Source organism: Ferrovibrio terrae (assembly GCF_943371255.1).
Classification (GTDB): domain Bacteria; phylum Pseudomonadota; class Alphaproteobacteria; order Ferrovibrionales; family Ferrovibrionaceae; genus Ferrovibrio; species Ferrovibrio terrae_B.
In genome coordinates this window covers 1-42,240 of record NZ_CALRUC010000023.1, presented here as the reverse complement: position 1 = coordinate 42,240, position 42,240 = coordinate 1, and the positions used below count along the sequence as shown (strand labels likewise).

The 42,240-nt window shown below is 62.8% G+C and carries 38 protein-coding genes; 29 read left to right on the top strand and 9 right to left on the bottom strand.

Annotated elements, in window-relative coordinates; genetic code table 11:
- Both AAG799_RS07620 and AAG799_RS07615 read right to left on the bottom strand, forming a co-directional pair.
- Positions 1 to 901: ABC transporter permease (locus tag AAG799_RS07620; protein ID WP_341895215.1), on the bottom strand; the 901-nt coding region annotated here is incomplete at its 3' end.
- A 42-nt stretch (positions 902 to 943) separates the two neighbouring features.
- Positions 944 to 2,548, bottom strand: a complete 1,605-nt coding sequence (locus tag AAG799_RS07615) for an ABC transporter substrate-binding protein (RefSeq protein WP_341895214.1) — start codon at positions 2,546 to 2,548, stop codon at positions 944 to 946.
- A 242-nt stretch (positions 2,549 to 2,790) separates the two neighbouring features.
- Here AAG799_RS07615 and AAG799_RS07610 point away from each other — a divergent pair, with 242 nt between their 5' ends.
- The 3 genes from AAG799_RS07610 to AAG799_RS07600 all read left to right on the top strand — a co-directional run bounded on the left by AAG799_RS07610 (position 2,791) and on the right by AAG799_RS07600 (position 6,489).
- Positions 2,791 to 4,257 carry a M81 family metallopeptidase gene (locus AAG799_RS07610; protein WP_341895213.1) on the top strand — a complete coding sequence of 489 codons (1,467 nt, stop codon included), beginning with the start codon at positions 2,791 to 2,793 and terminating at the stop codon, positions 4,255 to 4,257.
- Between the two features lie 24 nt (positions 4,258 to 4,281).
- Complete coding sequence (locus AAG799_RS07605) at positions 4,282 to 5,829, top strand: gamma-glutamyltransferase (RefSeq protein ID WP_341895212.1); 1,548 nt, start codon at positions 4,282 to 4,284, stop codon at positions 5,827 to 5,829.
- A 102-nt stretch (positions 5,830 to 5,931) separates the two neighbouring features.
- On the top strand, positions 5,932 to 6,489 hold the full coding sequence (locus AAG799_RS07600) for a VUT family protein (protein ID WP_341895211.1): 558 nt from the start codon (positions 5,932 to 5,934) through the stop codon (positions 6,487 to 6,489).
- A 13-nt stretch (positions 6,490 to 6,502) separates the two neighbouring features.
- Here AAG799_RS07600 and queC read toward each other — a convergent pair whose 3' ends face one another.
- The 4 genes from queC to AAG799_RS07580 all read right to left on the bottom strand — a co-directional run bounded on the left by queC (position 6,503) and on the right by AAG799_RS07580 (position 12,115).
- Positions 6,503 to 7,228 (bottom strand): 7-cyano-7-deazaguanine synthase QueC, encoded by a 726-nt coding sequence (gene queC, locus AAG799_RS07595; RefSeq protein WP_341895210.1) that lies wholly within the window; start codon positions 7,226 to 7,228, stop codon positions 6,503 to 6,505.
- Positions 7,225 to 9,813 carry a TRAP transporter permease gene (locus tag AAG799_RS07590; protein ID WP_341895209.1) on the bottom strand — a complete coding sequence of 863 codons (2,589 nt, stop codon included), beginning with the start codon at positions 9,811 to 9,813 and terminating at the stop codon, positions 7,225 to 7,227. Before AAG799_RS07590 ends, queC begins: the two co-directional genes overlap by 4 nt.
- A 92-nt stretch (positions 9,814 to 9,905) precedes the next feature.
- A complete protein-coding gene (locus tag AAG799_RS07585) occupies positions 9,906 to 10,883 on the bottom strand; it encodes a TAXI family TRAP transporter solute-binding subunit (RefSeq protein ID WP_341895208.1) in 978 nt (325 codons plus the stop codon).
- 308 nt (positions 10,884 to 11,191) lie between these two features.
- Positions 11,192 to 12,115: a LysR substrate-binding domain-containing protein gene (locus AAG799_RS07580; protein ID WP_341895207.1), complete on the bottom strand. Its 924-nt coding sequence runs from the start codon at positions 12,113 to 12,115 to the stop codon at positions 11,192 to 11,194.
- Between the two features lie 171 nt (positions 12,116 to 12,286).
- Between AAG799_RS07580 and AAG799_RS07575 the strand changes: the two genes are divergently transcribed.
- Positions 12,287 to 13,546, top strand: a complete 1,260-nt coding sequence (locus tag AAG799_RS07575; RefSeq protein ID WP_341895206.1) for a D-amino acid dehydrogenase — start codon at positions 12,287 to 12,289, stop codon at positions 13,544 to 13,546.
- Here the strand turns inward: AAG799_RS07575 and AAG799_RS07570 are convergent.
- Genes AAG799_RS07570 through AAG799_RS07560 form a run of 3 tightly spaced genes read right to left on the bottom strand, consistent with a single transcriptional unit; the run spans position 13,543 to position 16,636 of the window.
- The gene (locus tag AAG799_RS07570) at positions 13,543 to 14,376 is read right to left on the bottom strand and encodes a 3-keto-5-aminohexanoate cleavage protein (RefSeq protein WP_341895205.1); all 834 of its coding nucleotides are present in this window, start codon (positions 14,374 to 14,376) and stop codon (positions 13,543 to 13,545) included. The two genes, AAG799_RS07575 and AAG799_RS07570, sit on opposite strands and share 4 nt — an antisense overlap.
- Positions 14,376 to 15,710, bottom strand: a complete 1,335-nt coding sequence (locus AAG799_RS07565; RefSeq protein ID WP_341895204.1) for an aspartate aminotransferase family protein — start codon at positions 15,708 to 15,710, stop codon at positions 14,376 to 14,378. Before AAG799_RS07565 ends, AAG799_RS07570 begins: the two co-directional genes overlap by 1 nt.
- Entirely contained in the window at positions 15,707 to 16,636 is a 930-nt protein-coding gene (locus tag AAG799_RS07560) for a MurR/RpiR family transcriptional regulator (protein WP_341895203.1), read from the bottom strand. Before AAG799_RS07560 ends, AAG799_RS07565 begins: the two co-directional genes overlap by 4 nt.
- 182 nt (positions 16,637 to 16,818) lie before the next feature.
- On the opposite strand from AAG799_RS07560, the gene AAG799_RS07555 reads away from it, so the two are divergent.
- The 25 genes from AAG799_RS07555 to urtE form a co-directional block, all read left to right on the top strand.
- Positions 16,819 to 17,727 (top strand): LysR family transcriptional regulator, encoded by a 909-nt coding sequence (locus tag AAG799_RS07555; RefSeq protein WP_341895202.1) that lies wholly within the window; start codon positions 16,819 to 16,821, stop codon positions 17,725 to 17,727.
- 117 nt (positions 17,728 to 17,844) lie between these two features.
- The gene (locus AAG799_RS07550; RefSeq protein ID WP_341895201.1) at positions 17,845 to 18,648 is read left to right on the top strand and encodes a putative hydro-lyase; all 804 of its coding nucleotides are present in this window, start codon (positions 17,845 to 17,847) and stop codon (positions 18,646 to 18,648) included.
- 30 nt (positions 18,649 to 18,678) lie between these two features.
- The gene (locus AAG799_RS07545) at positions 18,679 to 19,728 is read left to right on the top strand and encodes a TRAP transporter substrate-binding protein (protein WP_341895200.1); all 1,050 of its coding nucleotides are present in this window, start codon (positions 18,679 to 18,681) and stop codon (positions 19,726 to 19,728) included.
- A 68-nt stretch (positions 19,729 to 19,796) separates the two neighbouring features.
- On the top strand, positions 19,797 to 20,414 hold the full coding sequence (locus tag AAG799_RS07540) for a TRAP transporter small permease (RefSeq protein ID WP_341895199.1): 618 nt from the start codon (positions 19,797 to 19,799) through the stop codon (positions 20,412 to 20,414).
- Between the two features lie 4 nt (positions 20,415 to 20,418).
- The gene (locus tag AAG799_RS07535; RefSeq protein ID WP_341895198.1) at positions 20,419 to 21,702 is read left to right on the top strand and encodes a TRAP transporter large permease; all 1,284 of its coding nucleotides are present in this window, start codon (positions 20,419 to 20,421) and stop codon (positions 21,700 to 21,702) included.
- Between the two features lie 18 nt (positions 21,703 to 21,720).
- Entirely contained in the window at positions 21,721 to 22,401 is a 681-nt protein-coding gene (locus AAG799_RS07530; protein ID WP_341895197.1) for a DUF2848 domain-containing protein, read from the top strand.
- Between the two features lie 24 nt (positions 22,402 to 22,425).
- Positions 22,426 to 23,154 (top strand): 5-oxoprolinase subunit PxpB, encoded by a 729-nt coding sequence (gene pxpB, locus AAG799_RS07525; RefSeq protein WP_341895196.1) that lies wholly within the window; start codon positions 22,426 to 22,428, stop codon positions 23,152 to 23,154.
- Positions 23,151 to 24,194: a biotin-dependent carboxyltransferase family protein gene (locus AAG799_RS07520; RefSeq protein ID WP_341895195.1), complete on the top strand. Its 1,044-nt coding sequence runs from the start codon at positions 23,151 to 23,153 to the stop codon at positions 24,192 to 24,194. Before pxpB ends, AAG799_RS07520 begins: the two co-directional genes overlap by 4 nt.
- Positions 24,195 to 24,212: 18 nt before the next feature.
- Positions 24,213 to 24,986 (top strand): 5-oxoprolinase subunit PxpA, encoded by a 774-nt coding sequence (locus AAG799_RS07515; protein WP_341895194.1) that lies wholly within the window; start codon positions 24,213 to 24,215, stop codon positions 24,984 to 24,986.
- A gap of 57 nt (positions 24,987 to 25,043) precedes the next feature.
- On the top strand, positions 25,044 to 25,694 hold the full coding sequence (locus AAG799_RS07510; RefSeq protein ID WP_341895193.1) for a TetR/AcrR family transcriptional regulator: 651 nt from the start codon (positions 25,044 to 25,046) through the stop codon (positions 25,692 to 25,694).
- Positions 25,695 to 25,816: 122 nt separating this feature from the next.
- Positions 25,817 to 26,836 (top strand): tripartite tricarboxylate transporter substrate binding protein, encoded by a 1,020-nt coding sequence (locus AAG799_RS07505; protein ID WP_341895192.1) that lies wholly within the window; start codon positions 25,817 to 25,819, stop codon positions 26,834 to 26,836.
- A gap of 72 nt (positions 26,837 to 26,908) precedes the next feature.
- Positions 26,909 to 27,442, top strand: coding sequence for a tripartite tricarboxylate transporter TctB family protein (locus AAG799_RS07500; RefSeq protein ID WP_341895191.1), 534 nt, complete (start codon positions 26,909 to 26,911; stop codon positions 27,440 to 27,442).
- A gap of 12 nt (positions 27,443 to 27,454) precedes the next feature.
- Entirely contained in the window at positions 27,455 to 28,975 is a 1,521-nt protein-coding gene (locus AAG799_RS07495; protein ID WP_341895190.1) for a tripartite tricarboxylate transporter permease, read from the top strand.
- 84 nt (positions 28,976 to 29,059) lie between these two features.
- Complete coding sequence (locus tag AAG799_RS07490) at positions 29,060 to 29,884, top strand: sugar phosphate isomerase/epimerase family protein (RefSeq protein ID WP_341895189.1); 825 nt, start codon at positions 29,060 to 29,062, stop codon at positions 29,882 to 29,884.
- Positions 29,881 to 31,323, top strand: a complete 1,443-nt coding sequence (locus tag AAG799_RS07485) for a mandelate racemase (protein ID WP_341895188.1) — start codon at positions 29,881 to 29,883, stop codon at positions 31,321 to 31,323. The genes AAG799_RS07490 and AAG799_RS07485 overlap by 4 nt, the downstream gene beginning before the upstream one ends.
- Before the next feature lie 17 nt (positions 31,324 to 31,340).
- Complete coding sequence (locus AAG799_RS07480; RefSeq protein WP_341895187.1) at positions 31,341 to 32,495, top strand: Gfo/Idh/MocA family oxidoreductase; 1,155 nt, start codon at positions 31,341 to 31,343, stop codon at positions 32,493 to 32,495.
- A 1-nt stretch (position 32,496) separates the two neighbouring features.
- Positions 32,497 to 33,660, top strand: a complete 1,164-nt coding sequence (locus AAG799_RS07475; protein ID WP_341895186.1) for a dihydrodipicolinate synthase family protein — start codon at positions 32,497 to 32,499, stop codon at positions 33,658 to 33,660.
- Positions 33,657 to 34,493 (top strand): sugar phosphate isomerase/epimerase, encoded by an 837-nt coding sequence (locus AAG799_RS07470; protein WP_341895185.1) that lies wholly within the window; start codon positions 33,657 to 33,659, stop codon positions 34,491 to 34,493. Before AAG799_RS07475 ends, AAG799_RS07470 begins: the two co-directional genes overlap by 4 nt.
- 104 nt (positions 34,494 to 34,597) lie before the next feature.
- On the top strand, positions 34,598 to 35,152 hold the full coding sequence (locus tag AAG799_RS07465) for a dTDP-4-dehydrorhamnose 3,5-epimerase family protein (RefSeq protein WP_341895184.1): 555 nt from the start codon (positions 34,598 to 34,600) through the stop codon (positions 35,150 to 35,152).
- Complete coding sequence (locus tag AAG799_RS07460) at positions 35,149 to 36,000, top strand: urease accessory protein UreD (RefSeq protein ID WP_341895183.1); 852 nt, start codon at positions 35,149 to 35,151, stop codon at positions 35,998 to 36,000. The genes AAG799_RS07465 and AAG799_RS07460 overlap by 4 nt, the downstream gene beginning before the upstream one ends.
- A gap of 293 nt (positions 36,001 to 36,293) precedes the next feature.
- Positions 36,294 to 37,580, top strand: a complete 1,287-nt coding sequence (urtA, locus tag AAG799_RS07455; protein ID WP_341895182.1) for an urea ABC transporter substrate-binding protein — start codon at positions 36,294 to 36,296, stop codon at positions 37,578 to 37,580.
- Positions 37,581 to 37,714: 134 nt separating this feature from the next.
- Positions 37,715 to 39,646: an urea ABC transporter permease subunit UrtB gene (gene urtB / locus AAG799_RS07450; RefSeq protein ID WP_341895181.1), complete on the top strand. Its 1,932-nt coding sequence runs from the start codon at positions 37,715 to 37,717 to the stop codon at positions 39,644 to 39,646.
- Entirely contained in the window at positions 39,639 to 40,808 is a 1,170-nt protein-coding gene (gene urtC / locus AAG799_RS07445) for an urea ABC transporter permease subunit UrtC (protein WP_341895180.1), read from the top strand. The genes urtB and urtC overlap by 8 nt, the downstream gene beginning before the upstream one ends.
- A 53-nt stretch (positions 40,809 to 40,861) precedes the next feature.
- Positions 40,862 to 41,632: an urea ABC transporter ATP-binding protein UrtD gene (urtD, locus tag AAG799_RS07440; RefSeq protein WP_341895216.1), complete on the top strand. Its 771-nt coding sequence runs from the start codon at positions 40,862 to 40,864 to the stop codon at positions 41,630 to 41,632.
- Between the two features lie 3 nt (positions 41,633 to 41,635).
- A partial coding sequence (urtE, locus tag AAG799_RS07435; protein ID WP_341895179.1) for an urea ABC transporter ATP-binding subunit UrtE occupies positions 41,636 to 42,240 on the top strand: 605 nt, incomplete at its 3' end.

The window sequence follows — 42,240 nt, the reverse complement described above, 5'->3', positions numbered from 1 at the left end:
CTATGGCCAGATTGATCAGCACATAGACACCGGAGAACACCAGGATAATACCCTGAATGATCGGATAATCGCGGCCGAGCACGGCATCCACCACCAGGCGGCCGATCCCGGGAATGTTGAACACGGTTTCCGTGATCACCACGCCGCCGATCAGCAGGGCAAAGCCGATGCCGATCACCGAGACGATCGGGATGGCGGCGTTACGAAGTGCATGGCGCACCAGCACCACATGCTCCTTCAGGCCTTTGGCATGGGCGGTGCGGATATAGTCCTCGTTCAGCACTTCCAGCATCGCGGTGCGCGTGATGCGGGCAAACAGCGCGATATAGATGAAGCTGAGCGTCACCGTCGGCAGCGCGATGCGCTCAAGGAAGGCCGGCAAGCCATCGCGCAACGGCGTGAATCCCTGGGCGGGGAAAAGGTCGAGCTTCATGGAGAAGACGTAGACCATGATGTAGCCCAGCACGAAGACCGGGATCGAGAAACCGGCGACGGACAGCGCCATGATGCCGCGGTCAAACCAGCTACCCTGTTTCCAGGCGGCCAGAATGCCCATCGGCACGGCAACCAGGATGGCAAAGATCAGCGTGGTGAGCGCCAGGGACATGGTGGGCTCGACACGCTGGCCGATCATGGTGGCGACCGGCTGCTTCGACAGCACCGACTTGCCGAGATCGCCCTGCGCGAGCTGGCCGATCCAGGTGACAAACTGCTCCGGGATCGGTCTGTCGAGGCCGAGATCGGCACGAATGGCGGCAATCGCCTCGGGTGTTGCCGTATCGCCGGCCAGGATCGCGGCCGGATCGCCCGGGCTCAGGCGAAGCAGCAGGAAAACGAAAATGGCCACCACCCCCATGACGGGGATGGCGGCCAGTAAACGCGAGAGAATGAGACGCAGCATGGAGAATAATTACGCAACAATCATGCCAGCAATGTCACTCTCTTACTGCTTCTCGATATTCCACAGCACATAGGCCGGGCTCGCAACCATGCCCTTGACGTTCTTGCGAACGGCAGACGGCTGGAAGTATTCACCCAGCGGAATGTAGTGCACCATGTCATACAGGCGCTTCTGCACGGCTTCCGCGATGGCCTTCTGCTTGGCCGCATCGGGTTCGCGGGCATAGGAGTCGCGCAGCTTCTCCATCTCGGCATCCTCGGTCCAGCCGAAGAAGCCGCCCTGCTTGCCCAGACCCTTGGTGCCGGCATTGGCGATGGGGTTCATCATGTCGGCCGTACCCCAGGCGGTGTGGAAGATATGCCAGCCGCCCTGATCGATCGGGTCCATCTTGGCGCGGCGGCCGACCAGCGTCTGCCAGTCCATCGACTGCACTTCGACATTCACGCCGATCGCACGCAGCAACGGAGCCGAGACCAGCGGCAACTGATTGATGCTGTTCAGGTCGGTCGGCGCCATGATGACGATCTTTTCGCCCTTGTAGCCGCTGTCTGCCAGCATCTTCTTGGCCTTGGCCACGTCGGCCTTCTTGGTACCGACCGCACCGGCATTGGTCGCCAGCGGAGTCGAGCAGCCGAAGATCGCGCCGCAGACCTTGTAATAGTCCGGATCGCCGACCTGGGCAGCCAGATAGTCTTCCTGCTGGACGGCATGCAGGATGGCTTGACGCACCTTGACGTTATCCAACGGCGGCTGCAGCCAGTTCATGCGCATCATGTAGTTCATGCCGAGCGGCTGCAGATTGAGGATTTCGATATCCTTCTGCTTCTTCAGTTCGGGCAGAAGATCGAAGGCCGGCTGCTCCCAGATGTCGACCTCACCCTTGATCAGGGCATTCATGGCAGTCTGCGGATCGGCAATAGTCATCCACTCGACGCGGTCGACCTTCACCACCTTGCCGCCGCTGGTGTAGCTCGGGGCTTCGCTGCGCGGCACGTAATCCGGGTTCTTCTCGTAAACCACCTTCACCCCAGGCTGGAACTCGGCCTTGATGAAGCGATACGGGCCGGAACCGATTTCCTCGGGCACATTTGTGCTGGCCGGGGTGTCTGCCATGCGCTTGGGCATGATGAAGGGCACGTTCGAGCTGGGCTTGCCCAGCGAATCGAGCACAAGGCCGTAGGGTTCCTTCAGAATCAGCTGGAAGGTCGTGGCGTTCACCGCCACCAGATCCTTGGTGTAGGTAAAGAGCTTCTGACCCATCGTATCGTTTTTCGACCAGCGGGTCAGCGAGGCGACGACGTCCGCCGAGGTGACCGGGGCGCCGTCATGGAATTTCAGGCCCGGGCGCAAGGTGAAGGTGTAGGTGAGCTTGTCGCCGCTGACCTCGTACTTGTCGACCATCTGCGGCTTGACTTGCATTTTGTCGTCGACTGCAAACAGCGTGTCATAGATCATGTAGCCATGATTGCGCGACATGAAGGCTGTGGTCAGGATCGGGTCGGTGATGCGCAGACCCGCATGCGGGATGAAACGCAGCACCTTTTTGTTGTCCTGGGCGACGGCAGTCGTCGCTGCGCCGGCCAGCAGGCCCAGTCCGATACTCAGGCCAATGGCAGAAACCAGCATGTGGAATCGACGCGAACGCATAGCACTCCCCCTTGTCATTGTTTGACCGCTAATGAAAGCTGACCATGGTATGTGTGTCTCGGTCAAGCAAACTTTGCCGCTATCGCAGGCAGTTACTTTAATGCCCTATCGCTGGGCAGCATGCCTGTTGCCGTGGCGTCCTATCGTATAACCAGGAGACATTGGTTCATGTCGAATAATTGGTTCACGCCGGCGACTCGCGGCACCTCTATAATTTGCGGCTCGAACGAGGAGCACGCACAATGAATGTGTTTATTGCCTGTCTTGGCACGGAGACCAATACCTTCTCGCCCCTGCCCACGGCCGAGGCCGGTTTCAGGGAGTGGATGCTGTATCGGGGCGATGCAACCAAGCGGCCCGAGAACCTTTTCTCGGCCCCGTTGCATGTCTGGCGGCATGCCGCCGAGGCACAGCAGGCCACGGTAACCGAAAGCCTGTCGGCCTTTGCCCAGCCTGCCGGCGTCACTGTTCGCAAGGTGTATGAAGGATTCCGCGACGAAATCCTCACCGATCTCAAGGCGGCGATGCCGGTGGATCTGGTGCTGCTCAGCCTGCACGGCGCCATGGTCGCCGATGGCTATGACGATTGCGAAGGTGATCTGCTGGAAAAGATTCGCGCCATTGTAGGGCCAAAGGCCGCCGTTGGCGCCGAACTTGACCTGCATTGTTCCATTACTGAAAAGATGCTGACCAGTGCCGATGCACTGATCACCTTCAAGGAATACCCCCACACCGACAGCAAAGAGCGGGCGCAGGAACTCTATAATATCCTGCTGGCCAAGCATCAGGGGGTGGCAAAGCCGGTGATGGCGGTGTTCGACACCCGCATGATCAACCTGTGGCGTACGCCGGTGGAGCCGATGACTGGCTTCGTCCGTGAAATGCAGGCCCAGGAAGGCAGGGATGGCATTCTCTCGGTATCATTTGCGCATGGTTTCCCGATGCAGGACGTGCCCGATGCCACGGCCAAGATGATCGTGATTGCCGATGGTGATGCCGCCAAGGCTTCTGCTGTCGCGGAAAAGTTCGGCCGCAGGATATGGAGTCTGCGCGACCAGACGGCAACGCAGAATCTGAGCATCGATGCGGCGCTGGACCGTGCCACGGCGGCAACCGCGAAACACCCGGTGGTTCTGGCCGACGTAACCGACAATCCCGGCGGCGGCGCGCCGGGCGATGCCACCTTCATCCTGCGCCGGATCATCGAGCGCGGCATCGAGAATGTGGCGAGTGGCTTATACTGGGACCCGATGGCGGTGCGATTCTGCTGCGATGCTGGCGAGGGCGCGGTCTTTGATCTGCGACTCGGTGGCAAATGTGGTCCAACCTCGGGCGATCCGCTCGATCTCAATGTAACGGTTAAGCGTATCATCAGAAACGGTATGCAACCGGCCTTGAGCGGTGCCGTGCCGATCGGCGACGCGGTCTGGCTGCAACTCGAAGGCAACCGCGATCTGGTGCTGATCTCCACGCGCACGCAGACTTTCCATCCCGGTGCTTTCACCCAGTTCGGCATCGATGTTGCGAAGAAGGCGATCATCGTGGTGAAATCTACCCAGCACTTCCATGCGGGCTTCGCGCCGATCGCCGGTGAAATCCTGCATGTGCAGGCACCGGGCGCCATGCGGTCGGATTTCGCCGATATTCCCTTCCAGAAGGTGCGTGGTCCCTACTGGCCGCGTGTCGCTGATCCTTTCGCTGCCGAATAACATCAAACAAGTCAGAGTCTCGCCATGTCATCGAATCTGAATCGTACATTGCAGTTCCGCAAATCCGCGGCCAGTGGCAAACGGGGTGTTGTCTCGGCCCAGAACCAGAAGGCAGCCGATGTCGGCGCCGAAGTGCTGCGCCAGGGAGGCAATGCCATCGATGCCGCTGTCGCCACCTCCTTCGCACTCGGTGTGCTGGAACCGTGGATGAGCGGCGTCGGCGGCATCGGCTACATGCAGATCTGGGATGCGAAGAAGAAGCAGGGCCATGTGATCGATTTCAGTGCGGTCAGCGCGGCCAAACTCGATCCGGCCGATTATCCGCTGGTCGGCGGCCAGGATGACAGCATGTTCGGCTGGCCGAGCGTGGTGGAAGATCGCAACATTTATGGCTATGCCTCCATGGCTCTGCCCGGCGTGGTGGACGGCATGCGGCTGGCGCATGAAACCTTTGGCACGCGCAACTGGGCCGAGTTGCTGGCCCCGGCTATCGAACTGGCGCAGCGCGGCATGGAGATCGACTGGTTCCTGGTGCTGCAGGTAACGAATGCCGCCCGTGCATTGATCAAGTCGCCGGCAGCGAAAGCCGTGTTCCTCGCCGATGGTCTGCCGCCCGCGGTGGAAGCGGGCGGGTACCTGAAGAATGATGCGCTGCTCGCCACGTTGCAGCGGCTGGCCAAAGCCGGTGGACGCGATTATTACGAAGGCGAGCTGGCGAAAAGCATTGCCGGCGATCTCGCCAGGGGCGGATCGAAGATTTCCGCCGATGACCTGCGCAACTACAAGGCCCGCCTGGTCGAACCGCTGCGCTACAGTTACGGCGGCAAGACCCTGCATCTGCCGCCCAATCTCACGGCCGGTCCCAGTTTGCGCGACGCTTTCGAGGTCGCGGGTCCGAAGCTGGATCGCAAGACCCTCTCGGCGCAGAGCTTTGTTGCCTATATCGAGGGCCTGACGGCGGCTTACGAAAAACGGCTGGCCGGCATGGGCGACGCCGACAACGGCAAGAGCTGCACCAGCAATTTCTGCGTCGTGGATTCCGATGGCAACATGGTGGCGGTGACACAGACTCTGCTGGCTGCTTTCGGCAGTTGCACGATGTTGCCCGCCAGCGGTATCACCATGAATAACGGCATCATGTGGTTCGATCCCACGCCGGGCAAACCGAACTCCATCGGCGCCGGCAAGCGACCGCTCAGCAATATGTTGCCGACCGTGGTGCTGGATGGCGACAAGCCGCTGTTTGCGGTCGGCGCGTCGGGCGGCCGACGCATCATGCCCGCCGTCATGCAGATCATCTCGTTCCTGGTCGATTACGGCATGCCGCTGGAGGCCGCGTTCCATCAACCGCGCATCGATGCCAGCATCATGGGTCAGCCCTGGTATGACCCGCAGCACGACCCGGCGGTGCAGGATGCCGTGAAGGCGAAATTCCCTGGCGCGGTGCCGAAGCGTCGTGACCCGTTGCCGCTGAACTATGCCTGCCCGGCCGTAGCGATGCTGAATGCCGATGGCAGCTGCAGCGGCATGACCGAGATCGCCCAACCCTGGGCCAGCAGCTCGGCCGCCTAAGGGTTTGGAATTACAGGATGAATAGCACCGGGGTTGCCTGACGGCCCCGGTGGCCGTATATCCCCGCCGCCGCCATAGCTTTTTGCGGTAAGGAACCCTGCCATGGACCGTCAGCGCCTCGAAGGCTTTATCTATCTCGCCGGCTTTATCGCCTGCGTGCCGGCCGCCAATTGGCTGATCGGCAATGTCGGCACCGTCTGCATCCCGCAGGGGCCCTGCCTGATTCCGGTCGCCCCCTTTGGTATTACGGCGCCCAGTGGCGTGCTGATGATCGGCCTGGCCCTGGTGTTGCGCGATCTGGTGCAGCGGCGCCTTGGTAAAGCTTGGACGCTGGGCGCGATCCTGGTCGGCGCTGCGTTGTCGGGTCTGGTGGCGCCGCCGGCCCTGGTGATTGCCTCCGTGGTCGCTTTCCTGCTCTCTGAACTGGCCGACTTTGCCGTCTATACACCGCTGCAGAAGCGCGGCCTGATCCGCGCTGTGGTGCTGTCCAGCCTGGCCGGCCTCTGTGTCGACTCGGTGGCGTTCCTCTATCTGGCGTTTGGCAGCCTCGACTATCTGGCCGGCCAGATCATCGGCAAGGCCTGGATGGTGCTGCTCAGCATCCCGGTGATCCGCCTGCTGCGCGACCGCGACCAGCGGCTAGGCATCGCTGCGGCGTAACTGAAAAGGTGGTTCAGGAGCCGCCTTTTTCTCTTTTCGCCTTCATTCCGGCGATGGCCTGCAGCCAGTAGTCGGCATCTTCATACTGTGTCGGGTCGGGCACGCCGGCGAGGTGGAAAGCCTCGCGCCGTTCCACGCAGGTGCCGCAGCGACCGCAATGCGTCTCGCCACCCTTGTAGCAGCTCCAGGTCAGGTGATAGGGCACACCGAGGCGGACGCCCTCGGCCACGATGCCGGCTTTGTCGATGCCGGTGAAGGGGGCGTAAAGCTCGACCTCCCACATGTCTTCCAGTGCGCAGGCCTGCATGGTGCGGAAGGCGTCCACGAAAGCCGGCCGACAGTCGGGATAGATGAAATGATCGCCGCTGTGCACGGCGATGCCAACCGCGTCTGCTTTCGCGCCGGCTGCGATGCCGAAAGCAATGCTCAGCATGATGGCATTGCGGTTTGGCACCACGGTCGACTTCATGTTGTCCTGGGCATAATGGCCGTCGGGCACGGCGTCGCCGCCGCTGATCAGCGAGCTGGAGGTCAGGAAGCGGCCAAGGCTGGTGATATCCACCACATCATGGCGGACGCCAAGCTGGGCTGCGATGCGGGCGGCATGCTCGATTTCACGGCGATGGCGCTGGCCGTAATCGAAGGAGATCAGGCGGTCGAGCTTGCGCTCGGCCGCCACTTTGTAGGCCAGGGTGACGGAATCGATGCCGCCCGAGCAGAGAATGACGGTCCTGCTCATGCCGCCGGCTGGCCCAGCTTGCGGCGGCGCAGCTGCAGCAGCACGATGAGGCTCAGCAGGGCCAGGGCGGGCAGATAGACCAGATGCTTGCTGGGGCGTTCGGCCGGCAACAGTACATGCTCGATGGTGAAACCACCTTCCAGACCGACGCGCTTGGCGGCCGAGCCGAATTTGATGGCGCCGATCTGCATCTTGTCGCCCATCCGTGCCAGTGTCAGGCCGGCATCGGCCAGCCTTTTGCGGCCTTCGCCTGGTGCGGCAAGCGGCAGGCTGATGGTCTTGGTGACATCCTCGCCTTCCAGTGTGGTACCGGCCACCACCAGCAGCAGACGGCCATCCTCGGGCAGCCTTGTGGCGATGTCATAAACCTGGGCTGCAGGAGCCTGCACATAGGGGTCGTACAGCTTGTCCATGAAGAAGCCGGGGCGGAACATGGCAAAGCAGATCAGCAGCAGCAATGCCGATTCCCACAGTTTGCTCTTGGTCAGGAACCATCCCATGGTGCCGGCGGCAAACAGCAGGATCGCCACCGTCGATATGACCACGACGAGGATAGCTTCGCCGGTGCTGCCGATGTCGATCAGCAGCAGTTGCGGATTGAAGATGAAAACGAAGGGCAGAACGGCAGTGCGCATCGAATAGATCGTGCCCTGCAGGCCGGTCTTGATCGGGTCTTCGCCAGAGATAGCGGCGGCCGCAAACGAGGCGAGGCCCACCGGCGGCGTCACGTCGGCCATGATGCCGAAATAGAAGACGAACATATGCACAGCGATCAGCGGGATGGCGAGACCGGCCTGGGCACCCAGTTCCACGATCACCGGCGCCATCAGGGTGGCGACCAGGATGTAATTCGCCGTGGTCGGAATGCCCATGCCGAGGATCAGGCAGATGAAGGCGGTCAGGAACAGCATGATCATGACATTGCCGCCTGACAGGAACTCGACGAAGTCGGTCATCATCAGGCCCATGCCGGTCAGCGTCACGGTGCCGACGATGATGCCGGCGGTCGCTGTGGCGATACCGATACCGATCATGTTGCGGGCGCCCAGATTGAAGCCATCGACCAGATCGGCAAGGCCCTGCTTCAGGGCTGCGACGATCTCGCGGCTGCCGCGGAATGCCACAATGATCGGCCGCTGCGTCACCACGATGGCCATCACCGATGCGGTGGCCCAGAAGGCCGACAGGCCCGGCGACATCTCCTCCACCATCAGGCACCAGAGCAGCACGATGATCGGCAGGGTGAAATGCAGACCTGTGCGCGCCACGGCCCAGGCTTCCGGGATCTTGATATTCGGATTGCTGGCGTCGTCGAGTTCCAGGTCGGGGAACTTGGCGGCATACCATAGTGAAACGAGATACAGGCCGATGCCACCGATGAAGAGCAGCCATGGCGCGGCGGCACCAAACAGTGTCTGGATGCCGAGTACGGCGTAATACAGACCGCAGATGAAGGCGACCGTGCCGCTCCAGCCGAGCAACTGGCGCAGCCAGAATTCGCCGCGCGGCCGGGTCACGGCGCGCTCCAGCGGCTTGGCATTGATCATCTGCGCTTCCAGGTCGACGATATAGAACAGTGCGATATAGGAGATCACCGCCGGCAGGAAGGCGTGTTTGACAATGTCGGAATAGGGCAGGCCGACATATTCTGTCATCAGGAAGGCGGCGGCCCCCATCACCGGCGGCATGATCTGGCCGTTGACTGAAGACGCAGTCTCGATGGCGCCGGCCTTCACGCCCGACAGGCCGGTGCGTTTCATCATCGGGATGGTGAAGATGCCGCCTGAAACCACATTGGAAACCGACGAGCCGGAAACCACGCCGTTCAGCGCCGAGGAAACCACGGCCACCTTGGCGGGGCCACCGCGCAGATGACCCAGCAGGGCGACGGAAATCTGCATCATCCAGTTGCCGCCACCGGCCTTTTCCAGCAGCGAGCCAAACAGCACGAACAGGAAGACAAAGCCGGCGGAAACACCCAGGGCGACACCGAAAACGCCTTCTGTGGTCAGCCACTGGTGCTGCAGGAATTTGGTGAGCGAGGCCCCCTTATGCTGGATTACATCCGGCATCCAGGGGCCGGTGAAGGTGAAGGCGATAAAGACCGCCGCAACGACCACCATCGGCGGGCCGAGCGAACGGCGGGTGGCTTCCAGCAGCAGCAGCAGGCCGATACCCGAGGCGACAAGATCGTACCAGGTGGGCTGGCCTGGGCGCAGCGCCAGATCGCGGTAGAGCAGGAACAGGTAGGAGGCTGCGAAGGCGCCGGCTAAAGCGAAAATCCAGTCGAACAGCGGAATGTAGCTGCGCGGTGATCGCTTGAAGGCGGGATAGCAGGTGAAGGCCAGAAAGACCGAGAAACCAAGATGGATGGCGCGGGCTTCAGTATCGTTCAGAATGAAGACGCCCAGCAGGAAAGGCAGCGGCGAGGCGTACCAGACCTGGAATGCAGACCAGGCAACGGCGACGACCAGGATGATCCGGGCGACCATGCCGCGCGGATCGCGGCCGCCAAGGTCGGCTTCCTTCACGAGATCCTGCAGTTCCTGTTCGGTGGCAGGCCGGTTGGTTGGGCTGGCGGTCATGATGATCCTCGGAATTCTCAGTATGGTCTTCTACTTAAAAAAAAGCCGGCCCGCTGTTTATAACGGGCCGGCTTTGCGGGCATGTGTCGGGCTTACATCAGGCCCTTTTCCTTGTAGTACTTCACCGCGCCGTCATGCAGCGGGGCCGAGTTGCCATCCTTGATCATCGCCTTCTGGTCAAGCGTGGCGAAGGCCGGATGCAGCTTCTTGAACTCGTCGAAGTTTTCGTACACCGCCTTGACCAGCTGATAGACGGTTTCGTTGTCAACCTTTGTCGAGCTGACCAGGGTGGCGAGCACGCCATAGGTCTGGGTCGCCTGGGGGTTGTTATTGTACAGGCCGGCCGGGATGGTGGCTTTGGCGAAATAAGAGTGCTCGGCCACCAGCTTGTCGACGGCCGGGCCGGTCAGCGAGACGAGCTTGGCGCCACAGGTCGTGGTCGGATCCTGGATGTTGGCCGACGGGTGGCCGACGCCATAGAAGAAGCCGTCGATCTTGTTGTCGCACAGCGCCGGGCCATGCTCGTCAGCCTTCAGCTCAGAGGCCAGCGCGAAGTCGGTCAGCTTCCAGCCCATTGTGCTGAGCAGCTGTTCCATCGAGGCGCGGGTGCCCGAGCCCGGGTTGCCGACGTTGAAGCGCTTGCCCTTGAAGTCTTCGAACTTCGTGATGTTGGCTTCCTTGCGGGCCAGCACGGTGAAGGGCTCCGGATGGATCGAGAAGACCGAGCGCAGATCGCTGAAGGCGCCAGCATCCTTGAAGCTGCCAACACCCTTGTAGGCATTGTAATGGACATCGGACTGGGTGGTGCCGAAGTCCAGCTCGCCGGCCTTGATGGTGTTGACGTTATAAGCCGAGCCCCCGGTCGACTCGACCGAGCAGCGAATGCCATGGGCCTTGCGGTCCTTGTTGAGCAGACGGCAGATCGCGCCGCCAGCGGCGTAATACACACCGGTCACGCCACCGGTGCCGATGGTGACGAATTTCTGCTGTGCCATGCTCGCGCCGGGCAGAGCGGCGAGCAGGGCCGCGCCGAAGGCACCGATGGCGAGGTGCTTGGTTTCAAACAGCATGATTGACTTCTCCTCCGTGAACGGCCGCTGCCGAGATTGGCGGTGGCCAGGCTTGACTGCTAGGCGCCGCTCGGGATTGCAGGAACCCGTAACGGCGGCTGTATCGGGATAAACGCGGAACCGGGTCTGCGGTGTTCCGGATATCAATGCTCCGGATATCTTGACAGACCATTCGCCGTCGCTGCTCCCCGATGCTGCGCCGGCCAGTTCCAGTGCCCTGTGATAGCTGAACAGCACAGCTTTTCTGCCATGCGTATCGATACCGCGTCCATAACCCAAGGGTATGGATAAGGTTTGTCGCGCTTTCGTCAAGCCCGATATGCTTTTTCTGCGGCCCCCAGAACCCCGGAAACTGTCTTTTCCGTCAAGGCCAGCATGGCGCTGAACTTGCGCGCCAGAACTGACGCCGGCTGGTGCTTGGCGCGGATTGTGTGCACCGCGAAATCGATGCGGGGGATTAGGGGGCGTGCCACCACCAGGGTTTTGTCATGGGCCGCCGCGGTATACTGGTCGACGATGGCGGCACCGGCGCCACGCGACACCAGCGCCAGGGCGATCTGATTGGTCTTGACCTCGACAATCGGCTGCAACTCGACGCCAGACAGCTTCACGGCCGCACTGAAAGCGGCGCCCAAGGGATCGTCGCTGCGCAAGCCGATGAACGGGTGTTTGCGAAACCATTCAATCTTCACAGTTGCCGGTAATTGCGGCTCCATCGACTTGGGGAAAATGCCAAAGAACTGCGCCGGAGCAAGCGTTTGGATGTCCAGCCCGGGATGCGCCTGCACGTCGAAACCGATGCCAAGATCGACCTCATGGTTCAGTACCACGCGTACCAGGTCGGCATATTGCCGGCTTTCGACTTCAAAGCTGACATCGGCATGCTTCTGGCGGAAGCGCGTGATCGCCAGCGGAATCAGGTCCACGCAGAGCGCCGGGGCCGCGGCGATGCGCAGATGTCCACTGGTGGCGGCACCCAGGTTACGCGACAGTTTGCGCAGGTTGTCCAGGCCGCTGATGATGCGCTCGCTTTCCGCATGCAGCACCTGGCCCTCGCGGGTCGGCAGCAGGCGGCCCTTCACACGGTCGAACAGTCTGTAGCCAAGCTGGTCCTCTGCCCGCAGCAGCAGGCGGGTCGCAGCGGGTTGTGAGATATTGAGCAGCTTGGCGGCGGCGGTGATCGTGCCGGTGAGCATGATCGCATGAAAGACTTCGAGATGACGCAGTTGCATGGTTGATCCGATGCGGGCGATGCCGGCCACGGAAGCGGCCGCGGGGCAAGACATGGCATAACGCAATGTTATGGGCAACCGCCGGATCGGCAGTGGCCGCGGCTGCCCGGGCTCCGTAGCTTGAGGTTGAAAGCTGCGGGCATTTTGCCTGCGGCATAGATGAGGTGTGCAATGGATATTGTGGTGATCGGCTCGGGTGTGGTCGGCATGACCACGGCCTGGCGGCTGGCGCGTGATGGCCATCGCGTCACCGTGGTCGATCGCGCCTCCACCACCGCCCAGGGGGCCAGCCATGCCAATGGTGCACAACTCAGCTATTCCTATGTGGCGCCGTTGGCCAATCCGTCCGTATGGTTCGACTTGCCGAAATACCTGTTTGGCCGCCAGTCGCCGATGCGGTTCCGGCCCACCCTCGACCTGTTTCAGTATCGTTGGCTGCTGAAATTCATGGCGGCCTGCACGCAGAGCGAGGCACATGCCACCACCGACAAGCTGCTGCGCCTGGCCTATCTCAGTCGCGACGTGCTGCATGGCGCGCCCGATATTCGTGGTCTCGATTTCGCATGGAACAAGGCCGGCAAGCTGGTGGTGCAGGGCAGTGCTGCGGGGATGACCGGCGCACGGGCGCAGGTGGATTATCAGAGCCGGTTGGGCAGTGTGCAGCAGGTGCTGGATCGCGATGGCTGCCTGAAGATCGAGCCGGCGCTGGCCGGCATCGCCCACCGTATTGTCGGCGGGGTCTATACGGCAGATGAAGAAGCCGCCGATCCCTATCGTCTCTGCCAGGGGATCGAAGGCCTGTTGTCGGGCGACAACAGCGGCGTGCGCTTTGTGTATGGCGCCAAGGTGCGCCGCCTGCTGCGCACCGGCCGCCGCCTGCTTGGCGTGGAAACGGCCGATGGCGACGTGCTGGAGGCCGACGCCTATGTGCTGGCGGCCGGCGTGGCCAGCCGGCGGCTGGGCCTGACAGCAGGGCTCGACCTGCCGATCTATCCGATCAAGGGCTACAGCCTGTCGTTGCCGATTGCCAATGACGATGCGGCACCGCGCGTTTCGGTCACCGATACGGAATACAAGGTTGTTTATGCCCGGCTGGGCGAGAAGCTGCGCGTTGCCGGCATGGCCGATATCGTCGGTGCCGATGACAGCATCGATCCGCGCCGGCTCGGACTGTTGGTCAGCCAGGCGCGTGAGACCTTCCCGCAGGCCTCCACCTGGCAGCAGATGGAACCCTGGACCGGCCTGCGACCGGCCACACCGAAAGGACCGCCGATCCTCAATGGCAGCGGCATCGACAACCTGCTGCTGAACGTCGGCCATGGCGCACTCGGCTTCACGCTGGCCTTCGGCTCGGCCGAGGTGATCGCGGCGGCTCTGGCTGGTCGGCCGCTGCCGGTGCCGGCCGAGGATTTTTCCCTGAGTGCTGCCTAGCGCAGCGCCTCCAGATAGCTGCGTGCCGTCTTTGCATCGGCAACCCGGCGCCCCATCACGCCGGCGGCCTGCACCGTCTGGCGGATCAGGGCGGCATTGTCGGGTGCGGTGCTGCCGTCGCTGAGCAGGGTGTTGTTCTCGAACCCAAGTCGCGCATGGCCATTCAGGCCAAGGGCCGTCAGTGCGCAGGCCGATTCCTTCGGCCCGAAGGCGCAGACGGCAAAGGCGCCATCGGTATTGCTCCAGTCATGCATGAAGGGCAGCAGGTCGGCGGGTTCCGAGCGCTGGCCGGCGGTATAGCGGCCGAGCACAAACAGCACGAAATGGCGTTCACCCGGAATGATGCCGCGGGCTTTCAGTTCGTGGAAGCGCTGCACATCGGTATCGGCATAGAGGATATACTGCATCATCACGCCGGCCCTGTAGAGTTCGGTAAGGAAGGCTGCGCCCTCCGCTTCGGCTTCTGCATCGGGCAGGATTTCGCGCACGGCAAGGCTGCAGGCTTCTGGCATCAGCGCGCGCATTGCCGCCATCTGTTCATGGCGGTTATACACGCCGGCCGCTTCAGACGTGGCCTGGATGATCAGCGCATCGCCGGCCTCGCGCCGCACCGCCTTGATGGCGGCGCGGTAGAGGCCCGCATCCAGTGAATGCCGGCCGGTCTCCGGTTCACGTACATGCAGGTGGATCATGGTGGCGCCGGCATCCTGGCACTGCGCGGCGCAGCGGCCGAGCTCGTCGGCACTCAGCGGCACGGCGGGATGATCGGGTTTCAGCTTGCGTGCGCCGTTGGGGGCGACGGCAATGACGGCAGGCGTATCGCGGTGCATCAGGCAACGCCCTTCAGAACCGTATCGACGGTATCGCCCAGCTTCTCGACGATCAGGCTGATGTCGTCCCTGGTGCAGATGAAGGGCGGCGCCAGCAGCACGTGATCGCCATGCAGGCCGTCGATGGTGCCACCCATTGGATAGACCATCAGGCCGGCCTTCATCGCTTCCTGCTTGATACGGGCATGCAGCTTCAGTTTGGGATCGAAGGTCGCCTTGCTGGCGCGGTCCTGCACCAGCTCGATGGCCTGGAACAGGCCGCGGCCACGGATGTCGCCGATGTGGCGATGATTGCCGAAACGGTCCTGCAGCCGGTCCATCAGGTGAATGCCCATGGCCTTTACATTGTCCAGCAGATGGTCGCGCTCGATCACCTGCTGCACGGCCAGCGCGGCGGCGCAGGCCATCGGGTGACCGAGATAGGTATGGCCATGCTGGAAGAAACCGGAACCGTTCCTGAAGGTGTCGAAGATATGCTGGCCGAGCAGGATGGCGCCGATCGGCTGGTAGCCGCCGCCGAGCCCCTTGGCGATGGTCATGATGTCGGGGACGATGCCGTCCTGCTCGCAGGCATGCAGCGTGCCGGTGCGGCCCATGCCGCACATCACCTCGTCGAGGATCAGCAATACGCCATAGGTGTCGCAGATTTCGCGCACACGCTTGAAGTAACCCGGCGTGGCGGCAACGGCACCGAGCGTGGCGCCGACCACCGGCTCGGCGACAAAGGCGATCACGCTGTCCTTGCCGAGTTCGAGGATCTTGACCTCCAGTTCTTCGGCCACACGCTGGCCATAGGCCTCCGGCGTCTCGTCGGGCCGACGGTCGCGATATTCGAAACAGGGCGCGATGTGATGCGCCTCGATCAGCATCGGTGCGAACTGCTGGCGACGCCAGGCATTGCCGCCGACCGACAATGCCCCCACGGTATTGCCGTGATAGCTCTGCCGGCGGGCGATGAAATGCCGGCGCTGCGGTTCGCCGCGTTCGACATGGTACTGGCGTGCCATCTTCAGCGCCGCTTCGATCGCTTCCGAGCCACCCGAGACGTAATAGACATGGCTGATGCCCTGTGGCGCCTTCTCGATCAGTTTGTCGGCCAGCTTCTCGGCCGGTTCGGTGGTGAAGAAACTGGTATGGGCAAACGCCAGCTTGTCGGCCTGTTCATGCATGGCCCGGGTGATGTCGGGATGGCCATGGCCGAGACAGCTCACCGCGGCCCCGCCCGAGGCATCGATATAGCGCTTGCCGTCGGCATCGATGATGCGAATGCCTTCGCCACCGACGGCGACCGGATAGGCGTGATTGATGCTGCGGTGGAGAATGCGGCTCGTCATGACTTGGGCTTTCTGCGTTGCGGTCGGCGCGACCAGTAGGTGGAGAAGGCGTCGAGCTGATGCTCGGCATTGCGGATGGCATTCAGTGCCTGTTCGCCGGCCCGCGCCGCGACCAGGGCGATCAGGGTTTCGGCAGCGGCAAATGCCGGTGTGATGGCGTGGAAGAAAGAGGGTGTCTCAGTCGGAATCAGGATGCTGGCGCGCGCAATCGCCGCCACCGGTGAAACGCGGCTGTCGGTGATCGCCACGACGGTGACACCGCGACGGACGGCATAGGTTGCACGCTCCACCGCCGCCGTGGTGTAGGGGGCGACGCTCACCACCACCAGCACATCCTCCGGGCCGGCATGGCGCAGGGCATCAATGCCGGTATCTCCGGCACCATCCAGCAGCACGCCGCTGTCGCGGAACAGGCCATGAATGTAATGAGCGTGGAAGGCGACGGCATGGCAGGAGCGCAGGCCGAGGAAATACACCCGTCGTGCCTTCTCAATCAGGGCGGCAGCGGCGATCAGGGTTGCAGCCCCAGCCTCATCATGACTGCTGGCGATATGGTCGGCCATCGCCCAGCCGATCTGGGCGGCGAGCGCACCATCGCCACTTTGCTGCTGATGTTTCTGCAGGCGTCCGGCGCGATGGCTGAATTCGGCGGTATGGGGCGGACGGCGCAACGCACTGGCCTGCAGGTCGCGGAAGGCGGCGTAATCGGCAAAGCCGAGCTGGCGGGCCAGCCGGGTCATGGTCACCGGCGGCACCCCGGCGCGACGGGCCTGCTCACGCATGGAGAGCAGGGCAACATCATCAGGATGTTCGAGCACGAACTGCGCCGCGGTCTGCAGCTGTGGCGGCAACGCGGCAAAGGCCTGGGCGATGCGGTCGCTCAGCGAAACCTCAGGCGAAAGGGCGTCTGACCGGGAAACAGGCATGCCTGGATTGAACCGCGGTTCGGACGGTAATGCAACAATTGATTCTTATAAAATACATATGAAACGAACGTTTCAATAATGATGCAATCGCCCGCGATTTGCAGGTTGGACGGGTCATTCCGGCTTGCCGGGGACCGATAAGCGGGGCTTATAGTCTGGCGAAAAATACGGAGTTTGTGGCCATGGCTGATCTGCGCAATCTCGAAACCTTCGTCTGGGTTGCCCATCTCGGCGGCTTCCGTGCCGCTGCCGACAAACTCAACGCCACACAGCCGGCCGTCTCCCAGCGCATCGCCCTGCTCGAATCCGAACTGGGTGTGAAACTGTTCGACCGCGAGCCGCGGGGCATCGCGCTCACGTCGAAAGGCAATGAGCTGCTACCCTATGCCGAGCGCATGCTGCAGTTGCGCGCCGACCTGCTGCATGCAGCACGGGAGAAGAAAGCGATGCGCGGCATCGTGCGGCTCGGTGTGGCCGAGACCATCGTGCACACCTGGCTGTCAAAGCTGATCGAACGCATGCATGGCGTGTATCCGGCGCTGACCCTGGAGATCGAGGTGGATACCTCGCCGCTGCTGCGCGAGCGGCTGTTGTCTCACCAGCTCGATATTGCTTTCGTCTTGGGGCCAATCAGCGAACCGCGCATGAAAAACGTGGCTTTATCGAGCTATCCGCTGGCCTGGGTCGCCAGTCCGACCCTCGATCTGGGCGGCGATCCGGTGCCGCTGTCCACGCTGGCGCGCTGGCCGATCATCACCTATCCGCGCAACACGCGGCCCTATATCACGATCCGTGAAATGATGACGCGGCATGACATGCCCGCGCTGCGGATGTATGGCAATGCCTCGCTCTCCACCATTGTGCGCATGACACTGGATGCCATCGGCATCTCGGCGATTCCGCCGCTGGTGATCCGTCGTGAACTGAGTGAAAAGCGCCTGCGTCTTGTCAATGCCGAACAGAATCTGCCCGATCTCAACTTCCATGCCTGCTATCCCGTCAAACCCGACAGTTATCTGGCAGAAGCGGTGACCGAGATTGCCCGCGAGATGGCGGCGGCGGAAGCCAAGCGCCGCGAACGCCGCCAATAAAAGCGGCGAAGGCCTGAAAAATAACCGATAAGAATTTCTTATAGGTTCCCATCGGAACTCGCGATTGGACAGTCACACTCCCGTCATGATGCCATGGCCGGCAGACAGGAGGGCGGTATGAACGCGATTGCTTCGGGAACCATGTATGCCAGCGGCCGCGCGGCCCGGCAGGCCATCCGGCGCGGCGACCATCGCGGCCCCACCGCCGGGATTGCGCCCGGTTTTGTGCAGGGCAACCTTGCCATCCTGCCCAAGGCGCTGGCTGACGATTTCTTCCGCTTCTGCCAGTTCAACCCAAAGCCCTGTCCGCTGCTGGCCGCCAGCGAGCCCGGCGATCCGCGCCTGCCCAGCCTGGGCGAGGATCTCGACATCCGCACCGACCTGCCGCTTTACCGCGTCTGGCGCGATGGCAAGTTGGTCGAGGAAGTGCCCGACCTGAAAGCGGTGTGGCGCGATGATCTGGTGGCCTTCCTGATTGGCTGCTCGTTTTCTTTCGAGGAAGCGCTGCTCGAGGACGGCATCCCGCTGCGCCACATAGCTGCCGGCACCAATGTGCCGATGTATCGCACCAATATCGAGACCACGCCGGCCGGCCCCTTCCATGGGCCGCTGGTCGTCTCCATGCGGCCATTGAAGCCGGCCGATGCGATCCGTGCCGTGCAGATCACCTCGCGCTTCCCGGCCGTGCATGGCGCGCCGGTGCATCTGGGCAAGCCGGAGCTGATCGGTATCAAGGATATCGCCAAGCCTGATTACGGCGATCCGGTCGAGGTGAAGGCCGATGAACTGCCGGTCTTCTGGGCCTGCGGTGTCACGCCCCAGTCGGTGATCGCCACCGTCAAACCGGATTTCTGCATCACCCATGCGCCTGGGCACATGCTGGTGACCGATCTGAAGAACAGTCGTCTAGCAATTCTGTAATTCCATAACGGAGGGGAAGAGATGAAGTCCATGATGAAGACGCTTGCAGTCGCAGGCGCTGTTGCTGTCGGCCTGCTGGGTTCGGCGGTCGCGCAGGATATGCCGAAGACGCCGCTGAAAGTGGTTGGCGCCTGGGGCAACCTGACCCAGTACAAGAGCTACGAGCAGCCGTTCTGGACCAAGGAAATTACCGAGAAGTCCAAGGGCGCGGTCACCGCCGAGATCACCCCGTTCAACGAAATGGGCCTCAAGGGCGCCGAAATCTTCCGCCTGATGCGTCTTGGCGTGATCGATTTCGGTTCCACCGTGCTCGGCTATGTCGCCGCCGATGATGCCCGTAACGAGGCGGTCGATCTCGCCGGTCTGGCGCCGGATGTGGAAACCGCCCGCAAGGTGTCGGATGCCTACAAGCCGGTCTATGATAAGTTCTACCGCGAGCGCTTCGGCGTGCAGGTGCTTGGCATCTGGCCCTATTCGGCCCAGGTGTTGTTCTGCAACGGCGAGATCAAGGGTCTGTCCGATCTGAAGGGCAAGAAGGTGCGCACCGGCAACCGCACGCTGGCTGAATTCGTCGAGGCCTTCGGCGGCACCGGTGTGACGCTGGCCTTCAACGAGGTCGTGCCTGCCCTGCAGAACAAGGTGGTCGACTGCGCCATCACCGGCACCCTGTCGGGCAACTCTGCCAAGTGGAACGAAGTTTCAACCCATATCTATGCCCTGCCGCTCGGCTGGAGCCATGTGATGCATGCGGTCAACATCAAGACCTGGGATAAGCTCGACCCGAAGGTGCGCACCTTCCTGCAGGCCGAGATCAAGGGTCTGGAAGACCGCATCTGGAAGGCGGCTGCCGAGGAAACCCAGCAGGGCTATGACTGCAATGCCGGCAAGGACAATTGCACCATGGGCACCAAGGCAAAGATGACCGTTGTGCCGGTTACCGAGGCTGACAAGGTGCTGCTGAAGAAGGCGATGACCGAAACCGTCGTGCCGAAATGGGCTGCCCGTTGCGCTGGTGACTGCGTGCCGGCCTGGAACGACAGCATCGGCAAGATCGTCGGCATCACCGCCAAAGCCAACTGATCCACGTCTCACCCATGGGCGGGACCGTGCTCTGCACGGTCCCGCTCATCACTATCCGGGGTATTCCAATGATCCTGCTGCTCGATCGCTGGCTCGGCTTTGCCGATCGCCTGTCCCGTTATGCCATCTGGATCGGCGGCACGCTGGTACTGGCCTCGGCCATTCTGGTTTCCGTCGACGTTATCCTGCGCAAGCTGCTGCTGGTTTCGCTCGGCGGCGCGGATGAACTGTCCGGCTATGCCTTCGCCATCGGCACCACCTGGGCCCTGGCCTTTACACTGCTGCGTCGTGCCAATGTGCGCGTCGATGCACTCTATATTCATCTGCCGCGCGTGATCTGCGCCATCCTCGATATTCTCGCCCTCGTCGCCCTGGGCGGCTTTCTGGCGCTACTGACCTGGCAGGCCTGGGATGTGCTCGGCACGTCGCTGGACTTCATGGCACGGGCTACCACGCCGTTGCAGACTCCACTGTGGATTCCGCAATCGCTGTGGCTGGTTGGCTTGGTGCTGTTCCTTTTCACCATCACGCCGCTGCTGCTGCGCAGCCTGTTTGCGCTGCTGGGCGGTGATCTGGCCAAGGTGCGCAGCCTGGCCGGCGCCCGCACGATTGAAGAAGACGCCGCCGACGAAGCCGCCCACACGGCCAATATCAAACCGGCCGCCAGCCTCAAGCCGCAGGACTGATCCCATGCTTGGCACAACGCTTTTCCTCCTGCTCGCACTGCTGGCCGCGGCCCTGCCGGTTGCCGGCGCGCTTGGCATGCTCGGCCTGCTGCTCGATAAGATTTATTCCAAGATGCCGCTCAGCCTGGCCTTGGGCGAAGTGGCATGGTCGTCGTCGAAAGACTTTCTGCTGGTTTCCATCCCGATGTTCATCCTGCTGGGTGAAATCCTGCTGCGGGCGGGCGTTGCCGAGCGGATGTATGGCGCCATGGTGAAGTGGCTGTCATGGATTCCGGGCGGCCTGATGCATTCCAATATCGGGGCCTGCGCGATTTTTGCCGCCACCTCGGGCTCTTCCGTCGCCACGGCGGCCACGGTCGGCACCGTGGCTTTGCCGCTGGTGAAAAAGCATGGCTATAACGAGCGCCTGTTCCTGGGCACGCTGGCGGCCGGCGGTACGTTGGGCATCCTGATTCCGCCGTCGATCAACATGATCATTTATGCCGTGCTGACCGATACGTCGATCCCGAAGCTGTATCTGGCCGGTATCATTCCCGGTCTCGGTCTCGCTTTCCTGTTCATGCTAATGGTTGCCGGTTTCTGCCTGGTCAAACCGGAATGGGGTGGCAAGACGGTTTCGGTCGGCTGGGGCGAACGCTTTGCCAGCCTGGTCGACCTGCTGCCGCCGCTCGGCATCTTCCTGGTTGTGGTCGGCTCGATCTATGCCGGCCTGGCAACTCCCACCGAGGCCGCCTCGCTCGGGGTCGTTGCCGCACTGGGCCTCGCCGCGGCCTACGGGCGCCTGTCCATTGCCATGCTGAAAGAGGTGATGGAAAACACCATGCGCACCACAGCGATGGTCATGCTGATCATTGTGGCGGCCTATTTCCTCAATTTCATTATCTCGGCGATCGGTCTCACCACCATGCTCACCGACTATATCGCCGGCCTTGGCCTGTCGAAATTCCAGATGCTGGTGGCGATTGTGATTTTCTATCTGATCCTGGGCTGCTTCATGGAAACGCTGTCCATGATGATTACGACGATTCCGATCGTGGCGCCGGTGATGTTCGGCCTCGGGTTTGACCCGATCTGGTTTGGCATCATCATCATCATCCTGATCGAGATGGCGCTGATTACCCCGCCTGTCGGATTGAATCTGTTTGTCGTGCAGTCGTTGCGCAAACATGGCACATTGAACGATGTGATCGTCGGCTCGGCGCCATTTGTCGTGATAATGATTCTGCTGATTGCCCTGCTGACGGTTTTCCCCGGCATTGCTCTCTGGCTGCCCACCACCTTCGGTTAAGTCAAAGGATTCAAGAAAATGCTGACCTTCGACCGCTTCTGGCAGGATCGTCGCGACCGCGTTTCCGTGCAGATCGACACCCTGATCGTCGCCGGCTGGGCCGGTCGCGATGCCCATGCCATCGAACATCACATCGAGGAGCTGGCTGCCATCGGTGTGCCGCGCCCCTCCTCAGTGCCGCTGTTCTACCGCATCGGCACCGGCCAGTTGATACAGACCACGCACTTGCAGGTGTTGGGCCCCGATACCTCGGGTGAGGTCGAGCCCGTGGTGGTATCGCTGGCCGATGGTCTGTGGGTCACGGTCGGTTCCGATCATACCGATCGCAAGGCCGAGTCCATGGGTGTCGCGCTGTCAAAGCAGCTCTGCTCGAAAGTGCTGGGCAATGGCCTGTGGCGCTATGATGAAGTGCTGCCGCATTGGGACAGCCTGATCCTGCGCGCCTGGGCCACCATTAACGGCGAACGTGTGCTGTACCAGGAAGGGCCGGTCTCCGGCCTGCGCAGTCCGGCCGATCTGATGCAGCGCTACAGCAATACCGCCACTTTGCCGCCCGGCAGCCTGATGTTCGGCGGCACGATCGGTGCCATTGGCGGCATCCGGGCGGGCAGCCGTTTCGAGATGGAACTGGAAGACCCGGTGCTCAAGCGCAAACTCAGTCATGCCTATGATGTCGAGGCTTTGCCGGTTGTCGCCTGATCGGCGCCATTCTATGACTGCAGTATGAGCATCTATCCCCAGATTCGGTCCTTCGGCGATACCGGCTTCAGCGTCGAATTCGGCGATGGCATCGACCGCGGCGTCAATGCCATGGTGATGGCACTGCATGCCGCGCTTGGCGATGTGAAACCGGCGGGTCTGGTCGAAACCATCCCGTCATTCCGCGCCCTGCTGGTGCAGTATGATCCGCTGGTGACCGCGCGGGCCGATCTTGAGGCGCAGGTGCGCGGCCTGCTGGACGGGTTGAAACCGCAGCAGCGCGCCGGCCGGCTTTGGCGCCTGCCGGTCTGCTATGCCGCCGAGTTTGCCCCCGATCTGGGCGAGGTCGCCGAGCGCTGCAAGCTGACGCCGGACCAGGTTGTCGGCATCCATACCAGCGGACGGTTCTTTGTCTACATGCTCGGTTTCATGCCGGGTCTCGCCTATATGGGTGGCCTGGACGCGGCGCTGCATCTGCCGCGCCGCAGTTCGCCGCGCACCAAGGTACCGCAGGGCTCGGTCGCCATCGCCGAATCGATGACCACGATTTATCCCTGGGAAAGCCCCGGCGGCTGGCATCTGCTGGGCCGCACGCCGCTGCGCTTGTTCGATGCCGCACGGACTGAGCCGATCCTGCTCGCCGCCGGCGACGAGGTCACCTATTTCGCCATCTCCACCGATGATTATGCGGCCATGCTGCGTCAGGTGGAGCAGGGCCATTTCGATTACGCTGTACTCAAGGTGACGCCATGAGCGCCGGCTTCCTCGAAGTCGTGGCGCCCGGCCTGATGACCTCGGTGCAGGATCTCGGCCGCTTTGGTGCGCAGGCACTCGGCATGCCGGTGGCCGGCGCTACCGACCCGCTTGCGTTGCGTCTCGCCAATGCCGTGTTGGGCAATCCCGCAGGCATGGCGGCGCTGGAAATCGGCTATCTCGGCCCGACGCTGGTGGCGGCAGTCGATGGTGTACGTGTCGTACTGGGCGGCAAGGCAAAGCTGACCGTGCAGCCGTCCGATGGCGGCGAGGCGCGCAGTGCAAAGCCCTGGCGCTCCCTGCTGCTCAAGCGCGGTGACCGGCTCACTGTGGGGGCAGTGGAAGAGGGGGGCATCGCCTATCTGGCGGTTGCTGGTGGTTTCGCGATCCAGCCCTTCATGGGCAGCCTGTCGACCTACATGCGCTCCGGTCTCGGCGGCTTCGAGGGGCGTGCCCTGAAAGCAGGTGACCGGCTGCCGCTGAATGCGTTAGCCACCGCGGCTGATGAGCGCGAGACGGCCGATGCCATCGATTACGGCAGTGGCCCCATCCGCGTCGTACTCGGCCCGCAGGAGGACCGCTTCACGCCCAGGGGCATCGAGACCTTCCTTTCGGCCGCCTACACGGTGACCAAGGAAGCCGACCGCATGGGCATCCGCCTTGAAGGTGAAGTGGTCGAGCATATACGCGGCGCCGATATCGCCTCCGAAGGTGTCGTCACCGGCTCGATCCAGGTGCCGGGCAACGGCCAGCCGATCATCCTGATGGCCGACCGCCAGACCACCGGCGGCTATACCAAGATCGCCACGGTGATCTCGGCCGACCTGCCGCGGGTCGGCCGCATGAAACCCGGCGATACGCTGCAATTTGCCGCTGTCACCGTGGCCGAGGCCGAGATGGCGCGCCGGACGCAGGAGCAGGCGCTGCGCCGCCTGATCGAGGGCATCCGCACAGCGATGCCCGATGTCACGCTCGACTTGAATGCGCTATATACGCAGAACCTGATCAGCGGCGCGGTGGACGCGCCCAGTGGCTACTGATTGGCGCGGAGACTGGCGATGACCGTAAAAACCAACCTCAACAGCGATCTTGGCGAGAGCTTCGGCGCCTGGACCATGGGCGACGATGCGGCGATGCTGGCCGTGGTCGGTACCGCCAATGTCGCCTGCGGTTTCCATGCCGGCGACTGGAGCGTGATGCAGGCCACGGTGGCCGAGGCCGTGAAAAACGGCGTTTCCATCGGGGCGCATCCCTCCTACCCGGACCTGCAGGGTTTCGGCCGCCGGCCGATGACCATGAGCACCAAGGAAGTCGAGGCTCTGATGGCCTATCAGATCGGCGCGCTGATGGGCGTGGCGGCGACCAGGGGCGGCAAGGTCACCCATGTGAAGCCGCATGGTGCCATCAACAACAAGGCCGCCACCGACATGGACCTCGCCCTGGCGCTGGCGCGCGGCATTGCCGGCGTGTCGAAGGATCTGATCTTCCTGGCGCCGGCCGGCTCGGCCATGGTGGCGGCAGCGGCCAAGGCCAATCTGCCGGTGGCGCAGGAAGTGTTTGCCGATCGCAATTACGATGACGACGGCAACCTGGTGCCGCGCGGCCAGCCGCATGCCATGGTGCATGACAATGACGAGGCACTGCGCAACGTGCTGCGCATGGTGCAGGAACGCGCCATCGTCTCGATCTCGGGCAAGCGCATCCCCTGCAATGTCGATTCGATCTGCGTGCATGGCGACAGCGCCGGTGCGGTTTCGATGGCACGCCATATCCGCGCCGGGCTGGAACAGGCCGGGGTGAAACTGGTCACCCTGCCCGAGATGGTGGGGTAGCCCAGCCGCTTGACGTAGCCCCCCGCCGCCCGGCAAGACTGGGCGAGGGAGTGCCTGATGCCGAAATCCAAGACACCAACGCCGGAACCCAAGCGCACCCGCCAGCCGGATGTGACGCGCCGCAATATTCTCGATGCCGCGCTGGTCGAATTTGCCGCCAAGGGCCTGTCCGGCGCGCGAGTCGACGAGATCGCCGCGCGCTCCGGTTCCAACAAGCGCATGATTTACGAGTATTTTGGCAACAAGGACGGCCTGTGGCTGACCGTGCTGGAGCGCGCCTATGAGCGCATGCGCGAGGAAGAACACGCCATCGATGTTGCCCGCATGTCGCCGGTCGAGGGCATGCGCTACCTGATGGAGTTCAATTTCAAATTCTGCTCGCGCAATCCGGAATTCATCGCCCTGCTGAATGCCGAGAACCTGCACAAGGCCAGTTTTCTCAAGAACTCGAAGAAAATCCGTGAGTTGTATACACCGCTGCTGGTGGTGATCACCGATTTGCTGCAGCGCGGTCAGCGCGAAGGCGTGTTCCGCAAGAATGTCGATCCGGTCGAGTTGTACACCACCATTGCAGCACTCGGATTCTTCTACTTCTCCAACATCCACACGCTCTCGACCATTTTCGGCCGCAACCTGCTGAGTCCGAAGCAGCAGAAAGTGCGTCTCGACCATTCCATCGCGGTGGTGCTCGGTTACCTGCGGCCGTGACGATGGCCGAAAGTCGAATTTCGTAACTGGTCAGTTACTTCTTCGTTGACAAGTCGGCCCGGCATCGGAAATGCTGAGCGGATAACAAGGATCGCGACGATCCATAAACGGAGGAGACCGCCATGCAAGGCAAGCTTGCTATTCGTACAGCTGTGGCCGCTTTTGTGCTGGGCACCCTGGGCCTCGCCGCCCAGCCCGCCATTGCCCAGCAGTGGAAGCCGACCAAGCCGATCACCATCATCGTGCCCTGGGCCGCCGGCGGTTCGACCGACCAGGTGATCCGCGTTACCGCGGCCGAACTGGAAAAGGAACTCGGCCAGAAGATCGTCGTGGTGAACCAGCCTGGCGCCTCGGGCTCGATCGGCACCAAGGGCGCCATGGAAGCCACCAAGGACGGCTATACCTGGGCCTCGGGCGCCGCCAAGGATATCGGCACCTATGCCGTGTCGGGCCTGCTCGATACCAAGATGGCGGACTGGAACTTCTATCTCACTGTTGCCAACCAGTCGGTGGTCAGCGTCAATGCCAATTCGCCCTACAAGACCGTGGCCGATCTGATCGCGGCCATGAAGGCGAAGCCGGGCCAGATCACGATTGCCACGGCCGGTGTGAATTCCTCTGGCCATTTCGGTTCCGAAGCCTTGGCCCGTGCGGCCGGCGTTACCTACAAGCACGTGACCTATGATGGCGGCAATCCGGCGGTGATCTCCACCGTGTCGGGCGAAACCGAGGTCACCACCCAGCTCGGCGTCGAGCAGGTGGAAATGATTCGCGGCAAGCGCCTGCGCGCGCTCGCCGTGCTGGCCGACAAGCCGCTGGAAGTCGAGGGTATGGCGGCGATCGAGCCGATCACCAAGACCATCCCCAGCTTCCGCACCGAAGCCAATTATTTCGGCATCTTCGTGCCCAAGGGCGTGCCGGCGGAAGTGACCGCCACCCTCGACAAGATCTGGGCCGAGAAGATGAAGACCAACGCCGCGCTGAAGAAGTATTCGGCCGAGAAGGGTGCACTCTTCGGTCCTGAGCATGGCGAAGCGGCCAAGAAGGCCGCTTTCCCGGCGATCCAGGGTGCGGCCTGGATTCTGCAGGAAGGCGGCAAGGCCAAGGTCTCGCCCGACACCCTGGGTATTCCGAAGCCGTAAGCATTTCAAACCACGACGGCCGCCTGGCTTCACCGAAGCCGGGCGGCCGATTTTAATTCAGGAGTAGATGGCATGGATGACAGTCAGGCCACGGGTCTTGCCGCAGAGGAGAGCGTTTCGCCGCGGGCGGATTTCTGGTCCAGCTTCATCTGGATCGGCCTTGGCATCGCCATGCTGTGGATGAGCCTGAACATGGACCGGCTCGAACGCTTCCAGGCCAGCATCTACACCGCGCCCGGTCTGGTGCCCGGCCTGCTCGGGATCGCCATTGCCCTGATGGGCGTCATCCTGCTGGTGCGCTCGGTCAATGCCGGTGCGCTGCGGCAGCGCGAACGCAAGCCGCTGGTGCTGGCACAGCACTGGCGCCTGATCTTCAGTCTCAGCCTTTCGCTGGTTTATGCCTTGATCGTCGTTGCCAGTGCTTTGCCCTTCTGGCTGGTGACTGCGGTTTACATCACGATCTTCGTCATCGTCTTTCAATACGCCGAGCGTCGCGCCAAGGCGCAGGTGCCGCGCGGCATTGCCGTGGCGGTGGTGCATGGCCTGCTGGCCGGTGTGCTGATCCAGTATGTGTTCGAAGAATTGTTCCTGGTCCGCTTGCCGTAAGGGCGAAATTCCATGTTTGACGGTCTGATCGGTTTCGCCCATTCGATCTGGAGCTTCTCCAGCCCGGAAACCATTCTCTACGCGCTTGGCGCCTCGCTGGTCGGCCTCATCATCGGTGCCCTGCCTGGCCTTACCGCCACCATGGGTGTGGCGCTGATGACCACGCTGACGCTCAAGCTGCCGCCCAATGATGCGCTGCTGATCCTGATCTGCACCTATGTCGGCGCGATCTATGGCGGCAGCCGCAGCGCCATCCTGCTGAATATCCCCGGCACCCCAGCCTCTGCGGCTTCCTGCCTGGATGGGTATGCGCTGGCCAAGCAGGGCCTGGCCGGCCGCGCCATGGGCATTGCTACCTCGGGCTCGATCCTTGGCACCTGGATCGGCATGTTCTTCCTGGCCCTTTTCACACCGATGCTGGGCGAGATGGCGCTGAAATTCGGCGCCTATGAATTCTTCTGGCTCGCCGTATTCGGCGTGGTGATCTCGGGTAATCTCACCGGCACCGATCCGCTGAAGGGCTGGATTGCCGGCTTCATTGGCCTGTTCATTGCCAGCATCGGCCAGGAGGGCATGTATGCCTATGACCGTTTCACCTTTGGCGTTCATGATCTTTCTGGCGGCATTGCCCTGATTCCGGCCCTGGTCGGCGTTTTCGGCTTTGCCGAAGTGCTGAATGTGATGAAGGACAAGCCGCAGAAATTCATTATCAACGCCTATGATACGGTGATCCCGAGAATCAAAGACGTGGTGCAATACTGGCGCACCATCATCCGCTCCGGCCTGATCGGCACCTTTATCGGCATCGTGCCTGGCGTCGGTGAAGATGTTGCCGCCTGGAGTTCCTATGCCGCGGCGCGGCGCGCCAGCAAGGAAAAGGCAAAGTTCGGCAAGGGTTCGGTAGAAGGCCTGATGGCCGCCGAAACCGGTGACAATGCCTGCGTGCCCGGCGCCGTCATTCCCGTGCTGACGTTGGCCGTGCCGGGCTCGGCGCCGGCTGCCGTACTGCTGGCGGCCATGCTGATCCATGGCGTGCGGCCGGGTCCGCTGATCATGGTGGAGAATCCGACCTTTGTTTACGACGTCGTCGCCATGATGCTGTTTGCCTCGATCGGCATCCTGATTTATGGCCTGACGCTCACCAAGTTGCTGGTCAAGATCCTGCTGGTGCCGCGCGCGCTCATCATGCCGGTCATCTTCGTGCTCTGCGCAGTCGGCTCCTATGCCATCGCCTCGCGACCGTTCGATATTCTGGTCATGCTGGTCTTCGGTGTGGTCGGCCTGATCCTGCGCAACCTGAACTATCCGATGGCGCCGCTGGTGCTGGGTATCGTGCTGGGCGATCTGCTGGACAAGAGCCTGCGTCGCGGCCTCAACCTGTCCGATGGGGACCTGACGCCGTTCTTCGGCCGGCCCATCGCCTTTGTCCTGTTCATGCTGGTGCTGCTCACCCTGCTGATGAACATCCCGGTTGCCCGCAAACTGATGGGACAGGGCACTGCGCTGCTGCTGCGTCCGTTCCGCCGCGCCTGATGGCGTGACAGCCGAATTGACGCCCGGACCACTTTGCCATTATAAGTAACTGTCTGGTTACTTCTGGACTGACTGAACCGAACCATGCGCATCTCGCTCTGCAACGAAGTCCTCAGCCCGCTGCCTTTCGCTGCGCAATGTGCATTCGCGGCGGAGCTGGGTTATGACGGGCTGGAGATCGCGCCCTTCACGCTGTCGGATGATCCGCTTTCCCTGAGTGCTGCTGAACGCCGCGTGATCCGCCGTGCCGTCGAAGAGGCCGGCCTGGTGGTGACCGGACTGCACTGGCTGCTGGTGACCCCCAAGGGCCTGTCGCTCACTGACCCCGATCCGGCCGTGCGCCGCCGTACTCGCGAAACCATGCAGGGGTTGTGCGATCTCTGCGCCGATCTCGGTGGTCGGTATCTGGTGCATGGCTCGCCGGCGCAGCGACGACTGCCGGATCGCGATATCCATGCGGCGAAAGGGTATGCGCTTGAGGCCTTCCGCGCGGCGGCGCGGGCGGCCGAGAAGGCTGGCGTGCTCTATTGCCTGGAGCCGCTGTCGCGGCATGAGACCAATTTCGTCAACACCGTGGGCGAGGCCATCGGCGTCGCCGAGGGCATCGCCAGCAACGCCTTCCGCACCATGATCGACTGCAGTGCCGCGGGGCTGACCGAAACCGAAACGGTGCCCGAACTGATCGCGCGCTGGCTGCCCAGCGGCCTGATTGCCCATATCCAGGTCAATGATCCCAACAGAAAAGGCCCCGGCCAGGGCGAGATGGCATTCGCGCCGATTCTCGATGCGCTCAAGCGCGGCGGCTATGACGGCGATCTCGGCGTCGAGCCGTTTATCTACGACCCCGACGGGCCGGGCGCTGCCGCCCATGCCATCCGCTACCTGCGCGACCTGCTGGAGCCGGCATGACCGAAGCCCCCGCTTTCCGCCTGCAGGATATCGCGCTGTTCGAGCGGCCGGTCACGCTGCGGCTGCCTTTTCGTTTCGGCGTGGTGACGCTGACGGCGGCGCCGCAGGCCTATCTGCGCCTGCGTATCGTTCTGCCCGATGGCCGCGACGCCTGGGGTTCGGCCGCCGAGCTGATGGTGCCGAAATGGTTCGACAAGGATCCGGCCCTCTCGAACGAGCAGAACTTCGCCCAGTTGCGGCTCAGCCTGCGTCATGCCGTGGAGGCCTATGCCGGCGATACGGCAGCGCGCACTGCCTTCGGCCATTCCGCCGCCCATCATGCTGCCCTGGTGCAGCAGGGTGCGCGCACCGGCCTGAATGCCCTGGTGGCATCCTATGGTCCGGCCTTGCTGGATCGCGCCGTCATTGATGCGCTCTGCCACCTGCGCAGCATCCCGTTCGCGGCAGCCCTTGGCAAAAACCTGTTCGGTATCCAGGTCGCGCCGCTGGTGCCAGACCTTGCCGGTTTTGATCTCGGGGCCTGGCTCGCCGATCTTGTGCCGCATCGCCGCATTGCGGCACGTCACACGGTGGGTATGGTCGATCCGTTGCGCGAGGCTGATCTGGCACCAGACAAGCGCCTGAACGATGGCTTGCCGGAAAGCCTCGAAGGCGCCATTGCGCAATATGGCCATCGCTGGTTCAAGCTCAAAGTCGGCGGCAATGCCGCGGCAGACCTGACCCGTTTGCAGGGCATTGCCGCGGTGCTCGATCGGTCGCCCGAACCCTATCAGGCCAGCCTCGATGGCAACGAGCAGTATGACGATGTCGAGGGCATTGCCGCGCTCTGGCAGACAATGCGGGCGGACAGCCGCCTGCGCCGGCTCTGCGCCTCGATCCTGTATATCGAACAGCCGATCAAGCGTGCCGCTGCACTCGATCAGCCGGTGACCAGGCTGGCGGCCGAAATTCCGTTGATCGTCGATGAGTCGGATGCCGATTACGACGTGTTTCCGCGCGCCCGCGATCTGGGCTATCGCGGCATCTCGTCCAAGACCTGTAAGGGTGTTTACCGGGCGATCCTGAATGGCGCGCGCGCCCAATATTGGAACAGCCAGAAAAAGACTACCGGCTTCTTTGTCACCGGCGAGGATCTGACCTGCCAGGCCGGACTGGCGGTGCAACAGGATCTTGCCCTGGTGGCCGCGCTCGGCCTCACCCATGTCGAGCGCAACGGGCACCACTATGTCGATGGCTTCGGCGCCGCCTCGGCTCTCGAACAGAATGCTTTCCTCGCCGCGCATCCCGATCTCTACCACCGCGATCCGCACAGCCACCGTGTGCGTCTGCAGATTCGCAACGGCGGCCTCGATCTTCGCAGCGTCATGGATGCCACTGGCTTCGGCGCGGAAGCTGAACCTGATTGGGGCAATCTCGCCCCCATGCAATTGAATTCGTGAAGAAGGACAAGAAAACCATGAGCAAGGATATCCGTCTCGGCATCATCATGAACGGCGTCACCGGGCGCATGGGCATGAACCAGCACCTGATCCGCTCGATCTGCGCGATCCGCAAGGATGGCGGCGTGGTGCTGAAAAACGGCCGTCGTGTGATGCCAGACCCGATCCTGGTCGGGCGCAGTCTCGACAAGGTGGCAAAGCTCGCCAAGACCCATGGCATCGAGCGTTACACCGATGATCTCGATGCCGCATTGAAGAACAAGGATGACACGCTGTTCTTCGATGCCGCCACCACCCAGGCGCGCGCCGGCTTGCTGAAAAAGGCGATGGCCGCCGGCAAGGACATCTATTGCGAGAAGCCGACGGCCGAAACGCTGGCCGTGGCGATGGATCTGGTCAAGGCGGCAAAGAAATACGGCGTGAAGCACGGCGTGGTGCAGGACAAGCTGTTCCTGCCCGGCCTGGAAAAGATGAAGGTACTGATCGACAGCGGCTTCTTCGGCAAGATTCTGTCGGTGCGCGGCGAGTTCGGCTACTGGGTGTTCGAGGGCGACTGGCAGCAGGCCCAGCGTCCGTCGTGGAATTACCGCGTCAAGGACGGTGGCGGCATCATCCTCGACATGCTCTGCCACTGGCGTTACGTGCTCGACAATCTGTTCGGCGGCGTCAAAAGCGTGTCCTGCCTCGGCGCCACCCATATTCCCAAGCGCTGGGATGAGAACGGCAAGCCCTACAAGGCGGATTCAGACGATGCCGCCTATGCCACTTTCGAGCTGGAAGGCGGCGTGATCGCGCAGATCAACTCATCCTGGGTCACTCGCGTGCGCCGCGACGATCTTGTCACCTTCCATGTCGATGGCACACTGGGTTCGGCAGTGGCCGGCCTGCACAAATGCTTCGTGCAGCCGCGCGTTTCCACGCCCAAACCGGTATGGAATCCGGACATTCCGCAGAGCATCAATTTCTTCGAGACCTGGCAGGAAGTGCCGGAGAACAAGGTCTATCCGAACGGCTTCCGCGCCCAGTGGGAGATGTATATCCGCCATCTGGTCGATAACGAGCCGTTCAAATGGACGCTGCTGGAAGGTGCCAAGGGCGTACAGCTCGCCGAAGCCGGCCTGAAGAGCTGGAAGGAACGCCGCTGGATCGATCTGCCGGAGTTGAAGGCCTGAGATGACGACACTCAATCTCCCTGCCAGCGCCGGCAAACTGGCGCCCTATACGCTGAAGCAGCCGAAGGCGTTTCCGGTTTCCAAACCGCCATTCAGCCGCATCGCCTTTGCTGCCGCCCATGTGGTGGCCGATCCGCTGGCCGAGCATGATCCCTGGCTGCAGCCGGCCGTCGACTGGGATCGCACCATTGCCTTCCGCCGCCACCTGTGGTCGCTCGGCTTCGGCGTGGCGGAAGCGATGGACACTGCCCAGCGCGGCATGGGTCTGGATTGGAATGATGCGCTGGAGTTGGTGCGCCGATCGCTCGATGCGGCAAAGGACGTGCCGGGTGCCGTGGTGGCGTCCGGTGCCGGCACCGACCATCTGGCGCCCGGCCCCGATGTCACCATCGACACGGTGATCCGCGCCTATGAGGAACAGTGCGCGGCAATAGAAAAGCTCGGCGGCCGTATCATCCTGATGGCCAGCCGCGCGCTCACCGCAGTGGCGAAGTCGCCGGACGATTACATCAAGGTCTACGGCCGCATCTTGAGCCAGGTGAAGCAGCCGGTGGTGATGCACTGGCTGGGCGAGATGTTCGACCCGGCACTGGCGGGCTACTGGGGCAATGCCGATCACATGGTGGCGATGCAGACCTGCCTCGACGTGATCAATGCCAATGCGGCCAAGGTCGATGGCATCAAGATTTCCCTGCTCGACAAGGACAAGGAAATCGTCATGCGGCGCCGTTTGCCGAAAGGCGTACGTATGTATACCGGTGATGACTTCAACTATGCCGAACTGATCGCCGGCGACAGCGAAGGTTACTCGGACGCATTGCTGGGTATTTTCGATGCCATCGCTCCGGCGGCCTCGGCCGCGCTCGGCGCGCTGACGCGGAACGACGTGTCAACCTTCCACGATATTCTGGCGCCGACCGTGCCGCTGTCGCGCCATATCTTCAAGGCGCCGACCCGCTTCTACAAGACCGGCGTGGTCTTCATGGCCTATCTGAACGGCCACCAGGATCACTTCCTGATGGTCGGCGGTCAGCAGAGCACGCGCTCGGCCCTGCATCTGGCCGAACTGTTCCGCCTCGCCGATGCGGCCGGGCTGCTCGGCAATCCGGAGCAGGCGGCGGCGCGCATGAAAGCCGTCATGGCCGTGCACGGAGTTGCGGCATGAAGCAGCCTGGCCCGCTCTCGCTCAACACCGCCACGGTGAAGGAACAGTGGTCGCTGCAGCAATGCATCGAAGGCTGTGCCCGCCATGGCATCACTGGCATTTCGCCCTGGCGTGACAAGCTGGCCGAATACACCACGGCCAAGGCGGCGAAGCATATTCGTGATGTCGGTTTGACCGTCACCGGCCTGTGCCGGGGCGGCATGTTCCCCGCCGCCGATGCCGCCGGGCGTCAGGCCGCGATTGATGACAACAAGCGCGCTATCGACGATGCGGCAGCTCTGAACGCCCAATGCCTGGTGCTGGTCGTCGGCGGCATGCCGGCCGGCTCGCGTGACCTTGCTGGGGCCAGGAGCCAGGTGCAGGACGGCATTGCCGCCGTGCTGGAGCATGCAAAGGCCGCGAAGGTGCCGCTCGCCATCGAACCGCTGCATCCGATGTATGCCGCCGACCGCGCCTGCGTGAACACGCTTGCCCAGGCCCTCGATATCTGCGACGCGCTGGGCAGCGGCGCGCATGACCGTCATCTCGGCGTTGCCGTCGATGTCTATCATGTCTGGTGGGATCCGCAGTTGGCGGCACAGATCAAGCGGGCCAGCAAGCGTGTGCTCGCCTTCCATATCTGCGACTGGCTGGTGCCGACCACCGACCTGCTGCTGGATCGCGGCATGATGGGCGATGGCGTGATCGACATCCCGGCGATCCGGGCCATGGTGGAAGACGTCGGCTATGACGGCTTCTGCGAGGTCGAGATCATGTCCACCAAGACCTGGTGGAAAAAGGATGCCGATGCCGTGCTGCGCACCTGCATAGAGCGGCATGCGACGGTGGTGTGACGCCGATCCTTGCCATGCTGGCGGTGGATAACTCCTGCCATGCCTTGATTTGCTGGCGGGGCCCCTCAAAGATGGCGGGCCCCGCCTTTTATCCCCGGTCCGCCATGTTTCATGCCTCGCCACTCGCCGTTCCCGGCCTTCTGCTGATCCGTCCCGACACCGTGATGGACCAGCAGGGCTGGACCAGCGCCGTTTATAATGAAGCCGCGCTCGGTGCGCTTGGTGTGCATGACCGTTTCGTTGATGACCGCATCATCTATGCCGACCGGGCCGGCAATGTGCGTGGCCTGCGCTACCAGCTGGCGCCGGCCAGCCAGGCCACGCTGTTGCGCGTGCTGCATGGCCGGTTGTTCATTGCCGCCGTCGATGTGCGGCGTGGCTCATCCACTTTCGGCCGGGTCGGCACCGCAACCATCAGCTATATGGGCAGCGAACAGTTCTATGCCATGCCGGGCTTTGCGGTCGGCTGGTGCAGCCTGGATGCCGCCACGCAGATTCTGGTCAAGACCAGCGCTGACATCAATCCCGAATTGGCGCGCGGCATTGCCTGGAACGATCCGGCGCTGCGGATCGATTGGCCGGTGAAGCCCGACGAGATCGAGGTGATGATCGCCGATACCGACCAGCCCATGCTGGCGGGACAGCAAGACCTGCTGTGACGACGTCACCGCCGGCATCCCGGCTGCAGCGGGCCGATGGCGCCCTGCAGCTGCGCTTTGCTGCCGGTGATGGCGCAGCCACACGGCTGACCGATCTCTATCAGTCTGATCCCTGCCGCGCCCTGCTGCCGGCACCCGATCCGGGTGAGCCGCTGACGGCGGTGCTGATCACCACGGCCGGCGGCCTCACCGGTGGCGATCGCCTGCAGCTGTCCGTGGCCGTCGAAGCCGGCGCCGATGCGCTCTGCACCCCGCAGGCCGCCGAAAAGATCTACCGCTCGGCTGATGCCGGCGCCGCGACGATCGAGCTGGCGCTGACGGTCGGGGCTGGTGCTGCGCTGGAATGGCTGCCGCAGGAGATGATCCTGTTCGACGGCGCCCGGCTCGACCGGCGCGTGACCATGACCGTGGCAGAGGATGCGCGGCTGCTCGCCGGCGATATCACCGTGTTCGGCCGCACCGCGCGCGGTGAACGCTTTGCGAGCGGCAGCCTGTTCGACCGCTGGCAGGTCCGCCGCGACGGTCGTCTGGTCTGGACCGATGCGGCCCGCCTCGATGGCGAAACCATCGCCCTGCTCGATCATCCGGCCGGCTTTGCCGGGGCAGTGGCCCAGGCCCTGCTCCTCTACCAGGCGCCCGATGCGGCGGCAGCGCGGGATCGCCTGCGCAGCCTCGATCTGGCGGAGCCGGGATGTCATTGGGGCGGCAGCGTGATCGACGGCCTGCTGCTGGTCCGGCTGCTCGACAGCGATGCTGCCCGCCTGCGCCGGGTTTTCGCCCGGCTGTGGTCCACCCTGCGTCCCGGTCTGGGTCGCAAGCCAGCGATGCCCCGGCTGTGGAAATTCTGACTCTCTTTGAGTCATCCGAAACCGATTTCTGCTTGTATTTTGCTCGTTGCACTTTTTTCAGGAGCCTATGATTAAAAAATAAGCAAAGGCTCGTCGTGATTGTTCGTTCGCGGAGCTTTGAATCGCGGCGGTGGCAGAGCACCAGGCTTGTCATATTGCGGCGCGGAATCAGCGAATTAAGCGCGGTATTGGCCCATGCCGGAAGGACATGGGCGGCTTGGCACACTCCTTGCCATTCCAATCTGCGTATGGCCGGCCCGGGGGGGCATGGCCCAAGCAGGAGAGGAATTCCAATGAGCAAGTTTATGCGGACGATGGCCGCGGCAGGCGCCATGCTGGGCGCCGTCGCCGCCGGTGGCGCACAGGCTCAGGACACGATCAAGGTCGGCGTCCTGCATTCGCTGTCCGGCACCATGGCGATCTCGGAGACGACCCTGAAGGACACCGTCCTGATGATGGTCGACGACATCAACAAGAAGGGTGGTCTGCTCGGCAAGAAGGTCGAGGCGGTGGTGGTCGATCCGGCTTCCAACTGGCCGCTGTTCGCCGAAAAGGCGCGCGAGCTGATCTCTAAGGAAAAGGTTTCGGTCGTTTTCGGCTGCTGGACCTCGGTGTCCCGCAAGTCGGTTCTGCCGGTCTTCGAAGAGCTGAACAGCATGCTGTTCTACCCCGTCCAGTATGAGGGCGAGGAAAGCTCGAAGAATGTGTTCTACACCGGTGCCGCGCCGAACCAGCAGGCGATCCCGGCGGTGGAATACCTGATGGGCAAGGATGGCGGCGAAGTGAAGCGCTGGGTTCTGGCCGGCACTGACTACGTCTATCCGCGCACCACCAACAAGATCCTGGAAGCCTTCCTGAAAGCCAAGGGCGTCAAGCAGGAAGACATCATGATCAACTACACGCCGTTCGGTCATTCCGACTGGCAGACGATCGTGGCCGACATCAAGAAGTTCGGCTCGGCCGGCAAGAAGACCGCCGTGGTGTCGACCATCAACGGCGACGCCAACGTGCCGTTCTACAAGGAACTGGCCAACGCGGGCATCAAGGCCTCCGATATCCCGGTGGTCGCCTTCTCGGTCGGCGAGGAAGAACTGGCCGGCATCGACACCAAGAACCTGGTCGGCCATCTGGCCGCCTGGAACTACTTCCAGTCGGTCAAGGGTCCGGTCAACGACGGCTTCATCAAGCAGTGGAAGACCTTCATCAAGGATCCGAAGCGCGTGACCAACGATCCGATGGAAGCCACCTATATCGGCTTCAAGATGTGGGCCCAGGCTGTTGCCCAGGCCGGCACCACCAATGTGGATGCCGTGCGTCAGGCGATGTATGGCCAGAAGGTCAAGGCGCCGTCGGGCTTCACCGCCGTGATGAACACCAATCACCATCTGTCCAAGCCGGTGCTGATCGGCGAAATCCGTCCGGACGGCATGTTCAACATCGTCTGGCAGACCAAGGGCCCGGTGAAGGCCGATGCCTGGTCGAAGTACATCCCGGAAAGCGCCAAGCTGACGGCCGACTGGACCTTCCCGTGGGTCTGCGGCAACTGCGAAAAGCCGAAGTATGCGGCCCTGGCCAACTAACCCGTAAAGCGTAACGCATGGCATCCGGCCCCTTCCTTCGCGGCATCGCCGCGTGGGAAGGGGTTTGGAGCGCCCAACACTATAAAATTCGTTCCGTCATCGTCCCAAGAATCGCTCAAGCGGTCGCTGAAAACATGCAACGTTTCCTGCCTATTGTGCTGATCGCCCTGATGCTGGCGCTGGTGGCGGTCGTGCGCCCCGCTGCCGCACAGGATCTGGCTGCCAGCCTGAGCGGCCTGACCGATGCCGATCCCAAACCGGCCATCGCTGCGCTGACCCAGAGCGACGACGACAAGGCCAAGGCCGCGCTCGCCGCACTCGCCGCAGGCAACCTCTACATCCGGATTTCCGACAATGTCGTGGTGATCGGCGAAAAAGATGGCGAGATGATCGTCGTCACCAATGCCGTCACCGGCGATGTCGAAGACATGCTCAAGCCCGAAGAGCTGCAGGCCATCGCCGTTCCTGACGACGCTAAATCCCTGCTCGGCGCCGCCGCGACCGACACACAGGGCGGCCCGGTCGATTTCGCCACTGCCATCGAGGGCCTGAAGGCCGACAGCTTCGCCGACAAGGCCAAGGCGATCGCCGCGCTCACCGCGCTGGGCGATGCCCGTGCCGTGCCGGCCTTCCAGGCACTGGCGGCCGGTCGGCTGTTTACCCGCAAGAGCGACGGCGCCCTGGTGATCGGCGCTGCCAGCGGCAACGATGTGGCGCTCAGCAATGCTGCCACCGGCGAGCCGCTCGGCATCGTCGCGCCCAACGAGATCGATCCGCTGTTCGTCAACAACAACCTGCGTAACGTGCTGCGCGAGGCGGTCGGTCGTCTCGGCCTGGGCAGCAGCGATGCGGCGGTGCGCCGCTCGGCCGCAGCCGCCCTGCTGGAAAACCCGGCGCCGGAAGCTGTCGCGCTGCTGCGCGAAGCTTACGAGAAGGAACAGAATGCCGGTGTCAAATCGGTGATGGCGCTGTCGATCGCCGCCACTGAACTGAGCGACCCCGACAAGTCCAAGCGTATCCTGGCGATCCAGACGCTCAGCGGCGCCGCCGAACTGCGCGTGCGCTCGCTACTGCAGGCGCGCCTGAGCCAGGAAACCGACACCGAGGTCAAGGCCGCGCTGGTCAAGGCCTTCGACAGGATGCAGACCAAGATCACGCTGTATTCCTATGCCGAGAATTTCGTGCAGGGCATCTCGCTCGGCTCGGTGCTGCTGCTGGCCGCCGTCGGCCTCGCCATCACCTTCGGCGTCATGGGCGTCATCAACATGGCGCATGGCGAGATGATCATGCTGGGTGCCTATTCGGCCTATGTGACGCAGGAAATCTTCCGTGCCCTGCTGCCGCCCAGCTGGATCGGCGCCTATCTGCTTGCGGCCTTGCCTGTCGCCTTCCTGGTCGCGGCCATCGTCGGCGTCGCCATCGAACGCGGCATCATCCGCTTCCTTTACGGCCGGCCGCTGGAAACCATGCTGGCCACCTGGGGCGTCAGTCTCTGCCTGCAGCAGGCGGTGCGCAGCATCTTCGGTGCCACCAACAAGGAAGTCGCCAATCCGGGCTGGATGACCGGCGCCATCGAGGTGGCCGGCGGCCTGGCCGTGACCTGGAACCGCGTTTACATCATCATCTTCTGTTTCGCCGTACTCGGCCTGATCGCCCTGATCCTCAAGCGCACCAGCTTTGGCCTGCATATGCGGGCGGTGACGCAGAACCGCCAGATGGCCGCGGTGATGGGTATTCCCACGGCCCGCGTCGACGCCATGACCTTCGCGCTGGGCTCCGGCATCGCCGGCATGGCCGGCGTGGCGCTCAGCCAGATCGGCAATGTGTCGCCCAATCTCGGCACCATCTACATCGTCGACAGCTTCCTCGTCGTCGTCTTCGGCGGCGTCGGCAGCCTGATGGGGACGCTGGTCGGCGCACTCACGCTCGGTGTCGTCAACAAGATCCTCGAGCCGGTGGCCGGCGCGGTGCTGGGCAAGGTGGTGGTGCTGGTCTGCATCATACTCTTCATCCAGAAACGGCCGCGCGGGTTGTTTGCCGCCAAGGGGAGGTCTGCAGATGCTTGATCAGCTGCAGACGCTTGCCAGGCCTAAGCCGCTGCTCGACCGTCGCGGCTGGGCCGTCTTCCTCGCTATCGGCTTTGTGCTGATTGTGGTGGTACCGCTGCTCAATCTGCTGCCCGGTCGCGGCAGCATGATGCAGGTGCCGGATTACCTGATCCCGCTGCTGGGCAAATATGCCTGCTACGCCATTCTCGCACTGGCCCTCGATCTGGTCTGGGGTTACGCAGGCATCCTCAGCCTGGGCCATGGCGCCTTCTTCGCACTTGGCGGCTATGCCATGGGCATGTACCTGATGCGCCAGATCGGCACGCGCGGTGTCTACGGTAATCCGGTGCTGCCCGATTTCATGGTCTTCCTGAACTGGAAGGAACTGCCCTGGTACTGGATGGGTTTCGACAGCTTCCCGTTTGCCATGCTGATGGTGCTGCTGGCGCCGGGCCTGCTGGCGCTGGTGCTGGGCTGGTTTGCCTTCCGCAGCCGCGTCACCGGCGTCTACATCTCCATCGTCACCCAGGCGATGACCTTCGCCCTGCTGCTCGCCTTCTTCCGCAATGACATGGGTTTCGGCGGCAATAACGGCCTGACCGATTTCAAGGATATCCTCGGCTTCCCGATCCAGGCGCCCAGCACCCGCATCGGCCTCTATGTCGTCTCGGTGATTGTGCTCGGCCTGTGCTTCCTGCTCTGCCGCTTCGTAGTGCAGTCCAAGCTCGGCCGCGTGCTGCTGGCCGTGCGCGACGCCGAAAGCCGCGTGCGTTTCCTCGGCTACTCGCCCACTGCGGCCAAATTGTTCGCCTTCGTGCTGTCGGCATTGCTGGCCGGCATTGCCGGTGCGCTCTATGTGCCGCAGGTCGGTATCATCAATCCGAGCGAATTCTCGCCGGCCAACTCGATCGAGATCGCCATCTGGGTGGCGGTCGGCGGTCGTGGCACGCTCTATGGCGCCATTCTCGGCGGCGTCGTGATCAACCTGGTCAAGACCTGGCTCACCGGCGCAGCGCCGGAACTCTGGCTCTTTGTGCTTGGCGGGCTCTTCATCGCCTCAACCCTGCTGTTCCCCAAGGGCATTGTCGGGCTGCTCGGGCAATGGAAAGCCTGGCGGGCCGAGAAACAGGCCTATGCGCTGAATGAAAAAACACCCTTGAAAGAGAAGGGGGCCGAGTGATGCGCCACGCCACACCGCTGCCTTCGCCCCTGATCCAGCCGGCCACCGCCGGCATGGCGCCGGAGATTGTCAATAAGGTGCGTGTCTCCGACACCCAGCTCTATCTCGACGGTGTGTCGGTTGCCTTTGATGGTTTCAAGGCGATCAACAATCTCGCGCTGATGGTCGCTCCCGGCGAGCTGCGTACCATTATCGGCCCCAATGGTGCCGGCAAGACCACGATGATGGATATCATCACCGGCAAGACCAGGCCTGACTCGGGTGAGGTGATGTTTGCCGGCCGTGTCGACCTCACCAAGCTCGACGAGGTCGAGATCGCCAATCTGGGTATCGGCCGTAAATTCCAGAAACCCACGGTATTCGAGAATCTCACCGTGTTCGAGAATTTCGAACTGGCGCTGAAATCCGCCCGTGGTGCCTGGAAGACCCTGCTGGGACGGCTGAATTCCGAGGCGCTGGACCGCATCGCCTGGGCGCTGCACACGGTCGGGCTTGAGACCAAGATTCGCGATTCGGCCGGCGCGCTCAGCCATGGCCAGAAGCAGTGGCTCGAGATCGGCATGCTGCTGGTGCAGGACACCCAGCTGATCCTGCTGGATGAGCCGGTGGCAGGCATGACCGATGCCGAAACCAGGCAGACGGCCGAGCTGATTCTGACGCTGAAGGGCGAACGCACCCTGGTGGTGGTGGAACACGACATGGAATTCGTGCGTGATCTCGGCGCCAAGGTCACCGTGCTGCATGAAGGCAGCGTGCTGTCGGAAGGCACGGTCGACCATGTGCAGAACGACCAGCGCGTCATCGAAGTCTATTTGGGGCGTTGAGTCATGCTGCAGGCGGAAAAGCTCAATCTCTATTACGGTGCCAGCCATGCGTTGCGCGATGTCGGCGTCACCGCCACGCCGGGCAAGATCACCTGCGTGCTGGGCCGCAACGGCGTCGGCAAGACCTCGCTGATGCGGGCGCTCGTCGGGCTGCAGGGCGTGCGCTCGGGCAAGATCATGTGGGAAGGCCAGGATATCATCGGACTGAAACCGCATGAGCGGGCGCGGCGCGGCATCGCCATGGTGCCGCAGGGCCGAGAGATTTTCCCGCGCCTGACCGTCTACGAGAACCTGGAAACCGGCATGGCGCCGCTGCCCCGGGGCGAACGCCGGATCGAGGACGAGATTTTCGCGCTGTTTCCGGTACTGCATGAGATGCGCAACCGGCGCGGTGGCGACCTTTCGGGGGGACAGCAGCAGCAGCTGGCGATTGCGCGGGCCCTGGTCACGCGTCCCCGGCTGCTGCTGCTGGACGAACCCACCGAGGGCATCCAGCCCTCCATCATCAAGGATATCGGCCGGGTGATCCGCGAGCTGGCCAACCGGGGCACCATGGCGATTGTGCTGGTCGAACAGTATTTCGACTTCGCCCGGGCGCTCGCCGACAA

What these genes read in the sequence shown, in the direction of transcription:
- AAG799_RS07605 (WP_341895212.1), top strand. Translation starts at nt 4,282, where the DNA reads ATGTCATCGAATCTGAATCGTACATTGCAGTTCCGCAAATCCGCGGCC.
- AAG799_RS07585 (WP_341895208.1), bottom strand. Translation starts at nt 10,883, where the DNA reads ATGCTGTTTGAAACCAAGCACCTCGCCATCGGTGCCTTCGGCGCGGCC.
- AAG799_RS07590 (WP_341895209.1), bottom strand. Translation starts at nt 9,813, where the DNA reads ATGACCGCCAGCCCAACCAACCGGCCTGCCACCGAACAGGAACTGCAG.
- AAG799_RS07515 (WP_341895194.1), top strand. Translation starts at nt 24,213, where the DNA reads ATGACCGTAAAAACCAACCTCAACAGCGATCTTGGCGAGAGCTTCGGC.
- AAG799_RS07480 (WP_341895187.1), top strand. Translation starts at nt 31,341, where the DNA reads ATGAGCAAGGATATCCGTCTCGGCATCATCATGAACGGCGTCACCGGG.
- AAG799_RS07600 (WP_341895211.1), top strand. Translation starts at nt 5,932, where the DNA reads ATGGACCGTCAGCGCCTCGAAGGCTTTATCTATCTCGCCGGCTTTATC.
- queC (WP_341895210.1), bottom strand. Translation starts at nt 7,228, where the DNA reads ATGAGCAGGACCGTCATTCTCTGCTCGGGCGGCATCGATTCCGTCACC.
- AAG799_RS07470 (WP_341895185.1), top strand. Translation starts at nt 33,657, where the DNA reads ATGAAGCAGCCTGGCCCGCTCTCGCTCAACACCGCCACGGTGAAGGAA.
- AAG799_RS07615 (WP_341895214.1), bottom strand. Translation starts at nt 2,548, where the DNA reads ATGCGTTCGCGTCGATTCCACATGCTGGTTTCTGCCATTGGCCTGAGT.
- urtC (WP_341895180.1), top strand. Translation starts at nt 39,639, where the DNA reads ATGCTTGATCAGCTGCAGACGCTTGCCAGGCCTAAGCCGCTGCTCGAC.
- AAG799_RS07570 (WP_341895205.1), bottom strand. Translation starts at nt 14,376, where the DNA reads ATGCACCGCGATACGCCTGCCGTCATTGCCGTCGCCCCCAACGGCGCA.
- pxpB (WP_341895196.1), top strand. Translation starts at nt 22,426, where the DNA reads ATGAGCATCTATCCCCAGATTCGGTCCTTCGGCGATACCGGCTTCAGC.
- AAG799_RS07580 (WP_341895207.1), bottom strand. Translation starts at nt 12,115, where the DNA reads ATGCAACTGCGTCATCTCGAAGTCTTTCATGCGATCATGCTCACCGGC.
- urtA (WP_341895182.1), top strand. Translation starts at nt 36,294, where the DNA reads ATGAGCAAGTTTATGCGGACGATGGCCGCGGCAGGCGCCATGCTGGGC.
- AAG799_RS07575 (WP_341895206.1), top strand. Translation starts at nt 12,287, where the DNA reads ATGGATATTGTGGTGATCGGCTCGGGTGTGGTCGGCATGACCACGGCC.
- AAG799_RS07560 (WP_341895203.1), bottom strand. Translation starts at nt 16,636, where the DNA reads ATGCCTGTTTCCCGGTCAGACGCCCTTTCGCCTGAGGTTTCGCTGAGC.
- AAG799_RS07545 (WP_341895200.1), top strand. Translation starts at nt 18,679, where the DNA reads ATGATGAAGACGCTTGCAGTCGCAGGCGCTGTTGCTGTCGGCCTGCTG.
- AAG799_RS07485 (WP_341895188.1), top strand. Translation starts at nt 29,881, where the DNA reads ATGACCGAAGCCCCCGCTTTCCGCCTGCAGGATATCGCGCTGTTCGAG.
- urtB (WP_341895181.1), top strand. Translation starts at nt 37,715, where the DNA reads ATGCAACGTTTCCTGCCTATTGTGCTGATCGCCCTGATGCTGGCGCTG.
- urtD (WP_341895216.1), top strand. Translation starts at nt 40,862, where the DNA reads ATGGCGCCGGAGATTGTCAATAAGGTGCGTGTCTCCGACACCCAGCTC.
- AAG799_RS07510 (WP_341895193.1), top strand. Translation starts at nt 25,044, where the DNA reads ATGCCGAAATCCAAGACACCAACGCCGGAACCCAAGCGCACCCGCCAG.
- AAG799_RS07540 (WP_341895199.1), top strand. Translation starts at nt 19,797, where the DNA reads ATGATCCTGCTGCTCGATCGCTGGCTCGGCTTTGCCGATCGCCTGTCC.
- AAG799_RS07555 (WP_341895202.1), top strand. Translation starts at nt 16,819, where the DNA reads ATGGCTGATCTGCGCAATCTCGAAACCTTCGTCTGGGTTGCCCATCTC.
- AAG799_RS07505 (WP_341895192.1), top strand. Translation starts at nt 25,817, where the DNA reads ATGCAAGGCAAGCTTGCTATTCGTACAGCTGTGGCCGCTTTTGTGCTG.
- AAG799_RS07610 (WP_341895213.1), top strand. Translation starts at nt 2,791, where the DNA reads ATGAATGTGTTTATTGCCTGTCTTGGCACGGAGACCAATACCTTCTCG.
- AAG799_RS07465 (WP_341895184.1), top strand. Translation starts at nt 34,598, where the DNA reads ATGTTTCATGCCTCGCCACTCGCCGTTCCCGGCCTTCTGCTGATCCGT.
- AAG799_RS07495 (WP_341895190.1), top strand. Translation starts at nt 27,455, where the DNA reads ATGTTTGACGGTCTGATCGGTTTCGCCCATTCGATCTGGAGCTTCTCC.
- AAG799_RS07500 (WP_341895191.1), top strand. Translation starts at nt 26,909, where the DNA reads ATGGATGACAGTCAGGCCACGGGTCTTGCCGCAGAGGAGAGCGTTTCG.
- AAG799_RS07530 (WP_341895197.1), top strand. Translation starts at nt 21,721, where the DNA reads ATGCTGACCTTCGACCGCTTCTGGCAGGATCGTCGCGACCGCGTTTCC.
- AAG799_RS07535 (WP_341895198.1), top strand. Translation starts at nt 20,419, where the DNA reads ATGCTTGGCACAACGCTTTTCCTCCTGCTCGCACTGCTGGCCGCGGCC.
- AAG799_RS07565 (WP_341895204.1), bottom strand. Translation starts at nt 15,710, where the DNA reads ATGACGAGCCGCATTCTCCACCGCAGCATCAATCACGCCTATCCGGTC.
- AAG799_RS07490 (WP_341895189.1), top strand. Translation starts at nt 29,060, where the DNA reads ATGCGCATCTCGCTCTGCAACGAAGTCCTCAGCCCGCTGCCTTTCGCT.
- AAG799_RS07475 (WP_341895186.1), top strand. Translation starts at nt 32,497, where the DNA reads ATGACGACACTCAATCTCCCTGCCAGCGCCGGCAAACTGGCGCCCTAT.
- AAG799_RS07550 (WP_341895201.1), top strand. Translation starts at nt 17,845, where the DNA reads ATGAACGCGATTGCTTCGGGAACCATGTATGCCAGCGGCCGCGCGGCC.
- AAG799_RS07520 (WP_341895195.1), top strand. Translation starts at nt 23,151, where the DNA reads ATGAGCGCCGGCTTCCTCGAAGTCGTGGCGCCCGGCCTGATGACCTCG.